Source organism: Streptomyces sp. NPDC107654, from assembly GCF_055639035.1.
In genome coordinates, this window is the sequence record NZ_JBVKBI010000014.1 from 112,830 (window position 1) to 170,260 (window position 57,431).

Here is a 57,431-nt window from a genome sequence, read left to right on the forward strand (position 1 = left end):
CTGAGGTGCGTCAGGCGAGCAGGCCGGTCGCGGGCCGTCGTCACCCCGATTCTCAGGGTGTGCGCGGCGGCGAGCCGGAAGTGGACACCGCGACGAACTCCTCGCCCGGCATCTGGTGCCCGAGGGCGCCGTGCGGGTGGGATGAAGCCCTGGGGCGCCCCGACCGGAACCGGGGCGTCCCAGGTCCCGTCAGGAAGGAAGACCACCACCGTGATCCGACTGCCCGCCGACGACCGCGCGACCAGCCCCCGCACCGGCTACACCCGCGCCCACTGGGAAGCCGCCGCCGATGCCCTCCTCACCGCCGTCGAGCCGTACGCCACCCCCGACCGCGCCCTCTACCACTTGCCCGGCACCCGGGTGAGCCACTCCGGCCGGCTCTCCGACGGGCTCGAAGGCTACGCCCGCACGCTGCTGCTGGCCGCGTTCCGCCGCGACGAGACCGCGCTCGGCCGGTACGCCGAGGGCCTGGCGGCCGGACCCGGCGGGGTCTGGCCGCGGATCACGGACCGCAGCCAGCCGCTGGTCGAGTCCGCCTCCGTCGCGCTCGCCCTGCGGCTCACCCGGCCGCTGCTCTGGGACCGCCTGGACGACGCGGTACGCGAGCGGACCGCCGCCTGGCTCGCGGACGCGCTCACCGCCGAACCCTGGCCCTGTAACTGGGAGTTGTTCCCGGTCACCGTCGGCGGCTTCCTCCTGGAGACCGGCCACCGGGAGGAGGCGGCGCGGAAGGCGGTCGACCGGGGACTGGAGCGGATCGAGGACTGGTACCTCGGCGACGGCTGGTACACCGACGGCGACGGCCGGAAGTTCGACTACTACAACGGCTGGGCCATGCACCTGTACACGGTCCTCCACGCCTGGCTGGCCGACGACGGCGATCTGCTGGACCGGTACGGCCGGCGGCTCTCCCGCCACCTCGCCGACCACGCCCGCCTTTTCGGCGCCGACGGCGCCCCGGTGCGCCAGGGCCGTTCCCTGACCTACCGCTTCGCGACGACGGCCCCGCTCTGGCTCGGCGCCCTCACCGGACACACACCCCTGCCCCCGGGCGAGACCCGGCGCCTGGCCTCCGGCGCGCTGCGGTACTTCCTCGACGGCGGTGCGGTCGACGAGCGGGGCCTGCTGCCGCTCGGCTGGCTCGGCCCGGACGAGTCCCTGGTGCAGAACTACTCGGGGCCCGCCTCGCCGTACTGGGCGAGCAAGGGCTTCCTCGGCCTGCTGCTGCCGCCGGAACACGAGGTCTGGACGGCGCCGGAGCAGCCCGGACCGGCCGACCGCGCCGACGCGGCACACCCCGTGCCCGTCCCCAACTGGCTGCTGCAGTCGACCCGTTCGGACGGACTGGTCCGGCTGCACAATCACGGCAGCGAGGACGTCCGCTACGACCCCCACTACACCCGGCTCGCCTATTCGACCGCCACCGCGCCCGTGCCGTCGTACGACAACAGCGTGATCGTCGGCGGTGATCCGAGCCGTACGGGCATCGAGCCGCTCGGCACGGGCGAGGGGTGGATCGCCTCCCGGCACACCGCGGGCAGCGGGGCCACCGTCACCAGCCTGGTGGTGGTCCGGGGTGCCGTGGAGGTGCGCGCGCACCTGGTGGCGGGTGCGGCGGCCGGGACCACGGTGCGGGTGACGGGCTGGCCGGACGCGCCGGGCGTACGGAGCGAACTCGTCCCGGTGTCCGGCCTGTCGGCGGAGCTGACCGGGGTGACCGGGGACGGCGGGGCCACGCTCTTCGTCGCGCTGGCCCGGCTCACCGGGGAGCCGGACCCGTTGCCGCTCGCGGAGCTGGTGTCCGTGGCGGTGCGGGCGGACGGCGCCGGGAAGCCGGGCCACGAGGTGCGGGTGAGCTGGTCCGCCGGCGGGAGCGCCGCCTTCCGGTTCACGGCGCCGGACGGCGCGACGGCCGAGGCGTGGTCGGTGGTGCCGCACTGACCGGGGGAGGGACGAGGACCGAGGGACGCCGGACGGTTCGGCCGGCACCGAACCGTCCGGGGTCTAGCGTGACCGTATGACCGCAGAGCCCGCCACGGCCCCCTCCTTCGCCGGCCTCCACCACCGTCCGGACGAGCCGCTGCTGCTGCCCAACGCCTGGGACCACGCCTCGGCCGCCGCCCTGGCCGCCCACGGGTTCCCGGCGATCGCCACGACGAGCCTGGCGGTCGCGGCGGCCGTCGGCCTGCCCGACGGGGAGGCGGCGACCCGCGAGCACACCGTCCGGCTCGCCCTGACCCTCGGCTCCGGGCCGTGGCTCCTCTCCGTCGACGCCGAGAACGGCTTCAGCGACGATCCGGACGAAGTCGCCGCCCTCGCCCGGGAGTTGTGGGCCGCGGGCGCCGTCGGCGTCAACCTGGAGGACGGCCTGGGCCCGGCCGGCCGGCACGCGGCGAAGATCGCCGCCGTGAAGGCCGCCGTGCCCGGTCTCTTCGTCAACGCCCGCACGGACACGTACTGGTCGGGTGACGGAGACGAGAGGGACACCCTGCGCCGGCTCGACGCCTACCAGGAGGCGGGCGCCGACGGGGTCTTCGTCCCGGGCGTGACCGATCCCGGGCGCATCGCCGCCCTGGTCCGGCACACCGCCGTCCCGCTCAACGTCCTGTACGCGCCCGCCGGCCCCACCCTCGCCCGCCTCGCCGACCTCGGCGTGCGCCGCGTCAGCCTCGGCTCGCTGCTGTACCGGCGGGCGCTCGGCGCGGCCCTCGACGCCGTGGCCGGCATCGCGGCCGGGCGGACCCCGGGCGGTACGACCCCGTCCTACGCCGACGTCCGCGCACTGGAGCGCAGTGCCTCGGTGAGCGCGTCGGCGAACTCCACGGGGTTCTCCAGCGTGCCCAGATGACCGCCCGGGAACTCGGTGAACGCGCACCCCAGCCGTCCGGCGAGGAACTCGGCCGTGCGGTGCAGGAGCTGCCCGCGCGAACCGGTTCCGGCGGCGAGGGTGAGCCGGCCCGGGGGCGGGGCGGCGGCGGGCACGTACGCGGTGAACGGGCACAGCACCCGGTCGAGGAAGACACCCATGGGGGTCGCCGAGTCGCCCTCGGCGGGCGGCCGTCCGGGCCCTCGGAGCCGGTCGACCAGCTCGGCCCGCCGCGCCGCCCCGTCCGGCAGGACGGTCACGCACGGCGGCTCGTGCGCGACCACGTGCGCCAGCCGTCCGGGGTACCGGACGAGCAGGTCCAGGACCGCGATGCCGCCGGAACTGGTCCCGAACACGGATGCCGGCGCGCCCGCCGGCAGCACCTCCTCCAGCACCCGCCGTGCGCCCTCGCTCCAGTCCGCGACGCGTTGCTCGGCGACCGGCGCGCCGAGCCTGCCGTGCGCGAGGCCCAACGGGTCGTACGTCACCACGGTGAAGCGCCTGGCCAGCCGCTCGGTGAGGGGTCCGAGGCCCATCGGGTGCCCGGCACCGCCCGGTACGAGCAGCAGCACGGGACCGCGGCCCGTGACGTCGTAGTGCGGTGTGTCAGTCATCGGTGCGTTCCCCGTTCTCGCGCGGCCAGTGGATGAGGGCGAGGTGCAGGGCGTCGACCGCCTTGTCCCAGGAGGCCCGTACGTCCCGGTCCGCGCCGAAGCCGCCCGCGCCCTCCAGCACGCAGTAGCCGTGGAAGGTGCTGCGCAGCAGGCGGACGGCGTCCGTCAGGTCCGGTTCCCGGAGACCGTAGGCGCGCAGCATCCCGTAGGTGATCTGCGCGGTGCGGCGCAGGGCGGGGGAGTCGGCGATCAGGGCCTGGTCGACGCGGATCTGGGTGGCCGCGTACCGGCCGGGGTGCTCCAGGGCGTAGTCCCGGTAGGCGCCGGCGAACGCCGTCAGCGCCTCCTTGCCCGCCCGGCCGGCCACGGCCGCCGCGATCCGGTCGATCAGCTCACCGCCCGCGAACAGCGCGAGCCGGGTGCGCAGGTCCTGCAGATTGCGGACGTGCGAGTAGAGGCTCGCGTCCTTGACGCCGAAGCGCCGGGCCAGCGCGGAGACGCTGAGGTTCTCGAACCCGGCCTCGTCCGCCAGGTCCGCGGCCCCCGCCACCACCCGCTCGGCACTGAGCCCTGCCCGGGCCATACGCCCACCTCCCTAGAACGCCTAGGTGTCAGCCTAGAGTATCTAGGAATCGGGTGTCAGCCGATCGGCGCGTACAGCACCCCCAGCTTGTCGACCTCCTCGCCCGAGCGGCCGGTGAAGCCCACGATCTGCCAGCCGCCGGGGGCCGTGAAGGTGGTGGTGTCGGTGGTCGGGGTGCCCGCCGAGAGGGTGCGGCCCCGGTCGGTGGCGAAGGCGGCCGAGAAGAGGCGGGTGCGACCGTCCTTCCGGCCCTCGGCGAGCTTCACCGAGGTGAGGTGTTCGCCGGCGGCCAGGGTGAGGGAGGCGGCCGTGCCGCCGGTGCCGCCGTGGGCGAGGGTCGTACCGCCGTCGAGGGTGAGGGACACGGCGTCCAGGCGGCTGCCGCCGCGCAGGGTGAGGGTGCGCGGGGACGGGGCCGCGGGGAGGTCGTCGGCGTCGTTGAAGGCCGTGCCGTGCGGGCCGCCGAAGAAGTCGCTCGCCCGGAGCTTCGGGTTCGGTGTGTAGGAGAAGTCGACGGTGTGCGGGAAGTGGTCGGAGAGGTTGCCGCCGGCCGCGTCGAGGAACGACGCCCACGCGTCGTGGTAGCGGGTCGCGGTCAGGGAGATCAGGGCGCTGCCGCGGTACAGGACCTTGTCGACCACCTCGCAGTCGTCGGGCGGCGCGGACGCCGGGCACAGCAGCGGGTCGGCGCCCTGGGCGGGGGCCGTACCGCCCTTGACCAGCCGTACCCAGGCGTCGGTCAGGCCGTTGTCGGTGACGAGGGTGCGGATCGTGTCGCCGGCGCGGGTGTACCGGGTGTTGGTGTCCCCCATGACGATCACCGCGTTGCCCGCCGAGTTGACCCGGACGAAGGCCGACAGCTGCGCGATGCCGGCGCGGCGCGCGGCCAGGGCGTCGGCGGTGTCGCCGGCGTTGGGGTGGAGGTTGTACAGGTCGACGTAGACGCCCTCGGCGAGCCGTACCCGGGCCAGGGTGAAGCCCTTCGGGGTCAGGCAGTCGGTGCCGGCGCAGTCGTTCCACCTCACCCGCTCGACGTCCTCGAACGGGAGGTCGGAGAGGGTGTTGAGGCCGTCGCCGAAGCCCGCGCCGCCGCTGGTCGCCGTGCGGTAGGGGTGGTGGTCGCCGGCGTAGAGCGCCGCGTGGTAGTTGAAGTCCTCCTGGACGTTGACGATGTCGTATCCCGTCAACCTCGGCGAGATCAACGGGGTGTTGGTGGCCGGATGGCTGGAGCTGAGGCCCTCCGGGAGCCCGGCCACGTTGTACGTCAGGACACTGAACCCGCCGGGTTCGGCGGCCTGTGCGGTACCGGTCGAGGCGGTGAGCCCGGACGCGGCCAGCAGGCCGGCGGCGAGCGTGCCGAGGAGTCGTCCCATGGGTCGCATGCGGCCATGCTCACGTCAAATCCGGTACTTTTGAAGGGGGTTGGGAAAACGACTGGCCATCGCCGGGATTGACTGGGGCAGCGGGGCTGCCGGAAGCTCGTCGCGGGGCCCGGGCGGCGACCCGTCCGGTGCCTTCGTACGGGTCCGGACCGGCGAGGGCGCCGCACGAGGGCCGACCGACCCGTTACCGAAGGGACACGGACATGGTGCCTGCTCTCCCTGCCCCGGCCGACCGGGCCGTCGCCCTGCTGTGTGAGTTGGGCGCCGAGAACACCGCCCACCCCGGCGGCACTCTCCTCACCCACCTCCAGCGCGTCCAGGCGCGCCTGGCGGCGTGGCAGGCCCGTCCGGCCCTCCGACTCGCCGGTCTGTGTCACGCGTTCTACGGCACGGACGGCTTTCCCACGGCACTGCTGCCACCGGACCGTCGCGACGACCTCGCGGCGGTGATCGGCGCCGAGGCCGAGGCCATCGTGTACCTGTACGCCTCATGCGACCGCAAGGCGACGTACCCGGCTCTCCACCAGGACGACGCCCCCTTCCACGACAGGTTCACCGGCCGCTCGCACGTTCCGGCGCCCCGGTCGCGCCGGGACTTCACCGAACTGACGGCGGCCAACGAACTCGACCTCGCCCTCGTCGATTCCGCCTTCCGCCACACGTGGGGCCCTCGACTGCTCGCCCTCTTCACCCGGCTCCAGGATCTGCTGAGTGCCGAGGCCTGGCTCGAGTGCCGCACGGTGCTTGTCACTCCGTGATCCCGGTGGTCCGGCCGTCCTGGCGCTTCACCATCGGGAGCGGCGGCCGCTTGTTACTCTCCGATCATGCGAGCCCTCTTCCCAGGATCCTTCGACCCGGTCACTCAAGGGCACCAGGACGTACTCCGGCGCGCTGCCCACCTGTTCGACGACGTCGTCGTCTGCGTGATGTCCAACCCGGACAAGACCGGCCGCTTCCCCGTCGCGGAACGACTGGACCGGCTCCGCGCGGCAGCAACGGGCTTGAGCAACGTCACGGTCGACTCCCACACCGGCGGCCTGCTGGTCGACTACTGCCGTCGAGCGGGGATCGACGTCGTCGTCCGCGGAGTGCGCGGCGTCCGCGACCTGGATCATGAAATGCCGATGGCCCGCATGAACCACGAGCTGGCCGGAGTCGAGACGTTCTTCGTCGCCGCCGACCCCACCCTGGCCCACATCTCCTCCACCCTCGTCACCACGATGCGTACCGGGGCGCCCACGACCGCGGCCGGCCGGGAGGAGGGCCGGGCGACCGCGGTGGGATGTGCCGGGACCGTCGGTTCAGCCGGTGCCGGAGGCGGAGAAGACGAACGAGAACTCCGCCGGTTCGGCCCGTAGGCGGTACCGGGGCAGCGGGGCCGGGCCGCAGGACTGGGAGCCGATGCCGTGGTGGGCGTGGTCCAGGTTGACCCACACCGTGTCACCGGGCACCAGGTCGGTGCGGTGGGCCGCGGCGTCCAGCTGTTCGGTGGTCCAGCGGCGGGCGGTGAGGAAGAACGCCGGGTCGCCCTCGATGCGCAGGCCGCCCAGTTCCGCCCAGCGGACGTCGGCCCGGGCGCCGTTCTCCTGGGGGCGGACGTACGGGGTCTGCAGGGCGTCCACGGTCGACTGCCGGCGGGCGATCCGGGACGCCGAGCGGGTGTCCGGATAGGCCTCGCCGGGGCCGCCGCCGTACCAGCGCACGGCGTCGGCCGCGGCCAGTGCGAAGCGGATGCCGAGCCGGGGCAGCGGGACCGTCCAGTCGCCGTCCGGGGTGGTGGACACGGTCAGCCGGAGCCGGTCCCCGTCCGACGTCCAGCGGTACACCGTCGACAGCCCCAGCTCCCGGGCGGCCGGCGCCACCCGGGTGCGGACCGTCAGTGCGTCCTCGCCCGCCTCGACGGCGTCCAGGCGGTGCCGCATCCGGTGCAGGCCGAGCGTGCGCCACAGCAGCCCGTAGCGCAGGTCGCTCTGCCAGGCGGCACCGTCGTCGTTGTCGGTCGTGGCCCGCCACACGTCCAGCCGCAGACCCGTGACCGGCACCCCGCCGATCGCCCGCGGCGCCCCGGTACGGGCGTCGAACACGCCTGGACCGAGGGTGATCTCCCCGTCCCCGTGGGCCGGACGGGCGGTCGCGGCGACGTGCGGCACCCGGCGCTCCGACACCGGCAGCTGGCCCCAGGCGACGACGTGGTCCTTCGGTGCCCAGGCCGTGTCGGACGCGAGCACCGCCCGGACCGTCCAGTGGGCCTCGCCGGCCGGCGCCCCGGCCGGTACGGCGGGCAGCTTGACCTCGGCGGACTCGCCGGGCGCCGAGGCCGGCACCGACAGGGCTCCGCTGTCCACCGTCTCGCCCTCGACCTCGTACGACCAGGAGAAGGCCAGCGCCGACAGGTCCGCGAAGTCGTACCTGTTGGTGATCCGTACCGTGCCGGCCGTGCCGTCGCCGGTGATCGCGACCGGTTCGATCACCTTGCGGTACTCGACCAGGCCGGGGGAGGGCCGCCGGTCCGGGAAGAGCAGGCCGTCGCAGACGAAGTTGCCGTCGTGCAGTTCCTCGCCGAAGTCGCCGCCGTAGGCGAAACCCAGCTCCGGGTGGGCGATGCCGTGGTCGATCCACTCCCAGACGAAGCCGCCCTGGAGCCGGTCGTGGGCCTCGAACAGCCGCTGGTAGTCGGCGAGTCCGCCGGGCCCGTTGCCCATGGCGTGGGCGTACTCGCAGAGGATGAAGGGGAGGGCGCGGCGCCTGCGCGGTCCGCCGTCCAGGCCGCGGCCGATCCGCTCGACCTCGGCGTGGTCGGCGTACATGCGCGAGTACAGGTCCGTGTCCCGGCAGTCGCGGTCGCCCTCGTAGTGCACGAGCCGGGAGGCGTCGCGGCCGCGGATCCACTCGGCCATCGCGGTCAGGCCCCGGCCGGTGCCGGCCTCGTTGCCCAGCGACCAGACGACGACCGACGGGTGGTTCTTGTCCCGCTCGACCATGCGGGCCGCCCGGTCGAGCAGGGCCGGGGTCCAGCGGTCGTCGTCGACGGGGTTGTCCCGCCAGCCCTGCTCGGTGAAGCCGTGCGTCTCCAGGTCGCACTCGTCGATCACCCACAGGCCGTACTCGTCACACAGGTCGAGGAAGGCGGGGTGCGGCGGGTAGTGGGAGGTGCGCACCGCGTTGATGTTGTGCCGTTTCATCAGCAGCACGTCCTCGCGCATGGTCGCGAGGTCCAGGGCGCGGCCCCGCTCCGGGTGCCACTCGTGCCGGTTGACGCCCCGGAAGAGCACCGGGCGCCCGTTCACCTTGATCAGGCCGTCCGAGAGCGCCACCGTGCGGAAGCCGATGCGCAGCGGCACCCGCTCGCCGGCGGTGGCCAGCACGCCGTCGTACAGCCTCGGTGTCTCCGCCGTCCACGGCTCGACGGGGACGGTCACCGGTTCCCCGGTGGCGACGTCGACGCCGAGGTCCGGGACGGTGACCCGGCCCGGCACCTCGGAGTCGACGCGGAGGGTGCCGGTGCCGGCCTTGTGGTCGTAGGAGGCGTGGACGAAGAAGTCCCGGACGCCGTCCGCCGGGCGGTGCAGCAGGGTGACGTCCCGGAAGACGCCCGGCAGCCACCACTGGTCCTGGTCCTCCAGGTAGGAGCCCGCCGACCACTGGTGCACACGGACGGCCAGGACGTTCCCGGCGGGCTTCAGGAGGTGGCCGACGGCGAACTCGTGCGGCAGCCGCGAGCCCTTGAACTGGCCCAGCTCGGTGCCGTTCAGCCAGATCCGGGCGCAGGACTCCACGCCGTCGAAGCGCACGGTGGCACCGCCGTCGGCCGGCCAGTCGGCGGGCAGGTCGAAGACGCGCAGGTGGTCGCCGGTCGGGTTCTCGGTGGGCACCCGGGGCGGGTCGACCGGGAACGGGTAGAGGTGGTTGGTGTAGACGGGGGATCCGAAGGAACCGCTGCCCTGGAGCACCCAGTGACCGGGGACCGTGACCTCCGCCCAGTCACCGGCGTCGTACCCCTCGGCCGCGAAGGAGTCGTCCTCGGCGTCGGCCGTGTCCGACAGTCGGAAGCGCCAGCTGCCGTTCAGGGAAAGGGACTTGGCGTCCGAGGTGGCGTACCAGGCGCGGGGTGGCAGCGCCCCGGAACCCGGCGAGACGTCCTCGACGTAGGCGGTGGTCGTACGGAAAGACATCGGTCTCCTAGCTCAGCCCTTGATGCCGGTCTGCGCGATCCCCTGCACCAGCCAGCGCTGGAGGAAGAGGAACACGAACAGCAGGGGCAGGATCGAGATGGCGGTCGCCATGAAGATCAGGTGGTAGTTGACGGTCTGGTTGGTCATGTACGACGACAACGCGACCTGGACGGTCCAGGCGCTCGGGTCCTGGCCGATGACGAGCGGCCACAGGAAGGCGTTCCAGCCGCTGATGAAGGTGATCGTGGCGATCGCGGCGAAGAAGTTCAGCGAGTTCGGCACCACGACACGCCAGTACGCGCCCCAGTAGCCGAGCCCGTCCACGCGCGCCGCCTCCTCCAGCTCCTTCGGGAACCCGAGGAAGTACTGCCGGAACAGGAAGCAGGTGAAACCGCTGAAGAGCCCCGGGACGACGAGTCCCCGGTAGCTGTCCACCCAGCCGAGCGACGACACCAGCACGAAGCTGGGGACGAAGGTGACGGCGGCCGGGACCATCAGGGTCACCAGAACGGCGTGGAAGACCTTGTCGGCGTGCCGGTAGGGGATGCGGGCGAGGGCGTAGCCGGCCGGCGAACAGACGAACAGCGTGCCGACCGTGTGCAGGACGCCGACCACCAGCGAGTTCCACATCGACCGGCCGAAGTCGACCGTCGGATCCTCGAACGGCTCGGTGAGGTTGCCCCACTGGATGTCGGTCGGGAAGAACTTCCAGTTCTCGCCGGTGATCTCCGGGTCGGTGGACAGGGCGTTGCGGACGAGCAGGTAGAAGGGGACGAGGAAGAGGAGCGCGGCCACGCTGGTGGCGATGTACAGGCCGGTGGAGCTCATCACCCCGCCGCGCCGGGTACGCCTGCCGGAGTCGGGTGCGGTCGTGGTCACTTGGACTCCTCACCCCGTCCGAAGCCCATGATCCGGCCCTGGAACAGGGTGACGACACAGATCAGCACGGTCAGGACGACGGCCCCGGCGCTGCCCTTGCCGTAGTTCTGGTCCTGGCCGAGGGCGGTGTAGTACAGCTCGACCAGCGGCGGCCGGCCCCAGGTGGTCTTGGACAGCAGGTTGAAGAACTCGTCGAAGGCCTGGTAGGCGGCGACGAGCAGCAGCAGGACCACGGCCGTGGAGGTGGCCCGCAGCTGCGGCAGGGTGATGTACCGGAAGGTCTGCCAGCCGCGCTTGGCGCCGTCGATGGCGGCGGCCTCGTACAGCTCCCGTGGGATGTTCTGGAGCGCGGCCAGGAAGAGGATCATGTAGAAGCCGGACTGGAGCCACAGCCGGGCGGTGATGATCACCAGCCAGTACCAGGGCGGGTCCGGGTTGGCGAGCCAGGCGGTGTCGTCCACGCCGAACAGGCCGAGGACCGTGTTCGCCAGGCCGAAGCGCACGCCGTTGAAGACGGACATCTTCCAGATCAGCGAGGCCGCGACATAGCTGCACGCGGTCGGCAGGAAGAACACCGACCGGTAGAACGCCCGCATGAACCGCAGCCGGTTCACCAGCAGCGCGAGGCCCAGGGAGAGCGCCCAGGTGGTGGGCACGATGAAGGCGGCGAAGACGGTGAAGGTGCCGAGCGAGCCCATGAAATCGGTGTCGGACAGGATCTCACGGTAGTTGCCCAGTCCGACGAAATCGCTGGGGGTGACCGTGAAACGGGCCTCGAAGAAGCTGAGGTAGAGGCTCCAGCCGATCGGGACGTAGACGAAGACGGTCAGTCCGGTCAGGAACGGGGCGGAGAAGAGCCAGAAGGTGAAGGTGCGGCTGCCGCGCAGTCCCCGCCGCGGCCGGGCACCGGTCGCCTTGGCCGGGGCGGGACCCGCGACCCCGCGCGTGGTGGTGGTCGACATGGCGTGATCCGTCCGGCGGCCTATCCGAACAGCTTCTTCAGCTCGGCGCCGACCGTCCTGTCGCACCTGTCGAGCGCGACCTCCGGATCACCGCCCTTGCGGACGCAGTCGGCGAACACGTCCTCCGTGGCGGTGATCATCGCCTGGGTCCAGCCGATGTTGTCGAAGTGCCCGTACCGGTCGAAGAGCTTCACGCCCTCGGCCGGCAGGCCCGACTCCAGTGTGCTCGCGGACCGGGCGATGGAGGTGCGGGGCGGAATGTGGAAGCCGTACGAGGTCGCCCAGTCCTCCTGGTACTTCCTCTGTTCGATCCACAGCCACTTCACGTACTCCTTGGCCGCGTCGACGTGCCGGCCCTTGGCGTTGACGAACATCGACCAGCCGCCGTTGTAGACGGACGGCCTGCCCGCGTCGCCGACCTTGGGGAACGGCATGATGCCGAGGTCGTCGCCGAGGGTCTGCTGGAACTGCGGCATGGCCCACATGCCGCAGAACTGGATGGCGCACAGGCCCTGGTTGAGGGCGGAGGGGTCCCAGAAGTCGGCCGGGGCGTCCAGCAGCAGGTGGCCGCTGGTGAACAGCTTCCGCATCTGCTTCAGGCCCTGTACCACCCCGTCGGTGTGGTAGGCGATCTCGTTCTTCTCGTTCAGGGTGTCGGCGCCGGCCGACCAGATCAGCGGGTTGATCACCGCGTGCAGGTCGTTGCCGAGGAACAGGCCCTTGACCTTGCTCGTGGTCAGCCGGGCGGCGGCCTCGATCAGCTCGTCGAGCGTCCGCGGCGGCTCGACGCCCGCCTTCTCCAGCAGCGACCTGCGGTAGAAGAAGAACTGCGGGTCGTCGATCATCCGGACGCCGTAGATCTTGCCGTCGACGGTGTGCGACCGGATGTCGGCCTGGTTGAAGTCGTCCTCGACCGGCTTGACGATGTCGGTCAGGTCCGCCACCTGCCCGCTCCTGACCAGCTGGATCTGCGGGTGGAACTCGAACAGGTCCGGTGCCTGGCCGGTCAGAAGCGAGGCGAAGAGCTTGCTCTCGAAGTTGGAGCCGGTGATCCACTGCGTGGTCACGTCCGCCTTGGTGTAGGCCTTCGCGTAGCGCTTGATCGCCTGCTCGGTGCCCGGCTCGCCGTAGGCGTGGAAGTACTGGACGAGCTGCTCGCCCGAACCGGATCCGCCGCCCCGGCCGTTGTTGCCGCCGCACGCGGCGAGCGTGCCGGCGGCGGCCAGGCCCGCGGCGGCGCGGAACATCGATCGGCGGTCCCAGGTGCTGCTCTGTGCCGGCATTGCTGACGTCCTTGTCTGTGGAGTGGCGTCGGATGCGACGGTGCGGCCCGCCCGCCCGGCGGCCCGGCCGACGTGGGCCGGGTGGCACGCAACGGGGGCGTGGTGCGGGACGCTAACCTTCGGCTAAGGCTTCGGCAAGGGGTCGGACGAAGTGCGCACGAGTTGTTGTACGCGGTTCGGCATGGCGAACGTGCCCGCAAGCAAGGCGAGATGAGGGCCGCCGGGTCAGGGGAGTGGCCGACGGCCCCCGGTGCGGGGGAGCGGTCGCGCTAGTGCCTGGTCCAGGCCTCGTTGGCGCCGCCGGTGCAGCTGTGGAGGATGACCTTGCTGCCGTCGGCCGTCGCCTGTCCGCTGACGTCCAGGCACCGGCCCGAGGCCTCGTTCACGATCTGCCCGTTGCCGTTCAGCAGCCACCGCTGGGTGGCGTCCCCCGTGTACGAGGCCGAGGCCGTGAGGCCCGGATTCGCCGCCGTCAGATAGCCGCCGGCGCCCTTCAGGGTGCCCCGGGCGTCGTACGACCACGTCTGCCCGGCCCCGCCCGTGCAGGCGGCGATGGCGGCCCCCGTGGCGTCGGCCGTCAGGCACTTGCCCGACCGACCGCCCACCAGGGCACCGCTCAGGGCCGTACTGCCGTGGCCCTTCCGGTCCAGGACGTACGTCGTCACCGACCGGGCCGCGAGCGTCGCGGACAGGGTGCCGGCGGCCACCGACGGCTTCGCGACCTCCGCCCAGTTCTCGTCGGCGGAAGTCCGCACGGCCTGCCGGGCCCGCACCGGTGAGTCGCTGTTGAAGTGCAGCTTCAGCGCGGTGCCGGACGCGTTGTGGTTGTTGACCACCACGACCCAGGTGCCCTTCCGGGCGTACGCCGAGACCTCCACGCCGTCCGGCACCCCGGTCACGTCGTGCAGGGCCGCGCCCGGCCGCACGAACTTGCTGTACTGGCCGAGCGTGTAATAGCGCTTGGTGAAGTACAGGGTCTGGTTGCCGTTCTTCGCGTAATCCGGGTCGTAGTAGATCAGCCCGTCGTTCCAGCCCTCGTCGTTCCGCGCGCCGGGGTCGCTGCCGGACATCTCCGACAGCGCCACCCACCACTGGAACGCCGAGTCGTGGGCGGTCGCGAAGTCCTCGTGGATGATCCGGGACAGGTTCAGGCCGCCGTCGATCGTCGGGTCGTACTCCTGCGCCCAGCCGGTACCGCCCTTGCCGAAGCAGCAGATCTCCGTCGACCAGGACTCCTTGCCGGCCGCCTTCGACGTCTCGTACACCCGCGCGCGGTCCGCGTCACCCGGGTTGTCGTACGTGTGATGGGCCAGCTTGGCGACGTACCGCGCGGTGCCCGGCTGCGAGATCCACTGCGGGACCTCGGAGTTGAACCTCACCGTGCTGGTCGACTCGTCCGCGATGATCGTCGTCTTCTGGTGCCGGGCCCGCTGCTCGGCGCCGAGCGCGCGCACGATGTCGTCACGCTGCGGGACGTCGACCAGCATGCCCTCCTGGCCGCACGAGTCGAAGCTGTTCGTCGGCTCGTTGAACGGGCTGATGTAGTCCAGGCGGACGCCCTGCCGCGCGAAGTGGTCGGTGACGTCGGCTATGTAGGCCGCGAAGTCCCCCTCGTTCTCCGCCTTCAGGTGACCGCCGCAGCTCTTGCCGTTGGTCTTCCACGCGGCGGGCGCGCTGTTGACGAAACCGATCAGGTCCTTCACGCCGTACCGGGCGGCGGCGTACAGGAAGGAGCGGCCGGCCTCGTCCCTGCTCCAGTCGTGACCGCCGTCCGGGGCCAGGAAGTCCTCGGGGGCGCGCGGCGCGTACGTCACCCCGGTGCCGCCACCGCCGATGTTGTAGCGGTACGAGCTGAGGGCCAGGCCGTCCTCGGAGAACAGCAGCCCGGCCACCCGGGCCCGGACCGCCGGGTCGAAGTTCTTCAGGTCGTTGACCCACCAGGCGCCGGAGGCACCGATGTTGTCGATGGTCTGCGCGGCGTGCGGGGAGACCTCGGCGGCGGCCGGGGTGTCGGCGGCGCCCGCGGGCGGGGAGGCGAGCAGGGCTCCCGTGACGGCCAGCGCGGCCGAGGCGGTCAGCAGGAGGGATCTCCTGAAGGGGGAGAGGGAGGTGCGGGGGTGAGACACGTGCATCCCTTCCGTCGTCATGAAGGCGGTGCGGTACGGCTCCTTGCGTGGGTGCGTTTCACTGCCCTCTGCCCGACGGACTGCAGCGCCCCCTCCAGCGCGAACGTGGCCGCGCCGAGGGACACCGGATCGGTGGGGATCGGGGAGAGGACGATCTCGGTGGCGGCCAGCGGCCGGCGCAGGGCGTGCCGGGAGACCGCCTGGCGGACCTCGTCGAGCAGCGGCTCGCCGAGCCGGGCGGCCACCCAGCTGCTCAGCACGACCACCTCGGGGTTGAGGAGATTGACCAGGTCGGCGATGCCGGCGCCGAGGTAGCGGGCGGTGTCCCGGACGACCTTGAGCGCCACCGGGTCGTCCTCGGCGACCGCGCCGGCCAGCGCTTCGATGGTGGCGGTCTGGTCCTCAGGGTGCAACAGGGCGGAGCGCGGGCTGAGTTCGCGCAGGTTCTGCATGATGCCGGGCGCGCCGACGTACGTCTCGACACAGCCGTGGTTGCCGCAGTGGCACAGCCGGCCGTCCAGGACGAGCGTGGTGTGCCCCCACTCGCCGGCGCTGTTGCTCACCCCCCGGTGCAGCCCGCCGCCGAGGGCCAGGCCGGCGCCGACGCCGGTGCCGAGGTTGACCACCACGGCGTCCCCGCGGCCCCGCGCCGCCCCGAACCACAGTTCGGCCACGGCGCAGGCGCGCAGCGGGTTGTCCAGGTGGAGGGGGTAGGCGATGTGTTCGGCGAGCAGGTCGAGCAACGGCACGTCGTGCCAGTCCCAGTTGGGCGCGTACTCGGCGATCCCGGTGTCCCGGTCCACCTGGCCGGGCACGCTCACGCCGACGCCGAGCACCCGGGCCGCCTCGACGCCGGCCTGGGCGACCACCGAGCCGACCGCGGCGGCGACGTGCCCGACCACCTGCTCGGGCCGGCTCTCCCCGGGCCGCATGTCCTCGTCGGCCCGGGCCAGCACGTTCAGCGCCAGGTCGAACAGCTCGACGTGGACGTACGTCTCGGCGATGTCCACGCCGATCAGCGCGCCCCCCGACGCGTTGACGGCGACCAGCCCCCGGGGACGGCCCCCGGCCGAGTCCTCGAAACCGACCTCGGTGATCATGCGGAGGTCGAGCAGCTCGCCGACGAGCGTGGCCACCGTGGCGAGGCTCAGCCCGGTGGCCGCGGCCAGCTCCTGCCGGGAGGTGGGAGACTCGGCGATGATCTGGCGCAGCACCTCGTAGCGGTTCGCGGTGCGGATGTCACGCGATGTGCGCTTCACGCGGCTGCCCCTCCCGTCCCGTCCGGACCCGTCCAGGCCGGGGCGGCTTCGGCACCGGCGCGGGCGTCAGGCTATGGGCTGGGAGGGACTTTCGACAAGGGGTTAGGAAAGGGGCTGGAGGAAGCCCGCGGCTACCGGTGGCCGGGCAGGCCGAGGAGGTCCCGCACGAAGGCGTTGGCGAACGTGCCGGACGGGTCCGTGTGGCGGACCAGGGCCGCGAAGTCGTCGAACCGCGGGTACCGCCCGCGGAGCACGGTCGCGGGGACCCCGAAGACCTTCCCCCAGTGCGGGCGCGGCTCGAACGGCGCCAGCACCTCCTCCAGCCGGCGCACCACCGGGAGCACGGCCGCCTCGTCCCGTATCCAGGTGAAGTGCAGCGCGACCGAGTCCCGTCCGTGGGCCGGGCTCATCCACTGCGTGTCGGCGGCGACCGTCCGCACCTCGCAGGTCTGCAGCACCCCGGCGACCGCCTCCCGGACGCCGTCGACGGCGTGCAGCGCGTCGAGGGCCGCCGACCGCGGCAGCAGGTACTCCGACTGGATCTCCTCCCCGCTGCTCGGCGTGAACTCCGCCCGGAAGTGCGGCAACCGCTCGTGCCACGGCCCCGGCACGCCGAGCTGCCCGGTGCAGTTCCGCGCGGGCATGCCCGGCACCGGGTGCAGCGGGCCGGGTGCGGGCGCCGCCCACGGGAAGTCCACCGCCGGCCGGTCCGTGCGCCGCTTGACCCACACCTGCCGGAAGCCCGGCCGCCGCCAGTCCGTGAACAGGCTCACGCTGTACCCGGCGGCCGCCACGGCCTCGAAGTCCAGGCCTTCCAGGGGAAGTTCGGTGTAGACGCGCTGCTCCACCTCGTACGCCGGCTCCAGGTCGAGGGTGAGCGCGGTGACGACGCCCAGCGCGCCGAGGGAGGTCACGAAGCCGTCGAACCGCGGGTCGTCCCGGCCGATCGTCCCGCGATCGCCGGCCGCGACGACCATCTCCAGCTCCCGGACCGCCGAGGCCAGGGGGCCGTTGTGCACACCCGAGCCGTGCGTGCCCGTCGCCACCGAACCGGCCACCGAGATGTGCGGCAGCGAGGCCATGTTCGGCAGGGCGAGCCCCTGCGCGTGGACCTCGCGGGCCAGCTCGGCGTAGCGGACCCCGCCCGCGACCCGGACCGTGCGCGCCGCCGCGTCCACGTCGATGGTCCGGGGCAGCCGGGCGGTGGAGATCAGGACGCCGTCCGGGCCCGGATCGGCGATCCGGTTGAAGGAGTGCCCGCTGCCCAGCACCCGCACCCGCATGCTGTCCCGCACCAGCGCCGCCAGCTCCTCCGGCGTACGCGGACGGTGGAACTCCCGCGCCGCGTACGTGACGGTGCCCGCCCAGTTCGTGGGCGCGTCCGCGCCGCTCCGGGTCCCCGTGCCCGCCGTCTCGGTCATCCGTGCGTCCCTCCAGGAGAGTTGCGTATCCCCCGACCCTCTCATCCGGCGCGCCATGCCGTGTCCGGCACGGACGACGGTGGCAACGGATTTCGTTGATGCAGCGCGCTCAGACTCCTGGAATTCGCAAAAAATCTGGCTGCTTTCTGTCTTTTTCGATAGCTTCACCTCCATGACCTCCGACTCTCCCCGCGACCCCCTCACCGCCCCCCTCCCTGCCCGCCTCCCCGAGACCGACCGCACCCGTCACCGCCGGCTGCGGGAGCAGGGCAGCCTGGAGCGGGCCGATCTCGACGCGATCCTGGACGCCGGGTTCGTCTGCCACCTGGGCGTGGTGGTCGACGGGCGGCCGCTGGTCGTGCCGACCGTGTACGGGCGGGACGAGCGGTGGCTGTACGTCCACGGCTCCGTGGCCGGCCGCAGCCTCGCCGGCGGCCTCCCGGTCTGCGTGACCGTCACGCACGTCGACGGGCTCGTGCTCGCGCGGTCCGTGTTCGAGCACGGCGTCAACTACCGGAGCGCCGTGATCCACGGCGACGCGCACAAGGTCACCGACCCCGACGAGAAGCTGGAGGGGCTGCGCCGGCTCACCGAGCACGTGACGCCCGGGCAGTGGTCCTACGCCCGCCGCCCGAACCGCAGGGAACTCGCCGCCACCACCCTCCTCGCCCTCTCCCTGGAGGAGGCCTCCGTCAAGATCCGCACCGGCGCCCCCGACGACGGCGACGGCCCCGACGCGGCCCTCGGCCTGTGGGCGGGCGTGCTCCCGCTGACCCAGGCCTGGGGCGCCCCCGTACCCGACCCGGCCCTGCCGCCAGGGACCGCCGTACCGGAACACATCGCGCGCCGGGCGGGGACCCGGCAGGGAGGAGCCCGAGAGGGAGGCATACGGTGAGATCCGTACGCCTGAACCGGGAGGAGACAGACGGATGGGCAGCCGTACCGCGCTGGTCGAGGATCTGATGGAGCGGTTCCCGCACGTGCCGCGGGAGGCCGTCTTCAAGGAGGACCTGCTCCGGGGCGGTGTCGCCTTCGACGAATCCGCCCTGAGCGACACCGCCAACGAGGCGGCCGGGGACGTCAAGCCGAAGTCGTACTTCATCTTCTCCTTCGACCACGGCACCCTGCCCGAACTGGGCGAGGCCGCGCTGCGCCGGCCCCCGGAGGAGATCATCCTGACCGGCGGCCCGTACGACCTGCGGCGTACGGTCGTCTCCGTACGGGTGAACCCCGCCTCGCCGTACCGGGTCGCCGCCGACGAGGAGGGACTGCTCGGGCTCTACCTCGACGGCCGGCGCATCGCCGACGTCGGGGTGCCGCCGATGCCCGAGTACTACCGGCACACCCTGTCCAACGGGAAGTCCGTGATGGAGGTCGCGCCGACCATCCAGTGGGGCTACCTGATCTACCTCACCGTCTTCCGGGTCTGCCAGTACTTCGGCGCCAAGGAGGAGTGCCAGTACTGCGACATCAACCACAACTGGCGCCAGCACAAGGCGGCCGGCCGGCCGTACACCGGCGTCAAGGACGTGGAGGAGGTCCTGGAGGCGCTGGAGATCATCGACCGCTACGACACCCAGAAGACGTCCACCGCCTACACCCTCACCGGCGGCGCGATCACGTCGAAGGTGGCGGGCCGGGACGAGGCCGACTTCTACGGCCACTACGCCAAGGCCATCGAGGAGCGCTTCCCGGGCCGCTGGATCGGCAAGGTCGTCGCGCAGGCGCTGCCCAAGGCGGACGTGCAGCGGTTCAAGGACTACGGCGTGCAGATCTACCACCCCAACTTCGAGGTGTGGGACCGCCGGCTGTTCGAGCTGTACTGCCCCGGCAAGGAGCGCTACGTCGGCCGGGACGAGTGGCACCGCCGGATCCTGGACTCCGCCGAGGTGTTCGGCGCGCGCAACGTGATCCCGAACTTCGTCGCCGGCGTGGAGATGGCCGAGCCGTTCGGCTTCACCACCGTCGACGAGGCCATCGACTCCACCACCGAGGGCCTGCGCTTCTTCATGTCGCACGGCATCACGCCCCGCTTCACCACCTGGTGCCCGGAGCCCACCACCCCGCTCGGCAAGGCCAACCCGCAGGGCGCCCCGCTGGAGTACCACATCCGGCTGCTGCAGGCCTACCGGCAGACCATGGACGACTTCGGCCTGTCCTCCCCGCCCGGCTACGGCCCTCCCGGCCCCGGCCGCGCGGTGTTCTCCGTCAGCTCCTTCATGGACAGCCTGCCCGCCGACGAATCCGTACCCGCGTGAGCCGAACCGCCTCCGCATCCGTACCAGAGGCCGGAGTTCCGGGGGGCCGTTGCGACGCGCACACCCGCCGCCACCGTCGGTAGCCGGATGTGAACAGGCCGCTTGTCAGTTGTGTCGAGGACGTGAAAGGCTCTGTGCACTGCCGCGAGGTTCCCCTTGACTCCCTTTCCTCTTTGGTGAGTTGACCTCGCTCGTGGATGCAGGAGTCCCATGCCCGACCTGCCGACCCCCCAGGACGACACCGAGGCCGCGCTGTTCTCGGAGGGCTGGGACGCGGTGCTCTCGTACGCGGACCTGTGCACCTCCGGGTCCCTGACGGCCCAGCAACTGGCGACCGAGGCGTTCACGCTCGGCATGCGCGAGGTCCGCGCCGCCGCGCGCACCCCCGTGCGCGGCGCCGGCCGGCGTGCCGCACGGCTGCCGACGATCCCGGCGCTGCTCACCGCCGTACGCACCACCGCCGCCGCCTGGGAGGCCGGCGGACAGGGCCACCGGCTCGACCCCGACCTGCGGCTCTGGCTCAACTCCGAGGCCGCCGCGCGCTTCTCGGGGCCGCCGCTCGGGCGCCCCATCGCCCTGCGCGGACTGCGGGACATGCAGGAGGCGGATGCCGCGCTGCTCTGGCTGGCCGAGGTCGAGGCGCTCCCGCTGCCCACCGTGGCCCGCCGGCTCGGTCTGGAACCGGCCACCGTCGCCGACGAACTCGACCAGGTCCGCACCCTGTTCCGGGACCGCTGCCACCGCGCCCACCTGGACTCCCCGATGGACGCGCAGTGCCGCAGCTACGCCCGCCTGCTGGACGCGGTCACCCGCTCGGCCGTCGCCGACACCCCGGGCGACCTCTCCCGGCACCTCGCCACCTGCGTGCGGTGCGCCGAGGCCGCCGCCTGCCTGCGCCTGCACGGCGGCGGACTGCCCGCCGCGCTGGCCGGCGGAGTGGTCGGCTGGGGCGGACTGGCCTACCTGGAGCGGCGCCGCCGCGCCACCGAGGTCCGCCTCGGCGGCGGCCGCCCCGGCACCGCCGACCCAGGCGACCCCGACGAGGGCACGGGCCGCAGCCGCGTGCTGCGCGGCGGCCTCGCCGTCGCCGCGGTCCTGCTGTCGGCACTGGCGCTCGGCGTGTCGATGATGCCGTTCGGCGGCTCCGGCGACGACACCGCCGCCGCCCAGGACGACCGGCAGCCGGTCGCCGACCCGGAACCGTCCGGCCCGGCACCCCGCCCCACCCACTCGTCCTCCGCGCCCCGTTCCCCGACCGCCCCGCGGGACACCCCCCGCCGGAAGAAACCCGACCCCGAGCCCCAGGGCACCTCCTCCGCCACCCACCGCTCCGGCCCCGCCGGCGCGCCCGCCACCGCCCCGCCGGCCGGCTGCCGGGTCGCCTACGAGCTGGACAGCCAGTGGCCCGACGGCTTCCAGGCCACCGTCTCCGTCACCACCGAAAGGGCCCTCGGCGACTGGCGGCTGTCCTGGACCTTCCGCGACGGCCAGCAGGTCGGCCAGATGTGGGACGCCACCGTCCGGCAGGACGGCTCCCGCGTCACCGCCACCGCCGCCGACTACAACAGGACGGTCGCCGCGCACGGCACCCTCTCCTTCGGCTTCCTCGGCACCTGGACGGACACCAACCGCACCCCGCGCGCCTTCGCCCTCAACGGGGAGCCCTGCACGGTCGGCTGAGACCCGCCGGAAAACCCTTTGACCCACCAGCCCGTCCGCGGGCTACAGTTGCCAGGCACACCGAGGTGGTGTGCGCAGGCGCGAGCGAGGACGAGGAGGTGTCGACCGATGGCTGTCACTGTGCCGGGCGCTGCCCGCATCCAGGAACTCCTCAAGTCCACCTCCGTGGCCACCGGCTGAACCCACCGCGCGCACCGAACGCGCCGGCGCACCCACGCGCCCGACCGGGGCCACCCTTGTGAAGGGTCTCCCTTGACTTCCACCTCTGCTGTGTTCCCCGCACTCGCTCCCTACGGCTGGGACGAGGCCTGGGCCGACGCGTTCGCCCCGTTCGCCGCCGACGGCCTGCTGCCCGGCCGGGTCGTCCGGGTCGACCGCGGCCAGTGCGACATCGTCACCGCGGACGGGACCGTCCGCGCCGACACCGAGTTCGTCGTGCCCCGCGACCCGATGAAGGTCGTGTGCACGGGGGACTGGGTCGCCGTCGACCCCGGCGGCGACCCGCGGTACGCCCGCGCCTACCTGCCGCGCCGCACCGCCTTCGTCCGTTCCACCTCCTCCAAGCGGTCCGAGGGGCAGATCCTCGCCGCCAACGTCGACCACGCCGTGGTCGCCGTGTCCCTCGCCCTGGAACTCGACCTGGGCCGCATCGAACGCTTCCTCGCCCTCGCCTGGGAGTCCGGCGCCCAGCCCGTCGTCGCCCTCACCAAAGCCGACCTCGTGCCGGACCCGGTCACGCTCGCCCACCTCGTGCAGGACGTGGAGACCAGCGCCCCCGGCGTGCCCGTGCTCACCGTCAGCGCCCTGCACGGCGAAGGGCTCGACGTGCTCGTGGCCCTCGTCGGCTCCGGTACGAGCGTGCTGCTCGGCCAGTCCGGCGCGGGCAAGTCCACCCTCGCCAACGCGCTCACCGGCGCCGACGTCATGGACGTGCGGGCGACCCGCGACGTCGACGGCAAGGGCCGGCACACCACGACCACCCGCAACCTGCTCGCCCTGCCCTCCGGCGGGGTCCTCATCGACACCCCCGGGCTGCGGGGCGTCGGCCTCTTCGACGCCGAGGCCGGTGTCGGGCAGGTGTTCTCCGAGATCGAGGAACTGGCCGAGGGGTGCCGGTTCCACGACTGCGCGCACGAGACGGAACCGGGGTGCGCGGTGCGGGCCGCCGTGGAGAGCGGGGAGCTTCCCCCGCGGCGACTGGAGAGCTACCGGAAGCTGATGCGCGAGAACCGGTGGATCGTGGCCAAGACCGACGCGCGGATGCGCGCGGAGATCAAGAAGGACTGGAAGCGGATGGGGGCGCTGGGCAAGGCGATGATGGAGGCGAAGCGGGGGCGCCGGGCGTAGGCGCCCCGTGCCGGGGCGGGCGTCCGGGGGCCACCGCCCCGGGCGCCCGCCTCGGTCCTCGCCGTCACACGCCGGACGGCCGGCCCTCCCGGCCGCCGCCCGTCACCTCCGCGTCCGATTTCCGCTGGCCCGCCCCCGGCACCCGCCCCACACTGGAACGTGTGAAGGACGAGGACAGCAGGTACGAAGCGGTGCGGAGCCGGGACGGGCGGTTCGACGGCGTGTTCTTCTTCGCCGTCCGGACCACCGGCATCTACTGCCGGCCCAGCTGCCCGGCGGTCACCCCGAAGCGCTGCAACGTGCGCTTCTTCGCGACGGCCGCCGCGGCGCAGGGCTCCGGCTTCCGGGCCTGCCGGCGGTGCCGGCCGGACGCCGTGCCGGGCTCCGCGGAGTGGAACGTCCGCGCGGACGTCGTCGGCCGGGCCATGCGGCTGATCGCCGACGGCGTCGTGGACCGCGAGGGCGTCGCCGGGCTCGCCACGCGGCTCGGCTACAGCGCCCGGCAGGTCCAGCGGCAGCTCACCGCCGAACTGGGCGCCGGGCCCGTCGCCCTCGCCCGGGCCCAGCGGGCCCACACCGCCCGCGTCCTGCTGCAGACCACCGAACTGCCGGTCACCGAGATCGCGTTCGCCTCCGGGTTCGCCAGCGTGCGGCAGTTCAACGACACCATCAAGGAGGTGTACGCCGCGACACCGACCGAGCTGCGGGCCGCCGCCCCCGGAGGCCGCTCCGCCCGCCGGGCCGCCCCCGGCACCGCCATCCCGCTCCGGCTCGCCCACCGCGGCCCCTACCAGGCCGCCGCCGTCTTCGACCAGCTCGCGCGCGAGGCCGTACCCGGCGTCGAGGAGGTGACCGGCGCCCCGGGCGCCCGCACCTACCGGCGCACCCTGCGCCTGCCCTACGGCACCGCCCTCGCCGCCGTCCAGGAACGCACCCGCAGACCCCGGGCCGGCACCGGCACCCACCCCGGCGGCTGGCTCGACGCCCGGCTGCACCTCACCGACCCCCGGGACCTCACCACCGCCGTGCAGCGGCTGCGCCGGCTGTTCGACCTGGACGCCGACCCGTACGCGGTCGACGAGCGGCTGGGCGCCGACCCCCGGCTCGCCCCGCTGGTCGCCGCCCGGCCCGGACTGCGCTCGCCCGGTGCCGTGGACCCGCTGGAACCCGCCGTACGCGCCCTGACCGGCAGCCACGGCGCCGAGGAACTGGTGCGCCGGTACGGCAAGCTGCTCGACGCGCCCCACGGCGGCCTCACCCACCTCTTCCCGGAGCCCGCCGTCCTCGCCGAGGCCGAGCCCCGCGGCCCGGTGGGCGCGCTCGCCGCCGCCCTCGCCGACGGCGTCGTACGACTGGACCCGGGCGCCGACCGGCACGACGCCGAGGAGGCCCTGCTCGCCCTGCCCGGCATGGACCCGGCCACCGTCGCCACCCTCCGCGTCCGCGCCCTCGGCGACCCCGACGTCGCCCCGCCCGGCGCCGGCCTCCCCGACGGCTGGCGGCCCTGGCGGTCCTACGCCGTCCAGCACCTGCGCGTGGCGGGCGAACCGGTCCGCTGACCGCCCGCCCCTTCTCCGGGCCGCCGCGCGGCCGTTCGCGGCGTTGCGCCGAGCGGGTGGACCGCCCCCGGTCCTCCGTCGGCACGGCCCGGCCATGTGGCACGGTCGCCTCCGAGGGCCACGGGGAAGTCCCCGGGCCGGCCTCGGGGAAGGGCGGGCAGACATGGCCAGGTTCGTTCGGGTCCTCGCGGTCCTCCTCCCGGCACTGCTGCCGGGACTCACCGCACCGGCCGTCGCCGAGCCGTCCCCGCCGCCCTGGACCGGAAGTTGGGAGACCGCGCCCTCCGGCACCGCCGCCGCGCTGCCGGACGCCGCCGTCCGCAACGTCGTCCACCTCAGCACCGGCGGCACCGCCGTCCGCGTCCGGCTCAGCAACCGGCTCGGCACCAGGCCGCTGCGGCTCGGCGCGGTCACCGTCGCCCTGCGCCGCGCCGCCGGCCCCGACGCCGTCCCCGGCAGCCTGCGCACCGCCACCTTCCACGGCGCCCCGGAGACGACCGTCCCGCCGGGCGCCGACACGGTCACCGATCCGGTGCCGCTGTCCGTCCCGGACGCGGCCGACCTGCTCGTCACCGTGTACACGCCGGAGGACTCCGGGCCCGCCACCTACCACCGCACCGCCCTCCAGACCAGCTACCTGGCCCGCCCCGGCGCCGGCCGGGCCGCCGACGAGACCGGCACCGCGTACACGGACACCACCAGCCGCTGGTACTACGTCACCGGTGTCGACGTCCGCGGGCCCGCCGCCGGCAGCGTCGTCGCGTTCGGGGACTCGCTCACCGACGGCAACGGCTCCACCCCCGACACCAACCGGCGCTGGCCCGACCGGCTCGCCCAGCGGATGTCCGGCCGGCGGACCGGCGTCCTCAACGCGGGCATCGCCGGCAACCGGCTGCTGCGCGACGGCACCGGACCGAGCGCCCTCGCCCGCCTGGACGCCGACGCCCTGGACCGGGCGGGGGTGCGGTCCCTGGTCGTCCTGGAGGGCATCAACGACATCAAGGGCGTCCCCGCGGCCGACGACCCCGCCGCCTTCGCGGCCGCCTACCGCACCCTGGTGGCCCGGGCCCACGCCCGCGGCATCCGGGTCGTCGGCGTCACCCTCACCCCGTACCGCGGTTACCCGGCCTGGACCGAGGCCGGCGAGGAGGTACGGCAGCGGGTGAACGCCTTCATCCGCACCGGCGGTGTCTTCGACGCGGTCGCCGACGCGGACGCCGTCCTGCGGGACCCGGCCGATCCCGGGCGCATCCTGCCCGTCTACGACCCCGGCGACCACCTGCACTTCAACGACGCCGGCATGGCCGTCGTGGCCGACACGGTCCACCGCGCCCTGACCGCACACGGCTCCGGCGGCACCTGGAGCCGCCCGTCCGCACCCCCGACCGCGCCGCGCCCCGCGCCCCACCGCGCCCGCCCCGCCGCGGCGACCGCGCCGCACGGCTCCCGGCCATGAGGCCCGGTGCGGCCCTCGCGGACCGCGACCGCGTGGACGGACGGCGGCCGCGGTGCCGAGGACGCTCGGCTCAGCGGGGGTCCTCCCGGCTCACCCAGCCCCGTTCCCGGGCGTGCCAGCCCAGCTGGAGCCGGGTCGTCACCCCGGCCAGTTCCATCAGCCGCCGCACCCGGCGCTGCACCGTCCGCAGGCCCAGGCCGAGCTGTTTGGCCACGCTCGCGTCGGTCATCCCGGCCAGCAGGAGGGACAGCACCTCCAGATCGGCGGCGTCGGGGCCGTCCGGCTGGTCCTCGGTCACCCCCGAGGCACCGAGGCGCAGCGGCAGCGCCTCCCGCCACACCGACTCGAACAGCCCGGCGAGCAGCTCCAGCAGCCCGCTGGCGTGCACCACCACCGCCGCGGGCTCGGCGGTCCGCGAGGTCAGCGGCACCATCGCGAGCGAGCGGTCGGCCACCACCAGCTTGGTCGGCACCCGGTCCACCACCCGGACCCGCTCGTCCCGGCCCAGCGCCGCCGTCAGCTCCGTCAGCCCGTGCGGCAGGTCCAGCACCGAGCGCTCCACCACCACCCGGTAGCGCACCCCGCGCCCGGCCGCCTGCTCCTCCGCGTCGTTCTCCATGCCGGACACGACCACCGGGTTGCCGGTGACCAGCGCGCACACCTCGTCGGCCGCGCCCAGCTGGAGCTGGAGGAAGCGCTGGGCGACCGCCGAGGCGCCGGTCACCACCTCCACCAGGTCGTGCACCGCCGGTTCGGCCGCCGCCGCCCGGTACTCCTGCGCCAGCAGGGCCGCCGCCAGCTCCGCCTGCTCCAGCTCGTGCCGCTGCCGGGTGAGCAGCGCGCCCAGCGCCACCCCGGGCGGCGCCGCGACCCAGCGGCCCGGCCGCGCCGAGGACCGGGCCGCGAGACCCTGCCGCTCCAGCCGGCGCAGCGCCCGCTCGGTGTCCTGCTCGGCCAGCGTCAGCCGCCGCGCCAGATCGGCCACGTCGGCCGCGCCCACGGACACCAGCGCCCGGTACGCCGCCTCGTGCGTCTCGTCCAGCCCTATCGCCGTCAGCATCGGCTCACATCCCTCCCCTGCCCACACCACCGAAGCGGAGCACCCTGGCGGAAACCGGCCACGGCGCAAACCCGCCGCCGGACACCATCGTCGCAGGGGTGGGGACTCTGCCAAGGTGGCAGCACCGAGGGGCGGCCGTGAACCCGGTTCACCGCCCGGTCACTTCGGACGTCGCCGGGCGGTCCTCCCGTGGGGGGTGGGGCCGCCCGGCGGCCACCATCCTTTTCTCGTACGGCAGTTCGCCCCCTCACCCGACACGCCCTTCGGTGCGGCCGAAGTGCCGGGATTTTCCCGATGCCCCGTTTTCAGACGGCCCGTGCGGTGGACAATCAGAGGCATGAGCCAGCAGGGGGGAAGACCCGCCCGTCGCGAGGACGACTGGTGGGGGCAGTTGTACGACGACTCCACCCAGGACACGGGCGGCACGGCAGCGCCCGATTCCCTGGACGACCGGTTCGCCTCGGCGCGGAGCACGGTGGCGGGGCGGCCCCCGGACACCCCGCCACCGGGCCCGGCCGTGGAACGCGCCCCGGCGGAACCGGCCCCGCCCGTGCCGTCGGCGCCTTCCGCACCGGAGCCCGCGAGAGCCGAGGTGCCCCCGCAGCGCACCGCCCCCGACCCACCGCCGTCCCCGGCACCCCCGGTGTCCCCGGCGGCCCCCGGCCCCATCGCCGACTCCACCGACTCCGTCGACTCCACCGACTCCGTCGACTACGCCGACCCCATCGCCGACTCCACCGACTCCGTCGACTACGCCGACCCCATCGCCGACTCCGTCGACCCCGTCGGCGCCACCGGCTCCGTCGACTACGCCGACCCCATCGGCGCCGCCGACTCCGTCGACTACGTCGGCTCGGGTCCTCCCACCTACGACCCCGAACCCACCGCGCTGCCGCCCGCCGACCCGGACGCGCTCGGTGAGCTGGTCGCGGACACCGTGCTGGACGGCGCCCGGTACGGGACCTGCACCCTGCGGGCCGTCTCGCTGCGCGGGGACTCGCCCCGCTACCGGGGCGAGCCGCGCCGGGACGCGCTGCTCACCGCGCGCTTCGGGGCGGGGGAGCAGGCGCTGGTCCTGGTCGCGATGGCGACCGGCGCGCGGGCCACGCCCGGCGCGCACCTGGCGGCGGCCGAGGCGTGCCGGTGGATCGGGCGGGCCGTGGGCCGCAGCCACCAGCGGCTCGTCGAGGACCTCCGCGCGGCCCGGCGCGGCGACCTCAAGTCCGGCCTGCACCGGCTCACCGACCGCGCCCTCGGCAAGCTCCGCGCGAGCGCCGCCGAACAGGGCCTGAAGCCGGAGGAGTACACGGCGAGCCTGCGCTGCCTGCTGCTGCCGGCCGGGTCGGACTGCCGTACCCGCGTGTTCTTCGGCGTCGGCGACGGCGGGCTGTTCCGGCTGCGGGGCGGCACCTGGCAGGACATCGAGCCGAGCGTGCAGTCCGAGGGCGGCACCGGCGCCCCCGTCGTCGGCTTCGGCTCGCCGCCCGAGCGGACCCCCGAGGGCGACCGGCTGACGATGGACCTCGGCATCCCGACCCCGCCGAGCCCGTTCGAGCCCGCCGGACCGGACCCGGAGCCACCGCGCGGACCGTTCCGGTTCCGGGCCTCGGTAGCCCGCCCGGGTGACGCCCTGGTGATGTGCACGGCGGGCCTCGCCGAGCCGCTGCGCGGCGAGCCCGCCCTCTGCGCCTACCTGGCCCGCCGCTGGTCCGGCCGCACCCCGCCGGGCCTCGCCGCCTTCCTCGCCGACGCCCAGGTACGGGTGAAGGGCTACGCCGACGACCGCACGGCGGCGGCCGTGTGGGAGGCGTGATCCCGGTCCCTGTGCCTGTATGGGGGGTATGGCCAGACAGAACGTAGCCGAGCAGTTCGTCGACATCCTCGTCCGCGCCGGGGTGCGCCGGCTCTACGGGGTCGTCGGCGACAGCCTCAACCCGGTCGTGGACGCCGTGCGCCGCAACGCCGGCATCGACTGGATCCACGTGCGGCACGAGGAGTCCGCCGCCTTCGCGGCCGGTGCCGAGGCCCAGGTCACCGGTCGGCTGGCCGCCTGCGCCGGCTCCTGCGGCCCGGGCAACCTGCACCTGATCAACGGCCTGTACGACGCCCACCGCTCGATGGCCCCGGTGCTCGCGCTCGCCTCGCACGTCCCGTCGAGCGAGATCGGCCTCGGCTACTTCCAGGAGACCCACCCGGACCGGCTGTTCCAGGAGTGCAGTCACTACAGCGAGCTGATCTCCAGCCCGAAGCAGATGCCCCGGCTGCTGCAGACCGCCATCCAGCACGCGGTCGGGCGGAGCGGGGTGAGCGTGGTGTCGCTGCCCGGGGACATCGCCGGCGAACCGGCCCCGGAAAAGGCCGCGCAGAGCGCGCTCGTCACCTCCCGGCCCACCGTCCGGCCCGGTGACGCCGAGATCGACCGGCTCGTGGAGATGATCGACGCGGCCGGGAAGGTCACCCTGTTCTGCGGCGCGGGCACGGCCGGCGCGCACGCCGAGGTGATGGAGTTCGCGGGGAAGATCAAGTCACCGGTGGGACACGCCCTGCGCGGCAAGGAGTTCATCCAGTACGACAACAAGTTCGACGTCGGGATGAGCGGGCTGCTCGGCTACGGCGCCGCCTACGAGGCCACCCACGAGTGCGATCTGCTGCTCCTGCTCGGCACCGACTTCCCGTACAACGCCTTCCTGCCCGACGACGTGCGGATCGCGCAGGTCGACGTGCGGCCCGAGGTGCTGGGCCGCCGCTCCCGGCTGGACCTGGCCGTGTGGGGCGACGTGCGCGAGACGCTGCGCTGCCTGATCCCGCGGGTGAGGGAGAAGACGGACCGGCGGTTCCTCGACCGGATGCTGAGGAAACACGCGGACGCGCTGGAGGGCGTGGTCAGGGCGTACACCCGGAAGGTCGACAAGCACATCCCGATCCACCCCGAGTACGTGGCCGCCGTACTGGACGAGGTCGCCGACGACGACGCCGTGTTCACCGTCGACACCGGGATGTGCAACGTGTGGGCCGCCCGGTACGTCTCGCCCAACGGCCGCCGCAGGATCATCGGTTCGTTCTCGCACGGGTCGATGGCGAACGCGCTCCCGATGGCGATCGGCGCGCAGTTCACCGACCGGCGCCGGCAGGTGGTCTCCATGAGCGGCGACGGGGGATTCTCCATGCTGATGGGGGAGTTCCTCACGCTGGTGCAGTACGACCTGCCGGTCAAGGTGGTGCTGTTCAACAACTCCTCCCTCGGCATGGTCGAGTTGGAGATGCTCGTCGCCGGCCTGCCCTCGTACGGCACCGCCAACCCCAACCCCGACTTCGCCGCCGTCGCCCGGGCCTGCGGCGCCCACGGGGTGCGGGTGGAGAAACCGAAGCAGCTCGCCGGGGCGCTCAAGGACGCCTTCCGGCACAAGGGACCGGCCCTGGTGGACATCGTCACCGACCCCAACGCGCTGTCCATCCCGCCGAGGATCAGCGCCGAGATGGTCACCGGGTTCGCGCTGTCCGCCTCCAAGATCGTCCTGGACGGCGGGGTGGGCCGGATGCTCCAGATGGCCCGTTCCAACCTGCGCAACGTACCGCGGCCGTAGAGGAATGATTTCGGCCAGTTTCACGTCGCGTGACGATGTGACGGCAGCCGGTACCGGAGGCCTCCGGCTCGGTGCCGCGGGGCGTCGGTGGCGTACAGCGGCGTCCGTGGACCCAGGGGCGGGGGTCGGGAGCGGCCGGGAGGCCGGGCGGGACCTTGTACGGACATGGCCGAACCACCGGTGATCGGGCATACGCCAGGACTGCCCCGGAGCCCGCTGGGCAAGCATCCCCCGTGAACGTGTTCGACCAGGAGGGACAGGGACCGGCGGCGTGCGGGCGGGGGTCATGAAGAGGCAGGCACGAGGAGGCGGTCCCATGACTGCAGGGGCCTTCTCGGCGACAGCGGGGGAAGAGACCGACACCATCACCGATCACGCGCGGCGCCTGAGGCGCAGGCTCGGCCGGGCCGACCTCAGGGCGGTGCCGGAGGCCCGCCGGGCGCTGCGCGAACTGCTGCGGCACTGGGGCAAACCGGGCCGCTCGGAGATCGCCGAACTGCTCACCAGTGAACTCGTCACCAACGCCCTCGTCCACACCGACGACGACGCCGTCCTCACGGCGGTCGTGGAGGACGGCGGACTGCGCGTGGAGGTACGGGACTTCGTGGCCCGCAGACCCGAGCTGCGCGCCCCGGACACGGGCGACGACACCCACGGCCGCGGCCTGGTGCTGGTGCAGTCCCTCGCCGACGCCTGGGGCGTACGGTCGCACGGGGTGGGCAAGGCGGTGTGGTTCGAACTCGGCGCCGAGGCGGCGTGAGGCACGGCACCGGCGGAACGGAGGCGGGTCGGCAACGGGACGGGGGCGTGACCCGCGCGGTCACGCCCCCGGTCCCGTGCCGCGGTCCCGCCGCGGGTCGGGCGGTCAGCCGAACTGCTGCTCCAGGTCCTTGAGCTTGCGCTCCAGGGAGTCCAGGCGCGGCAGTGCCATGGTGTCGTCCTCGGCGGTGAGGTCGACGGTCACCGGTTCAGCCCCGCTGCGGACCGGCTGAAGGGAGGGACGGGCGCGGACGGGCAGCTGTTCCGCGCTCGATATGGCAGGCTCCGCGGTCGCCGGCGCCGGCCCACGTTCCACCTGCACCTCGACCTCGCGGCCGGATCCCCGGCCGGCGAAGCCGCGGTGGCCCCGGCTGATCGCCTTGAGCTGGGCGCGCTCCACCCGCTGCTGGTCCCGCCGGCGCTGCCGGGCCTCGTCCTTCTGCCGCTTGTCGTCGCGGACCTCCTCGACCGCCTCGTCGAGGCTGCGCACGCCCTCCAGGAGCATCAGCGACCAGGCCTTGTAGGTCTCGCGCGGCGCCCGCACCCAGCGCACGATCCGGATCTGCGGCAGCGGACGCGGCACCAGGCCCTGCTCGCGCAGCGCGGCCCGGCGGGTCTGCTTCAGCGCCCGGTCGAACAGCACCGCCGCCGACAGCGACATGCCGGAGAAGAACTGCGGAGCGCCGGCGTGACCCGCGCCGCGCGGCGCGTGCACCCAGTTGAACCAGGCCGCGGCGGCCGCGAACAGCCAGACCAGCATCCGCGAGCCGAGGGCCGCGTCGCCGTGGCTGGCCTCGCGCACCGCGAGGACGGAACAGAACATCGCCGCGCCGTCCAGGCCGAACGGCACCAGGTACTGCCAGCCGTCGGTCAGCCCGAGATTCTGTTCGCCGAAGCCGACCAGGCCGTGGAAGGACAGGGCTGCCGCGACCGCCGCACAGCAGAACAGGAGCACGTAGGAGGCCGTGCCGTAGACGGCCTCCTTGCGCCTGCGGCGCTCCTCGCTGCGCTCCCACGAGTCGTCCGCGCTCGCGTTCTCCCCGGAGGAGCGCTTGCCGCGCGCGAGCACCGCCACAGCCGCCAGCATCCCCAGGAGCAGTACGGCGCCCGGAAGCAGCCAGTTCAGCGATATGTCGGTCAGTCTCATCAGGGGTCCCTTGCATTGGGATAGGGCGTAACGCCCGCCATAGTGGCCCACTCCCGAGGGGCCTCAGGCGGTTTCGGGGCAAGAGGCCGCCATAGAGGTGCAAGGGGATGCCCGGGACGGCGTTCTGCTCGAACTGCCGCGTGACCGGCGGGAGTTGAGTTCGAATAAGACTACCCGGACGGGTGGTTCCGTGGGAACTTCGTGCGGCACCCGGGGAGAGTGTGACACTCAGGCGGCGGCCGTGGCGGTGAGTCGGGCGATCCGGTCGCCGTCACAGGTGCGGGGGCAGGTGGCGCAGGTGTCCTCCGGGCGGACGGTGTAGAACATGCAGCAGCTCGCCCGGTCCCGGGTGGGGTGCGGCGTTCCGTCCGGCCCGGTCAGGGTGCGGAACCCGGCGGCACCGGCGTAGGGCCGGGTCGCCCCGGGCAGCAGCAGCTCCAGTTCCCGCACGGCCCGCTCCGCCTCCCGTCCGCCGAACAGCCCGGCCACGTACCACAGCCCCTCCACGACCTCGTCGGTCGCCATGCCCCACAGCGCGCGCCCGCGCCGCCGCATCCGCGGGCCGAACGCGGCGAACACCGGCTCCAGGTGCTCGGCCACGGCCGCCCGCACCTCGGCCCGCAGCGCCTCCTCGTCCGGTACGACGACGGTGCCGGGCAGCGCGGCGGCGGGGTCGCCCGGCAGGCAGGCGAGGGAGACCGGGCGGCGCACGGCCATCCGGCCGGCCGTGCGGTCGTAGCGGACGTGGGTCACGGGCAGCCGGGGGACGCGGCGGTGCAGGAACCACGGGACCGTGAACAGCAGGCAGGCCGGCCAGGCGTAGCGGTGCAGGCCGAAGCTCGCGACGACGTCCGGGCGGGCCGGCCGGCCGTGGTCCCGCACCACCTGGGCCGCGTCCCAGGCGAGGAAGGCGTCCAGCTCCGCGCCGCCCGCGGCGAGCCCGTCGGCGCCCACCCAGCCCCCGCCCGCGGGCATCGGCTCGTCCGGGCCCCGCTCGGTCACGGTCAGGCCCGGGAAGGCCGCGCGGAGACGGTCGTACGCGGCGGTGAGCGGCGAGGCCGCAGCGGGCATGACGGAACCACCGGTCCTCGGACACGTCCGTGATCACGGACTGGGCTGCACAGGTAAGGCTCACCTTACCCACGATCGTGGGAATTTGAACTGTCGCCCGGTGCGCCTAAGGTGCTTGACGGACAAGCGACAACCCGTCGTTAATGACCCCAAGTGCCGACAAGCCGCCAGGAGGACCCGTGAAGCAGGGCGCGCAGGGCTCCCCGGGCACTCCGGTCGCCACCCGGGCGCCGGAGCGGCGGCGGCCCGCGGGCGGTGCGGAGTGCGGCCGGGAGCGGGACGCTGCGGTGCCGGACGCGGCACGCGGCGAGCACACCCACGACGAGCCTCCGGTCCCCGGGCAGCGAGCCGCGGTGCAGCGTTCCTCGGTGCGCGGGCAGATCCTCCACGCGCTGCGCACGGCGCTCGTCACCGGCGAACTGAAGCCCGGGGAGGTCTACTCGGCACCGGTGCTCGGCGAGCGCTTCGGCGTTTCGGCCACGCCCGTGCGGGAGGCCATGCAGCAGCTCGCCCAGGAGGGCGCCGTCGAGGTCGTGCCCAACCGGGGCTTCCGGGTGGTCGAGCGCGGGGCGCGGGAGCTGGCCGAGCTGGCCGAGGTGCGCGCGCTCATCGAGGTGCCGGTGATGCTGCGGCTCGTCCGCACGGTGCCGGCCGAGCGGTGGTCCGAGCTGCGGCCGCTCGCGGAGGAGACGGTCCGCGCGGCCGCCTCCGGCTGCCCGGCGACATACGCCGAGTCCGACCGCGCCTTCCACCGCGCACTGCTCGCCCTCGCGGGCAACGAGCAGCTGGTCCGCATCGCCGAGGACCTGCACCGCCGCTCCCAGTGGCCGCCGGTACGGCGGGGCCGGGCCGAGCTGCTCGCCGACGCGGCGGAACACCTGGCCCTGCTGGACGCGTTGGCGGCCGGGGACGTGGACGTGGTGCGGGGGCTGGTGGGGGAGCACTTCGCCGGCGCGAACTGACAACCGGCCGCGGGCCCGGGGGCGGGAAGCGCCCCGAAGGGACGCGGTGAACCGCGCGAGCAACCCCCGCACACCCGCACCCGGCGACGAACCCGGCGGCCTCCCTCCGCCGCCCACCCCTTACGCCGTCGCCGCCCCCGGCGCAGGCGGTGCCAGCTGTCGCGCGAGCCACGTGGGCACCCCGCCCAGCAACCGGAAGAGCCGGCGGGCCTCCTCGCGCAGCCGGGACGCCTCCGGCTCCTCCTCCGTGTCGGCCAGCGAGGCCAGTGCCGGCGCCGTGCCGACCAGGTACCCCAACTCCTCCCGGATCCGCAGGGATTCGGCGAAACCGTACCGCGCCTCGGTCAGCTCCCCCTCCCGCAGCGCGAGTCCCGCCAGGTGCCGCCAGGTGAAGGACAGCAGCAGATCGTCGCCGTGCGCGGCGGCGCCCGCGTGGGCACGGCGGAACGCGGCGCCGGCCGCCTGCGGGGCGCCCGCCAGGTTCTGCGCCACCAGCCCGCGCCGGAAGTCCAGCAGGGGCCGTCCCGCCGCCCCGGGAGGGATCAGCGCCGCCGCCCGGCCCAGCGCGGCCCGCGCCTCGTCGGCCCGGTCGCGCACCCCGAGAAGGGTGGCCGCGTACGCCAGGTAGCCCCGCTCGCACGCGGCGGCGCCCCGCTCCTCGTCGCTGTGCGCCAGCGCCTCCGCCGTCCGCAGCGCGTCCTCCGCCTGCTCCCAGCCCCGCTCGGTGTACAGACACCGTTCCGCCAGCAGGGCGGCCCGCTGCAACGCCGGGTCGGGCCGGTCGGCGGGCAGCAGGGCCGCCGCGTCGGCCCAGCAGGCCCGGCTACGCAACCGCCATACCGCGGTCTGGAGCGGATCGTCACCGGTGGTTCCGTTACCAGACATGGCGGTATACGCCACGTTGCCCTCCCCGAGCGCGCCATCGAGCTGTTGAGTGGTGGCGGCATTCCAGCACCAATCGCGGTGCCCGGCCAAGAGGGTGGGTGAAAGAGTTCACAAAGTCGTGGGGCGCGGGGGTGACCGGGTTTGGCCGCCGCACGCCCCCGCTGACCTCAGCTCATGCGCAGGGCCAGGAAGAAGTCCAGCTTGTCCTCCAGGCGGGACAGGTCCCGTCCCGTCAACTGCTCGATCCGGCCCACCCGGTAGCGCAGCGTGTTGACGTGCAGGTGGAGCCGGGTCGCGCAGCGGGTCCAGGAGCCGTCGGAGTCGAGGAACGCCTCCAGGGTCGGTATCAGCTCGGCCCGGTGCCGGCGGTCGTAGTCCTTCAGCGGGTCCAGCAGCCGGGCCGTGAACGCGCGGCGCACGTCGTCCGGGACGAAGGGCAGCAGCAGGACGTGGCTGGCCAGCTCCTGGTGGCCGGCCGCGCAGACCCGGCCGGAGCGGGCGGCGGCGACCCGGCGGGCGTGCCGGGCCTCCTCCAGGGCGCCGCGCAGGCCCTCCGCGGAGTGCACGGCCGCGCTGACCCCGAGGGTGAGCCGGCCGTCGTCGTCCAGGCCCGCCGACAGCGGCTCCCGGACCGACCGCAGCAGGGCGTCGGCGAGCAGCCCGGTCTCCGCGCCGTCGTGCTCGGCGGCGACCGCGGGCAGCGGCACCAGGGCGATCGCCTCGCCGCCGGAGTGCGCGACGGCGATCCGGTCGGAGGGCTCGGGGCCCGTCGACTGCGGGTCGACCAGCATCTCCTCCAGCAGGGACTGCGCGACCGGGCCGCCGTCGACCTCGTCCCCGTCCCACTCCACGCGGGCCACCACGACCTGCCAGTGCGGGGCCGTCCCGAGCCCGGGCAGCAGCACCGGCGCAGCCACCCGCAGCCGGGCGGCGATCTCGGCGGGCGCGGCGCCCGTCTGCACCAGCTCCAGCACCTCCTGGGCCAGCCGGCGCCGGACCGTGCGGGCCGCGTCCCGGCGGTCCCGCTCCACGGCGATCAGCTGGGTGACGCCCTGCAGCAGGTCCAGGCGCTCCCCGGGCCAGTCGCCCGCGTCCGCCTCCACGGCCAGCAGCCAGTCCGACAGGACCGTCTCGCGCACATCGCGGGCGGCCTGCGGGGAGCGGCCGGAGGAGCGGATCGGGAACAGGGAGTACGTGCCGCCGTGCAGCTGGACCCGGTGGGGGCCGCGGCGGCCGGTGCGGGTGGCCGCCAGGTGCTCGGCGGCGAGCTTCGCGCAGGTCTCCGCGGGCAGCGCCGGCCCCGCCTCCTCGGAACCGGCGATCAGCCGGCCGGTGGGGGAGAGCACCCAGGCGCGCAGGTCCAGGTCGGAGCCGAGCAGGTCCAGGACCACGTCCGGGCCGCCGCCCGCGGGGCCGGAGGTCATCATCCGACGGTGCCGGTCCACCACGGCCGCCAGATCGCCGGCGCGCTCCCCGGAGACCTGCCGGACGACGTGCTCGGTGATCGTCGCGAACGCCACCGACTCGTGCACCGCGAACAGCGGCAGCCGGTGCCTGGCGCAGGCCAGCACCAGGTCGTCCGGCACATCGCCCAGCTCGGCCTCGCCGGCCGCGAGGGCCGCCACCCCGGCCTGCACCAGGATGCGCACGAAGGGCTCGGAGTCGGCGGCGTCCCGGCGCCAGGCCAGGCCGGTCAGCACCAGCTCGCCGCCGGAGAGGTAGCGGCTCGGGTCGCGCAGGTCGGTGGTCATGACCCCGCGTACCGAGCGGTCCAGCTCGTCCTCGCCGCCGAGCAGCCGCAGGCCCAGCGCATCGGTGTCCAGCAGTGCGCGCAGCCGCATCTCGTCGCCGCCGTTCTTTGTCTCGAAACCTACGATGGATCTTGAAGTGGGGCCGGGAGGGAACCCGGCGAGGGGCCGCACCGGCCGGAAACCGGGCCCGCCGTGCCGTTACCTGCGTTTCCCCAGGAAAACGGAGAGGTTGCCGATGTCCTCCGTTCATACGAATCTACAAGATGCTCCGCCTGGCCAGCGAACTCCTTCATGGTTTCGGTGACTGACCCCGCCGGAGCACAGAGCGGTGTACTGAGTCCACTCCGCGTTAACAGCACGTAACGAGCCGGGCCCGCCGCACACGGATTGGCTCAATCTGTACGACTCACGAGACGAAGAAGAGAGCCGGTCATGGACTTCCTTCGCCCCGCCAGCTGGGAGGAGGCGCTCGCCGCGAAGGCCGAGCACCCCACCGCTGTGCCGATTGCGGGTGGCACCGATGTGATGGTCGAGATCAACTTCGACCACCGCCGGCCCGAGTACCTCCTCGACCTCAACCGCATCGGCGACCTCTCCGAGTGGGAGGTCGGCGAGGACGTCGTACGGCTGGGTGCCTCCGTCCCGTACACCGAGATCATGGAGAGCCTCCGTGCCGAGCTGCCGGGCCTCGCGCTCGCCTCGCACACGGTCGCCTCCCCGCAGATCCGCAACCGCGGTGGCGTCGGCGGCAACCTCGGCACGGCCTCGCCCGCCGGTGACGCCCACCCCGCCCTCCTCGCGGCCGGCGCCGAGGTCGAGGTGGAGTCGGCGGCCCGCGGCACCCGTCTCATCCCGATCGACGCGTTCTACACGGGCGTCAAGCGCAACGCGCTCCAGCCCGACGAGCTGATCCGCGCCGTGCACGTCCGGAAGGCCGACGGCCCCCAGCAGTACTCGAAGGTCGGCACCCGCAACGCCATGGTCATCGCCGTGTGCGCCTTCGGGCTCGCCCTGCACCCCGAGACCCGGACCGTCCGGACCGGCATCGGCTCGGCCGCCCCCACCCCCGTACGGGCCAAGGCCGCCGAGGAGTTCCTGAACGCGGCCCTGGAGGAGGGCGGCTTCTGGGACAACGGGAAGATCATCACCCCGTCGGTCGCCAAGCAGTTCGCGGACCTGTGCTCGGCCGCCTGCAACCCGATCGACGACGTCCGGGGCACCGCCGGCTACCGCCGGCACGCGGTAGGCGTCATGGCCCGCCGGACGCTGACCTGGACCTGGGAGTCGTACCGCGGCGCCCGCCGTACCACCGAGGGAGCTGCGTGATGCGCGTCAACTTCACCGTCAACGGACGCCCGCAGGAGGCCGACGACGTCTGGGAGGGCGAGTCCCTGCTGTACGTCCTGCGCGAGCGCCTCGGCCTGCCGGGCTCCAAGAACGCCTGCGAACAGGGCGAGTGCGGTTCCTGCACCGTGCGCCTGGACGGCGTGCCCGTCTGCTCCTGCCTGGTCGCGGCCGGCCAGGTCGAGGGCCGGGACGTCGTGACCGTCGAGGGGCTGGCGGACTTCGCCAAGCAGCGCGCGGAGGGCGGGTGCGCCACCGGCGCCTGCGGTACGACCCTCCAGGACGCCCAGCAGTGGCAGGCCAAGGGCACCGACTCGCAGACCGGCGAGGGCACCGAACTGAGCCCCGTCCAGCAGGCGTTCGTCGACGCCGGCGCCGTCCAGTGCGGCTTCTGCACCCCGGGCCTGCTCGTCGCCTCCGACGAGCTGCTGGAGCGCAACCCGAACCCGACCGACGCCGACATCCGCGAGGCGCTGTCGGGCAACCTGTGCCGCTGCACGGGCTACGAGAAGATCATGGACGCGGTCCGCCTGGCGGCCGCCCGCCAGTCCGAGGGGGTCTGACCATGCCGGCCAACGGCGCTCCTACGAAGATCACGCAGGGCTACCGCACCAAGGGCGGTATCGGCGAGTCCACGCTCCGTCCGGACGGCACCCTCAAGGTCACCGGCGAGTTCGCGTACTCGTCCGACATGTGGCACGAGGACATGCTGTGGGGGCAGATCCTGCGCTCCACCGTCGCCCACGCCGAGATCGTGTCGATCGACACCTCCGAGGCCCTCGCCATGCCGGGCGTGTACGCCGTCATGACGTACGACGACCTGCCCACCGAGGTGAAGAACTACGGCCTGGAGATCCAGGACACCCCGGTCCTCGCGCACGGCAAGGTACGCCACCACGGCGAGCCCGTCGCGATCGTCGCCGCCGACCACCCGGAGACGGCCCGCCGCGCCGCCGCCAAGATCAAGGTCGACTACCGCGAACTCCCGGTCGTCACCGACGAGAAGTCGGCGCTCGCCCCGGACGCGATCCTCGTCCACGAGGGCCGCGACGACCACCACTTCGGGCACGTCCCGCACCCCAACATCGTCCACCGCCAGCCGATCGTCCGCGGCAACGCGGACGAGGCCGCCCGGCGCGCGGACGTCGTCGTCCGGGGCGAGTACACCTTCGGCATGCAGGACCAGGCCTTCCTCGGCCCCGAGTCCGGCCTCGCCGTCCCGGAGGAGGACGGCGGCGTCCACCTCTACATCGCCACCCAGTGGCTCCACTCCGACCTGCGCCAGATCGCGCCCGTCCTCGGCCTGCCCGAGGAGAAGGTGCGCATGACACTGGCCGGCGTCGGCGGCGCCTTCGGCGGCCGCGAGGACCTGTCGATGCAGATCCACGCCTGCCTGCTGGCGCTGCGCACCGGCAAGCCGGTGAAGATCGTCTACAACCGGTTCGAGTCCTTCTTCGGGCACGTCCACCGGCACCCGGCCAAGCTGTACTACGAGCACGGCGCCACCAGGGACGGCAAGCTCACGCACATGAAGTGCCGGATCGTCCTGGACGGCGGCGCCTACGCCTCCGCCTCCCCGGCGGTCGTCGGCAACGCCTCCTCGCTGAGCGTCGGCCCGTACGTGATCGACGACGTGGACATCGAGGCCATCGCCCTCTACACCAACAACCCGCCCTGCGGCGCCATGCGCGGCTTCGGCGCGGTCCAGGCCTGCTTCGCCTACGAGGCGCAGATGGACAAGCTGGCGAAGAAGCTGGGCATGGACCCGGTGGAGTTCCGGCAGCTGAACGCGATGGAGCAGGGCACGATCATGCCGACGGGCCAGCCCGTCGACTCGCCCGCCCCCGTCGCCGACCTCCTGCGCCGCGTCAAGGCGATGCCACTGCCGCCCGAGCGCCAGTGGGAGTCCAGCGAGGGCGCCGACGTACGGCAGCTGCCCGGCGGTCTGTCCAACACCACGCACGGCGAGGGCGTCGTACGCGGTGTCGGCTACGCGGTCGGCATCAAGAACGTCGGCTTCTCCGAGGGCTTCGACGACTACTCCACCGCGAAGGTGCGCATGGAGGTCGTGGGCGGCGAGCCCGTGGCCACCGTGCACACCGCGATGGCGGAGGTCGGCCAGGGCGGTGTCACCGTCCACGCCCAGATCGCCCGCACGGAGCTGGGCGTCACCCAGGTCACCATCCACCCGGCCGACACCCAGGTCGGTTCCGCGGGCTCCACCTCGGCCTCCCGGCAGACCTACGTCACCGGCGGCGCCGTGAAGAACGCCTGCGAGATCGTCCGGGAGAAGGTCCTGGAGATCGGCCGGCGCAAGTTCGGCTCCTACCACCCGGCCTGGGCGACCGCCGAGCTCCTGCTGGAGGGCGGCAAGGTCGTCACCGACGCCGGCGAGGTCCTCGCCGACCTGGCCGACGTCCTGGAGGGCGAGGCCGTGGAGGTCGAGGAGGAGTGGCGGCACCGGCCGACCGAGGCCTTCGACCTGCGCACCGGCCAGGGCAACGGACACGTCCAGTACTCCTTCGCCGCGCACCGCGCGGTGGTCGAGGTCGACACCGAGCTCGGCCTGGTCAAGGTCATCGAACTGGCCTGCGCCCAGGACGTCGGCAAGGCGCTCAACCCGCTCTCCGTCATCGGCCAGATCCAGGGCGGTACCACCCAGGGCCTGGGCGTGGCCGTGATGGAGGAGATCATCGTCGACCCCAAGACGGCGAAGGTCAGGAACCCCTCCTTCACGGACTACCTGATCCCCACCATCCTCGACACGCCGACCATCCCGGTCGACGTGCTCGAACTCGCCGACGAGCACGCCCCCTACGGGCTGCGCGGCATCGGCGAGGCGCCGACCCTGTCGTCCACCCCGGCCGTCCTCGCGGCGATCCGGAACGCGACCGGGCTGGAGCTCGACCGCACTCCCGTACGGCCCGAGCACCTCACCGGCACCGCGTAACACCCCCACAGCTCTCCGGGCGGCGCAGGGAACGTCACACACTCCACGCGCCGCCCGGAGAAACCCCTCTTTGAGTTCCGCTCCGCTCGCGGTCCTTGAAGTACCAGGAAACAGGTTCGTCTCGGGCCGTCCCCCGGGTCGTCCATTCCCCAAATCCCGTACCCCACAGGGAAGTCGTACGGGTGCCCCTTTGAACCTTGGGAGATGGCACCATGACCCAGCAGTCAGTGGAGCCCAGGACCGCAGCGGAGGACGCCGGCGAAGGCAGCCGCGTCCCGGCAGGACGGTCCTGGCTCGACCGGTACTTCCACATATCCAGAAGAGGATCCACGGTCGCGCGTGAGGTGCGCGGCGGCATCACCACCTTCATGGCGATGGCGTACATCCTCCTGCTCAACCCCCTCATCCTGTCCGGCAAGGACGCGGCGGGGGACACGCTCGGCCAGAAGGCGCTGATCACCGCGACCGCGTTCGCGGCGGCCTTCACCACGCTGCTGATGGGTTTCGTCGGCAAGGTGCCGCTCGCCCTCGCCGCCGGCCTCTCCGTCTCCGGCGTCCTGTCCTCGCAGGTCGCCCCCAACATGACCTGGCCGCAGGCCATGGGCATGTGCGTGATGTACGGCGTGGTCATCATGCTGCTGGTCGTCACCGGCCTGCGTGAGATGATCATGAACGCGATCCCGCTCGCGCTCAAGCACGGGATCACCATGGGCATCGGCCTGTTCATCGCCCTGATCGGCTTCTACAAGGCCGGCTTCGTGCACCAGGGCAAGGCCACCCCGCTCAGTCTCGGCCCCGCCGGTGAACTCGTCGGCTGGCCGGTGCTGCTCTTCGCCGGCACGCTGCTGCTGATCTTCATGCTGCAGGCCCGGAACGTCCCCGGCGCCATCCTCATCGGCATCGTCTCGGGCACCGTCGTCGCCGCCGTCCTCAACGGGCTCGGCGTCATCGACACCGGTCAATGGGCCAACGGCGCACCCGAGCTGCACGGCGGCGCGGTCTCGATGCCCGACTTCTCGCTCTTCGGCCACGTCGAGTTCGGCGGCTGGGGCAGGGTCGGCGCGATGACGATCGGCATGATCGTCTTCACCCTCGTGCTCGCCGGGTTCTTCGACGCGATGGCCACCATCATCGGCGTCGGCACCGAGGCGAACCTCGCCGACGACAAGGGCCGCATGCCGGGCCTGTCCAAGGCGCTGTTCATCGACGGGGCCGGCGGCGCGATCGGCGGCGTGGCGGGCGGCTCCGGCCAGACCGTGTTCATCGAGTCGGCGACCGGCGTCGGCGAAGGCGCCCGCACCGGCCTCGCCTCCGTCGTCACCGGACTGTTCTTCGCGGCCTGTCTGTTCTTCACCCCGGTCACCGCGATCGTCCCGCAGGAGGTCGCCTCCGCCGCCCTGGTCGTCATCGGCGCGATGATGCTGATGAACGCCCGGCACGTGGACTGGGCCGACCGCGCGACCGCCATCCCGGTCTTCCTGACCGTGGTCCTGATGCCGTTCACGTACACCATCACCACCGGTGTCGCCGCGGGCGTCATCTCCTACGTCGCCATCAAGGCGGCACAGGGCAAGGCCCGCGAAATCGGCGCCTTCATGTGGGGCCTGACCGTCGTCTTCCTGATCTACTTCGCCCTCCATCCGATCGAGACCTGGCTGGGCGTCCGCTAGGCGCCCGTCCCCCGTTCCCTCAACCCGCGCAAGGAGACCGACAGATGCTGGACATCGCCGAGGAGCTGAACCGGTGGGTCGAGCAGGGCCGTGACTTCGCCGTCGCCACCGTGGTGGCCGTCGGCGGCAGCGCCCCGCGCCAGCCCGGCGCCGCCCTCGCGGTGGACGCCGACGGCACGGCGATCGGCTCGGTCTCCGGCGGGTGCGTGGAGGGCGCCGTGTACGAGCTGTGCCGGCAGGCGCTGGAGGACGGCGAGACCGTCCTGGAGCGCTTCGGCTACAGCGACGAGGATGCCTTCGCCGTCGGCCTGACCTGTGGCGGCGTCATCGACATCCTCGTCACCCCGGTCCGGGCGGACGGTCCCGCCCGGCCGGTGTTCGCGACCGCGCTGGCCGCCGCCGTCCGTGGGGAGCCGGCGGCGGTCGCGCGGATCGCCGAGGGCCCCGCCGAGCTGCGCGGCCGGGCCCTGCTGGTCCGTCCCGACGGCTCCTACGACGGCGGCTTCGGCGCCCACCCCGAGCTGGACCGCACGGTCGCGGCCGAGGCCGGCGCCTTCCTGGACGCGGGCCGCACCGGCACGCTGGAGATCGGCGAGCAGGGCTCGCGCTGCGGCGCCCCGCTCACCGTCCTGGTGGAGTCCTCCGTCCCCGCGCCCCGGATGATCGTCTTCGGCGCGATCGACTTCGCGTCGGCGCTGGTCCGCATCGGCAAGTTCCTCGGCTACCACGTGACCCTGTGCGACGCCCGCCCGGTCTTCGCCACGCGGGCCCGTTTCCCGGAGGCCGACGAGATCGTCGTCGAGTGGCCCCACGAGTACCTGGAGCGCACCGAGGTCGACGGCCGGACCGTCCTGTGCGTCCTCACCCACGACCCCAAGTTCGACGTACCGCTGCTGAAGCTGGCGCTGCGGCTGCCGGTCGCCTACGTCGGCGCGATGGGCTCCCGCCGCACCCACCTCGACCGCAACGAGCGGCTCCGCGCGGTCGGTGTCACCGAACTGGAGCTGGCCCGCCTGCGCTCCCCGATCGGCCTCGACCTCGGCGCCCGCACCCCTGAGGAGACGGCCCTGTCCATCGCGGCGGAGATCGTCGCGGCCCGCCGCGGCGGCAGCGGAGCCTCGCTGACCGGCGCGCACACCCCCATCCACCACGACACGACGACACCGGCGACGAGGCGGATCGGCTCGGTGGCCTGAGGACGCGGGGGCGGGGCGGCGACTTCGCGACCGGCCCGGCGTTCCGGTGGCCGGGCGGGCGCGCTCGTGGCCTGGCCGACGCGCTCGGCCCGGGCCGGCGCGGTGGTGGTCGGGGCGTCGGGCTCGTGCCGGGCCGGCCCTGCCGTGGTGGGGAGGGCGGGGTCACGGTCGGGCCGGCGCGCTCGTGGCCGGGCCGGCGCTCCCCCGACTTGGCCCCGTCGGTCCAGCCCGGTGGTGTCGGTCCCGCCCGAGGGCCGGAATGTGGTTGCGGGGTGCGGTCGACGTTGTGTTGCATGGCGGCATGGTGTTGTCCCCGGACCGGCTGGCGGCCTTCTCCGCCCTGTCCTTCCTGCTCATCGTGGTGCCCGGCCCCAGCGTGCTGTTCGTGGTCGGGCGGGCCCTGGCGCACGGTCGCCGGGCCGCGCTGACCACCGTCGTCGGCAACACGCTCGGCGCGTACGTACTCGTCGTCGCCGTGGCGCTCGGCATCGGCTCGGTCGTCGAGCGCTCGGTCCTCGTCTTCACCGCCCTGAAGCTCGCGGGCGCCGCGTACCTGGTGTACCTGGGTGTCAAGGCGTGGCGGCAGCGCGGCTCGCTGCGGGCGGCGGTCGCGGAGTCCGGCCCGGCCCGCGGCGGCCTGCGCACGCTGGGGGAGGGGTTCGCGGTCGGCGTGGCCAACCCCAAGACGATGGTGTTCTTCGCCGCCGTACTGCCGCAGTTCGTGGACCGGGAGCACGGAAGCGTCCCGGCCCAGATGCTGCTGCTCGGCGTCGTCTTCAACGTCATCGCGGTGGTCTCCGACGGCGTCTGGGGCCTCGCCGCCTCCGCCGCCCGCGACTGGTTCGCCCGCTCGCCCCGACGCCTGTCCGCGGTCGGCGGCACGGGCGGTCTGACGATGATCGGACTGGGTGTCACGGTCGCGCTGACGGGCCGCAAGGACTGACGACCCGCGCGCGGGACCGGACGGGTGGCCGGGGGCTTCTCACCCCTGCCTCAGCAGTCGGTTCACCGTGCGGCCGAACAGACGGAGCGACGCGGCCTTCAGGACGCCGTCGAAGGCGGCGGGCAGCAGCCGGACGCGCAGGTGCTCGCGCCACCGGACGCGGGTGCGGCCGCCGGCGCCCGCGCGGACCTCGATCTCCGCCCAGCCCAGGACCACCCGGCCGCGTTTCTCCAGCCGGCACAGGCCGCCCTCGCCGGCGGTCGGCGGACGCCAGACCGTCACCTCCATGACGTCGTCGAAGGCGAGCGGGCCGAGACCCGTGCGGGCCACGAAGCGGGTGCCCTCGCGGGTCGGGGCGGGCGTGAGCACGCTGATCCGGGTCAGCGGGACCGCGCCGGCGTGGCGGGGCCAGTCCGTGAGCCGGTGCCACGCCACGTCGAGCGGGAGCGGGGTCGTACGTTCGAAGGAGAAGGTGGGCACGGCACGATCGTAGGCACGTCCGGCATTCGCTCACCGCCCGGCTGAAGGCGCGTACCGGCGGCGGGGACGCCGTGGCTACGGCCGGTACACCTTCCCGGGCTCCGCCTTTCCGGGTGCCAGGAGCTGCGGGACCGTCACGAACACGTAGCCGCGCGCCTTCAGCGCGTCGATGATGCCGGGCACGGCCGGCACGGTCCCCGGATAGATGTCGTGCAGCAGGATGATCCCGTCCCGGGACGACTGGTCGAGGACGCGCTTGGTGATGAGCGCCGAGTCGTTGGTCGTGTAGTCCTTGGCGGTGACGCTCCACAGCACCTCCGCCAGCCCCAGCTCCTTGCAGATCTCGTGCACGTCGGCGTCCGTACGGCCCTGCGGCGGGCGCATCAGCGTCGGCTTGCGGCCGGTGATCCGTTCGATCGCGTCGTTGGGCCGCTTCAGCTCCTCGCGTATCTGCGCGTCGGATATGCGGGTGAGGATCCTGTGGTCCCAGGTGTGGCTCGCGACCTCGTGGCCCTCCGCCGCCATCCGCTCGACCAGCTTCGGGTACTTCTCGATGTGCCGCTTGCCGAGCAGGAAGAAGGTGGCCGGGACCTTCTTCTCCTTCAGGATGTCGAGCAGCCGAGCCGAGTTCTCGCTGGGCCCCGCGTCGAAGGTGAGCGCGATGCACTTGGCCTCGCGGCAGTCGACGGTGCCGAACCGGGCCGGCGCCCCGTGCGCCCCCTTCGCCGCCTCGGCGCGGGCGGTGCTCGGTGCCGTCGTGTCGACCTCGGCGCAGCCGGTCAGCGTGAACGCCAGGCAGGCCGCGGCGGACGCGAGCGCCCAGCCACGCAACCGGCGGCCCGTTGCGCGCATCTTCCTGTTCGCCCCGCCCTGGCGGCGGGGGCGGGGCGCGTCGGTCGGCGTCGAGATCGTGTCGGTCGAAAGAGGCATGCCCGGACTATACACCGTGTGTATAGCTAACTTGTTCGATTTCCGTCTCGCTTGCGGACCCTCTTTTCCGGCCTCACACGGCGACCTCGTGCACATCAGTAGTACCGGGCGGGTACGCGGAGTAACCTCGGGACCATGACGCGCACGGGGGAGCGAGTCGTGGCATCACGCTTACGGACACCGTCCTGGATCGCCCGCATCGAGACACCGGACGGGCGCGTCCTCGGCGCGGGCGTACTGCTCGCCCCCGAACGGGTCCTGACCGCCGGCCATGTCGTCGGCCCCGGCCACCGCTACACCGTCCGCCTGATCGGCGTCCCCGGACTGGACGCCGTGACCGCCTCCGTGCGCCCCGACGAACACGTGCCCCAGCGCGAGGACACCTTCGGCGACCGCAGCGGCGACCTCGCCCTGCTGCGCCTGTCCGCACCGCTGCCCGCCGAACACACCACCCGGCTCTACCGGCTCGCCGCCCCGCACGGACCCGTCAGCATGTACGGCTTCCCGGACGGCGACGACGGAGGGCGCTGGCACGGCGCCACCCTGGTCGCCGCCCGCGGCCGGGACAGCCAGGTGCAGCTGCGCCCGCTCACCCCCGGCGAACTCGCCGCCCCCGGCTTCAGCGGCGGCGGCGTCGTCGACCACACCACCGACCAGGTCATCGGCATCGTCCTCAGCGTGGACGACGGACCGGGCTCCGTGTTCAGCTACATGAGCCCCACCGAGACGATCCTCAGACATCTGCCGCAGGTCGCCGAGTGGACCGACGGCGCCGAGGCCGTCGACCCGCGGCTGCGCACCGGCGTCGCCGCCGCCGGCCGGCTCGACGTACGGTTCGCCACCGAACTCGCCTGCTGGTTCCGCGGCGAGGGCTGCCCGGTGCTCGTCACCGTCGTCCCCGCCCGCGGCGACCGCGCCTGGACCCTGCAACGCGCCGTCACCCTGGCCGACCGCGAACTGCGCACCCACCGCAACACCAGTGCCGTCAGCCACGACCCGCCCGAGACCGTGCCGCCGGCCGGCGCCCACGACCTCGCCCTGGACGTGGGCGGGATGACGGCCGCGGAGGTCATGGACAGGATCGCCGAACGCCTCGGCATCCGCGACGACCCCCGGCCCGAACGCCTCGGCTCCCTGCGCGTCCCGCTCGCCGCCGTCCTGGTCGCCGTCGACGAGGCCGCCGACCCCGACGCCCTGCTCGTCCTGCTGGACCGGCTCGCCCGGCACGGCGCCCGGCTGCTGCTGGCGTTCCGCCGCCCGGGCGAGCGCGTCACCCGGGCCGCCGAGACCCTCGTACACCGCCCGCTGCGCGACCGCTGGGCCCGTCTGGAGATCGAACTCCAGCGGATCACCGACGAGTTGGGGCCGGCCCTCGACCTCAGCCGGAGCCGTGTGCTGCCCGCGCCCGGCACCCTGCCGTTGCTCGACCGGGCCGAGGCCGGGGTGCGGCGCAGCCGGATGCTGCGCACCTGGATCACCCGCGGCCCCGAGCAGGAACGCGACCCCGGCGGCGCGGACCTGCTGCTCGCCTTCGAGCTCGCCGCCGACCGCCGCCGGCGGCGCCTGGAGGAGGCGATCGGCCTGCTCGACGTCCGGCTGCGCCGCCGCGACGAACTCCTCGGCCGCGTCGGCGCGGAGTGGCCGCTGTGCCGGCAGCGGGCCGCCGCGCACGGAGACCGCGTCATGGCCGCCTACCGGCTCTACGAGCACGCCGTGTCGGTCCTGCGGCAGACCCCCTGCGACATCGAGTGCGCCGAGGCCGCCGTCGAACGCTTCGTCGCCTTCTGCTCCACCACCCCACCCGAAGAGGAGGACGCCTCGTGACGTCGCGCGCGCGGCCCGGGGATCCCCTCGCCACCCGGCCCGGCAAGGAGCGTGTCCCATGACCTCGTGCGTCCGGCCCGGCTGCGCGGGCCACATCATGGCCACCCGCTACTGCGACACCTGCGGCCACCGGCACGCCGAGCCGCGTACCGCGCCGCCGGTCCGGCCCACCGCCGGCACGGCCGGTACCGCGGAGGAGACCACCGGCCCGGCCGCCGTGCACGCCGTCGCCGGACTCGGCGAACTCGACCAGCACGGACTGGTCGTGCTGCCCGAGATCGCCGAACCCGGCAAGGTGCTCGTCGACAACCCCCGCCCGCCCACCGGGGGCCGCCGCTGCAACGCGAACGGCTGCACCGTGACCATCGGCGTCGGCTACGGCGGCCAGTCCGGCCTGCCGACCGGCCGCTGCCCCCGCTGCGGCACGCGCTACGACCTGCGGCCCCAACTGGAGAAGGACGACGTCGTCGACCGCCACTACAAAGTGCTCGGCTGTCTCGCCCACGGCGGCCTCGGCTGGGTCTACCTCGCCGAGGACACCCGCGCCGACGGCTACCGGGTCGTCCTCAAGGGCCAGATGAACGTGCACGACGCCCTCGCCCGCCGCTCCGCCGTCGAGGAGCGCCGCTCCCTCACCCACCTGCACCACCCCGACATCGTCCGCATCGTCACCTACGCCGAACACCCGGCCCTCGACGGCTCGCTCACCGGGTACCTGGTCATGGACTACATCGGCGGGCGCTCGCTCCAGCAGCTCTTCGACGACGACGAGGCCGAACGGATCTTCCACGGCCGCCCCCGTCTCGACCACGTCCTCACCTACGGCTGCAAGATCCTCGGCGCGCTGGAGTACATGCACGAACGGGGCCTGCTCTACTGCGACATGAAGCCGGCCAACGTCGTCCACTTCGGCCGGGCGATCAAGGTCGTCGACCTCGGCGCCGCCCGCGCCATCGGCGACCGCGCCTCCGCCTACGTCTACACGGAGGGCTTCGCCCCGCCCAAGGAGGAGATCGACCGGCGCGGCTGGCACGTCGACAGCGACCTCTACACCGTCGGCATGACCCTCCAGGCCCTGGCCCGCGACACCGAGCCCGCCCGCGGCCTCGCGCCCGACTCCTTCCGCCGCCTCGTCGACCGCGCCACCCACAGGGCACCCGGCGCCCGGTTCCGCTCCGCGGCCGAGATGTCCCGCCAACTGTGGGAGGTGCTCCGCGAGTTCCGCTCCCTCCAGTTCGGCGAGCAGCTGCCGGAGAGCTCCACCCGGTTCCGCGCCTCCGGTGCCAGCCTCGACGCCGGGCTCGGCGCCATCCCCGCCCTGGACCACTGGACCGGCCGACCCGGCGAGCGGCCCGCCGCACTGGACGTCTCGCCCCCCGTCGCCGCCGAGGCGGCCGGCGCCCTGCCCGAGCCGGTGCCCGACCCGGAGGACGGCGCCGCCCTGCTGCTGGACACCCTCCCGCCCGACGCCCCCGACCGCGTCGCCCGGCAGTGGCCCCGCGAATCCCGCCTCGGCACCCCCGAGACCGCGCTCTGGCTGTGCCGCGCCTACCTCAGGAAGGGGGAACAGCAGGCGGCGGAGAACTGGCTCGCCGAGGCCGAGACCCAGCTCGGCGAACGCGCCGCCCACGACTGGCGCATCGCCTGGCACCACGGCGTCCTGCACCTCAGCAAGGGCGAGGTGGACCTGGCCGGCGCCCGCTTCGACGCCGTCTACCGGGCACTGCCCGGCGAGTACGTGCCCAAGCTCGCCCTCGGCTACTGCGCCGAGCACGCCCGCACCGGCCGTCCCGGAGCCGGGCGCCCGGGCCGGGCCATGCGCTACTACGAGGCCGTCTGGAAACGGGACTCCGCGCACACCGCCGCCGCGTTCGGCCTGGCCCGCGGCCATCTGGCCGACGGTGACCGGGACGCCGCCGTGCGCGTCCTCGACGAGGTCCCCGCGACCTCCCGGCACCACGACGCCGCCCGCATCGCCGCCGTACGCGTCCGCGCCGGCATTCTGCACGGCGACCCGCCCACCCCGGCCGGCTTCCGGGACGCCGCCCGGCGGCTGCCCGACCTGCGCCTGGACGGCGGGGCGGCGAGCGGCGAGTCCCGGGCCCGGCTGATCGCCGAGGTCCGCGAGAACGCCCTGTACAGCCGGCCCGCCCAGGGCTGGGAACCCGGCCTCCCGCCCGGGGACCTCTTCGGCCCCGGGGACGAGGACGGCCTGCGCACCCGGCTGGAGCAGTCCTTCCGGCAGCTGGCCGCCCAGGCCCGCACCGCGGGGGAACACGGCCGGCTCCTCGACCTGGCCCACGCGGTCCGGCCGATGACCACCTTCTAGACCTGCCCGACCACCCTCGGGAACTTCCCGACCACCGCCTGACCACCCAGGGGAGAGGCGCCGATGACCACGACCGAGGAGTCCGAGGTGACGCTCCTGGTCAGCCAGGAGAAGGAGCTGTCCGTCGCCCCCCTCCCGGGCGGGCACCCCCGGGACCGGGAGATGCACGCCATCCTGGAGATCGGGGTCAGGGGCGGGGACCGACCGGCACACGCCGGCGCGCCCGTGCCCGGCACCGGTCCCGCGCTCGCCGAGGTGCTGATCGTCGACACGTCCCGCTCCATGCTGCACCCCACCGCCAAGCTGCACGCCGCCAAGGACGCCACCGCCGCAGCGGTCCGGATGCTGCCCGACGGCACCGCGTTCGCCGTGCTCGCCGGACAGTTCCACGCCACCCTGGTCCACCCCGGCCCCGGCAGCGAGGTGCTCGCCGTCGCCGGCCCCGCCGAACGCGAGGCCGCCGAACGCGCCGTACGCATCCTGGACGCGGACGGCGGCACCGCCATCGGCACCTGGCTCGACCTCGCCCGGCGGCTGCTCAAGGACCACCCCGCCCCGGTCAAGCACGTCCTGCTGCTCACCGACGGGCGCAACGAACACGACCACCGGGCCGCCATGGCCCTGGACACCGCCCTCGACGCCTGCGAGGGCCGGTTCGTCTGCGACGCCTGGGGCATCGGCGACGACTGGGACGCCGAACTGCTGCTGCGCATCACCCGGCGGCTGCACGGCCGCGCCCGCGCCGTCCGCGCCGAGTCCGAACTGACCGCCGCCTACGAGGAGGTGATGGCGGGACTGCTCGGCACGGCGGTGCCCGAACTGCGGATCCGGATCACCCCCAACCCCGGCACGGTGATCCGCCAGGTGAAACAGGTGGTGCCGAGCGAACAGGAACTGCCGCCCGTCCCGGCCGGCTCCGGCGGGCGCGGCGTGGAGTACGTCACCCGCGCCTGGGGCGACGAGGTGCGGCACTACCAGGTCGTCCTGACCACCGACCCGACCGGCCGGGAGACCGACGAGGACCTCCAGCTGGCCGCCGTGGAGGTCGTCGTACCCGACTTCGTCCGGCCGGTACGGCTGCCCGATCCGAGGCCCGTCGAGGTGCGCTGGACCGACAACCCGCGCGACGCCTCCTCCGTGCTGCATCCCGGGGTCCGCCGGCACGAGCTGTACCAGCAGGCGAGCGCCGCCGTCGTCGGCGCCTACCGGGCCTGGCTGCGCGGGGCCGACGGCCGGGACGCGGCGGACCGCGCACTGGCCCGGGCCCTCGCGCTGGCCGGCGACCTGGGCGACACCCAACTGCTCGGCGCCCTCCGGCTGATCGAGGCGGCACCGGGCACCGGCCGGGTCCGGACCGGCCTGAAGGACGTCGACTGGCAGCACCTGATCCTCTCCAGCGCCCTCACCACCCCGCCGGAACCCGACACGGCCACACCGTCGGGGGCTTCGCCGTCGCCGGCTCCACCGCGGCCGGCGGATCCGGCCGCGGCCCGCGCCGCCGCACGGCCCGGCGCCGGCCCGCCCCCCGACCCCGCCGCCCCGCCCGATCCCGCCCTCCCCGTCCGCCCCGACGGGCTCGTGGAGTGCCCGGTCTGCCAGTGGCTCGGCCCCGCCGAATCCGTCTACTGCGGCGGCCAGTGCGGCCGGCCGCTGAGGGGGTCGCCCGCATGAGCACCGGCAGGGGGACGCCCCCTGGAGCGGAGCACCGTTCGGTCGCCGGGCCGCCCACGCCCCCGTCCTCGCCCCCGCCCTCCTCCGCCTCCGTGCCGCTTCCGCGGAAGGGCCCCGCCGATCGCCGCGTCTCCCGGGCGTCCCGCCTGCCCGCCCGCCTCCTCGCCCGGCTCCCCGGCGCCCGGCGGCGCCCGCCGGACGGGGGCAGCACGACCGCCCGCGGTCTCGCGGTCCGCCACCGACTGCTGCTGACGCTGTCGGCACTGCTCACGCTGTCCCTGTTCGGTTCGTACCAGGGCGTGCACGGCGACGCGAACCCGCTGCGCACCTCCAGCGCCCCGGCCGTGCTGTCCCTCGACACCGCCCTGTACGCACTCGACCAGGCCCAGCGGGACGCCGGCGCGCCGGCCCCGACCAGCGACTTCCAGAAGCAGATCTCGGTCGCCGCGCAGAGTCTGGCGGCCGCCGCCGCGGACGACGACGTCGGCGGACCGGCGGGCCGCCAGGCCCTGCAGACCGTCGCCGGACTCATCACCGTCTACGCCGTCAAGGTCCAGCAATCCCAACTCCAGCCCGACGGCAGCGTGTTGCGTGAGGCGTATCTCAGCTACGCCACCAGCATCCTGACGGAGAAGCGCTCGGGGATACAGGACCGGCTGAAGCTCCTGCAACGGCAGCAGCGTGCCGCCGTGCACCGGCAGACCTCGTTCGGCCCGCTGCTGTGGCTCGGCTGGAGCGTCACCCTGCTGCTGACCCTGGCCCTCGGTGCCGCCCTGCTGGAGACCCAGCTCTTCCTGCGGCACCGGTTCCGCCGCCGCTACAACCGTCAACTCCTCGCGGCACTGGCCCTGTCGGCGGCCGGAGTCGTCACCGCGGTGCTCTTCACCGTGTGGACCCAGGCGGGCATGACGGACACCCGGCACCTGCTCGACCGCCCGCTGCCCGGGCCGCACATCCCCGACGCGGGGCGGCACACCGCCTCGTACCTCGCGCACACCGGCTTCCGCGCCGCGGTGGCGGTGTGGATCCTGACAGGAGGCGTCCTGCTGATGGCACTGGCCGAGACGGGCCTGCGGCGGCACATCGACGACTACCGGTTCAGGCCCCGGTGAGCGCGCACCCCGGCGGCCCCGCGACGGCCGCCCCCGGCATCCGGCGCCGCCCCTCGCGCCGCCTGGTCCGCACGGTCACGGTGGTGGCGAGCTGCCTGGCCCTCCTCACCGCGGCCGCGGTGGTGGGGGCGCGCGTCCTCGGAACGGAGCCGACCGTCACCCTGCTGGCCAACTGGACCGGCGACGACGAGACGAACTTCCGGAGGGCGGTCATCGAGCCGTTCGAGCGGAAGTACCGCATCCACGTCGACTACCAGGGCAGCAACGCCGAGAGCCAGGTGCTCGGCGCCGACGTCGAGGCCGGCACCCCGCCCGACGTGGTGGTGCTCACCGGCCCCGGCGAACTCGCCGACTACGCGCGGCAGAAACAGCTGCTGCCACTCGAAGACCTCGTGGACACCGGCGCCTTCGGCCGGTCCTGGGCCACGCCGCTGACGGGCGGGCACGTGTACTGGTTCCCGCTCAAGGCCGACCTGAAGAGCATCGTCTGGTATCCGGGCGACGTCGGTGAGCGACAGCGCCGCCAGGCGGCGCACGAACCGGCCCAGTGGTGCGTCGGCATGGGCTCTGGCGCCACCAGCGGCTGGCCCGGCACCGACTGGATCGAGGACATCCTGCTCCAGCGGTACGGTCCGAAGGTCTACGAACAGTGGGCGCGCGGCGATCTGTCCTGGCGGTCGAAGCAGGTGAAGGACGCCTGGACCACCTGGGGCGACCTCGTCGACGCCGGCGGCGACCCGGATCTCGTCCGACGGTCACTGAAGACCCCGTTCGGCGACGTGTCGAAGCTGGTCACCACGGAGCCCCGGGGCTGCACCCTGGAGCACCAGGCCTCCTTCATCCGCGGCCGGCACGCCTGGCGGCTGGCCCACGGCCGTTGGTCCCCCTCCGCCCCGCTGCTCGTCGGGACCCCCGCCAACCGCGCCTGGGAGGTATCCGGCGACCTGGTCGCCCTGCTGCACACCACCCCGGAGGCCAGGACACTGATCCGCCACCTGGCCTCCGCCGACGCCCAACGCGCCTGGGCGGCCAGGGAGTCGGGGTTCTCCGTGCACACCGACGTCGAGCCCGGTCCCGGTGACCCCGACTCCGACTGGCGCCTCCCGCTGGCCCGCGCCCTCCGCGACCCGGGGGAGGCGCACTGCTTCGACGCCTCCGACGCGATGCCGCCCGCGGTGCGCGACGCGTTCGCCGAGGCGACCATCGAGTTCCTCGCCCACCGCGACCACCTGGACGCCCTGCTGCGCTCCCTGGAAACCCTCAGCAACACCGGCGGCCTGACCTGGCTGCCGTCGGTCTGCGACCACCCGCCGGACTGACCGACCGGGTCAGCCCCGTCCCCAGGGCAGCGTGAGCATCCGCCCCTGCGCCCGGCCCGCCTCGGCGGCCGGACCGCGGGTGGCGGGGTCCAGCGGGTTGCCGCCGACCGCCGCGGCCGACGCCTCGTCGGGTCCGACCACCACGACCTCGGCCCCCCGCTCCCGCAGCTCCGCCACGGCACGCTCCAGCGGCTGCTCACTGGGGAACGGCTCGGTGACGCCCAGCGGCACCAGCACCAGCACCCGCTCGGCGCCGGCGGCGAGGTCGGCGTTGGCGACGGACCGCACCCCGCCGTCCACGTACCGGCGCCCGCCGATCGTCACCGGCGGCCACACCCCCGGCACCGCACAGCTCGCCGCGACGGCGTCCACCAGGGACACGCCCGAGGTCCGGTCGAACACCCGCGGCTCACCGCTGTCCGCGTCCACCGCCACGACCTTCAGTGCCCGCTCGGGCCACTCGTGGACCGGCAGCCGCGACTCGATCACCGCGCGCCGCTCCGCCTCGGGGACCGTCCGCGCCGCGAGCGCCATCCGCCCGACCGCGCGCCGCAACTCCGCCACCGTGGCGGCCGGACCGGCGGCGGCACCGAGCTCCGCGGCGAACTTCTCCAGATCCATCTCGGCCACGATCTCGACGGCCTGCGCCGCGGGATCCACCTGCCGCGCGTACAGCTCCTCCAGGTCCAGCCCGCTGCCCAACTGGGCCGCGACGGTGGACCCCGCGGAGGTCCCGACGAGCAGACCGGCCCCCGTCACGTCCCGCCCGGCATCGGCGAGCCCCGCCAACACCCCGGTGAGCCAGGCGATCCCGCCCACTCCGCCACCACCGAGCACCAACGCCTCGCCCACGCCCGCTCCTTCCACCGACCGGTGTCCTCCTGGGACGTTAGCGTGCGGTCATGACCAGAGGCAGCGGGAAGCAGAAGAGCGGCCGGAGCGGTGCGGACGGTGCCCCGGTGATGGACGGACGCGCCCTCAACCGCGCCACCCTCGCCCGGCAGCTCCTGCTGGGCCGTTCCCCGCGGGCGGTGCCGGACGCGGTGCGTCATCTCCTCGGCCTCCAGGCGCAGAACACCAGCCCCCCGTACTACGCCCTCGCCGCCCGGCTGGACGGATTCACGCCGGAGCGGCTGTCCGCGCTCATGGCCGGCCGGGAGGTGGCCCGGATCGTCACCCTGCGGTCCACGATCCACACCCACACCGCCGACGACTGCCTCGCGCTGCCGCCATTCGTCCAGCCGGCCCGCGACCGGGAGCTGCGGAACTTCCGCGCGGGGCTGGCCGGTGTCTACCTGGACCGGCTCGCGGCCGTCGCGCGCGACCTGGTGGAGGCCGGACCGCGGACCATGGCCCAACTGCGCGAGGCGCTCGGCGCCGCGTGGCCGGACGCCGACCCGCGGGCCCTCGCCGTCGCCGCCCGCTGCCGGCTCCCGCTCGTCCAGGTCACCCCGCGCGGGCTGTGGGAGGAGAGCGGCCAGGTCGCCCTCACCACCGTCGAGCACTGGCTGGGCCGGCCCGCCGAACCCGCCCCCGCGCCGGATGCCATGGTCCCGCGCTACCTCGCCGCGTTCGGCCCCGCCTCCGTGCGGGACATGCAGACCTGGTCCGGGCTCACCCGCCTCAAGCCGGCCTTCGAACGCCTGCGCCCCGGGCTGCTGACCTTCCGTGACCCGAACGGAGTCGAACTCTTCGACCTCCCCGACGCCCCGCGCCCCGACCCGGCCACCCCCGCACCGCCCCGCTTCCTGCCCGAGTTCGACAACCTCCTGCTCTCCCACGCCGACCGCACCCGGGTCGTACCGCCCGCCCACCGCGGCCGTCACTGGCGGGGCAACCAGGCCTACCGCACCCTGCTCGTGGACGGCTTCCTGGCCGGACTGTGGAAGCTCGACGGCGACGCCCTCGTCATCGAGACCTTCGAGCGGCTGACCGGGGCCCGGCGGGAGGAGGTCACCGCGGAAGGGCAGCGCATGCTCGCGGTGATGCATCCGGGTACCGCGTACGACATCCGGTTCGGGGAGGTCGTACGGTCGTGAGCGCACCGCGACGCGGGGGCGTCGTACGGCGCGGCCCCGGTGGCGCGGACGTGTGCGGACGGGAACGCTCCGGCAAGGCCGTGCCGTTCCCCTGGGTCCGTCCTGTCAGCGACCCAGGGAGCATCGTGCCCCAGACGACGCCCGTACCCCGGTGCGGACCGCGTGACCGGACCACACCCGGCCGTGGGAATCGGCCAGGGGAACGGGCTGTGGGAGGGGGCATTGGATAGGGGGCGGTTGCGGGCCGCTCGTGGTGGCTCGCAACCGCCCCCTGGCGGTTACCCGAGGGATGCTCGGGAAGTCTTCCGGGTCACGAGGTGACCTGCTCGGTCACCAGGTCCGAGAAGGTGGTCAACCGGGTGTAGACACCCGGGTAACCGGCCTCCGCGCACCCCTCGCCCCAGGAAGTGATCCCTGCCAGGACGCCCCCGATGAGCAGGGGACCGCCGCTGTCGCCCTGGCAGGTGTCTACGCCGCCGGAGGTGTATCCGGCGCACACCATGTCGGACTGGACGAAGTCCGACCCGTAGGAGGAACGGCAGCTGGAGTCGGACACGA

45 protein-coding genes and 1 pseudogene (2 of these 46 cut by a window edge) are annotated in these 57,431 nt (G+C 73.7%); 27 read left to right on the top strand and 19 right to left on the bottom strand.

Annotated features, from left to right (window positions below; all coding sequences use genetic code 11):
- The 3 genes from ACZ7N4_RS24345 to ACZ7N4_RS24355 form a co-directional block, all read left to right on the top strand.
- A protein-coding gene (locus ACZ7N4_RS24345) for an RICIN domain-containing protein (protein ID WP_471361238.1) crosses the window boundary here: on the top strand, nt 1–4 show its end. Its footprint begins 1,406 nt before the window's first position; only the last 4 of its 1,410 coding nucleotides appear in the window; its start codon lies off the left edge, out of view; it ends in the stop codon at nt 2–4.
- A 209-nt stretch (nt 5–213) separates the two neighbouring features.
- A complete protein-coding gene (locus ACZ7N4_RS24350) occupies nt 214–1,941 on the top strand; it encodes a DUF2264 domain-containing protein (RefSeq protein WP_471361462.1) in 1,728 nt (575 codons plus the stop codon).
- A gap of 76 nt (nt 1,942–2,017) precedes the next feature.
- Nucleotides 2,018–2,848, top strand: a complete 831-nt coding sequence (locus ACZ7N4_RS24355) for an isocitrate lyase/PEP mutase family protein (RefSeq protein WP_471361241.1) — start codon at nt 2,018–2,020, stop codon at nt 2,846–2,848.
- On the opposite strand, the gene ACZ7N4_RS24360 is transcribed toward ACZ7N4_RS24355, so the two are convergent.
- From ACZ7N4_RS24360 to ACZ7N4_RS24370, 3 genes are read right to left on the bottom strand one after another with little or no spacing between them, the layout of a single operon-like run.
- A complete protein-coding gene (locus ACZ7N4_RS24360; RefSeq protein ID WP_471361243.1) occupies nt 2,764–3,480 on the bottom strand; it encodes an alpha/beta fold hydrolase in 717 nt (238 codons plus the stop codon). The genes ACZ7N4_RS24355 and ACZ7N4_RS24360 overlap by 85 nt on opposite strands.
- Entirely contained in the window at nt 3,473–4,063 is a 591-nt protein-coding gene (locus ACZ7N4_RS24365) for a TetR/AcrR family transcriptional regulator (protein ID WP_471361246.1), read from the bottom strand. The genes ACZ7N4_RS24360 and ACZ7N4_RS24365 overlap by 8 nt, the downstream gene beginning before the upstream one ends.
- Nucleotides 4,064–4,119: 56 nt before the next feature.
- Nucleotides 4,120–5,436: a jacalin-like lectin gene (locus tag ACZ7N4_RS24370; protein ID WP_471361464.1), complete on the bottom strand. Its 1,317-nt coding sequence runs from the start codon at nt 5,434–5,436 to the stop codon at nt 4,120–4,122.
- Nucleotides 5,437–5,648: 212 nt separating this feature from the next.
- Here ACZ7N4_RS24370 and ACZ7N4_RS24375 point away from each other — a divergent pair, with 212 nt between their 5' ends.
- Together ACZ7N4_RS24375 and coaD are read left to right on the top strand one after the other, a co-directional pair.
- Nucleotides 5,649–6,203, top strand: a complete 555-nt coding sequence (locus tag ACZ7N4_RS24375) for a DUF6817 domain-containing protein (protein ID WP_471361249.1) — start codon at nt 5,649–5,651, stop codon at nt 6,201–6,203.
- Nucleotides 6,204–6,269: 66 nt separating this feature from the next.
- Entirely contained in the window at nt 6,270–6,803 is a 534-nt protein-coding gene (coaD, locus tag ACZ7N4_RS24380; protein ID WP_471361251.1) for a pantetheine-phosphate adenylyltransferase, read from the top strand.
- Here coaD and ACZ7N4_RS24385 read toward each other — a convergent pair.
- The 7 genes from ACZ7N4_RS24385 to ACZ7N4_RS24415 form a co-directional block, all read right to left on the bottom strand.
- Nucleotides 6,747–9,617: a glycoside hydrolase family 2 TIM barrel-domain containing protein gene (locus tag ACZ7N4_RS24385; RefSeq protein ID WP_471361253.1), complete on the bottom strand. Its 2,871-nt coding sequence runs from the start codon at nt 9,615–9,617 to the stop codon at nt 6,747–6,749. The two genes, coaD and ACZ7N4_RS24385, sit on opposite strands and share 57 nt — an antisense overlap.
- A gap of 12 nt (nt 9,618–9,629) precedes the next feature.
- Nucleotides 9,630–10,496 (bottom strand): carbohydrate ABC transporter permease, encoded by an 867-nt coding sequence (locus ACZ7N4_RS24390; RefSeq protein ID WP_471361256.1) that lies wholly within the window; start codon nt 10,494–10,496, stop codon nt 9,630–9,632.
- Nucleotides 10,493–11,458, bottom strand: a complete 966-nt coding sequence (locus tag ACZ7N4_RS24395) for a carbohydrate ABC transporter permease (RefSeq protein ID WP_471361259.1) — start codon at nt 11,456–11,458, stop codon at nt 10,493–10,495. The genes ACZ7N4_RS24390 and ACZ7N4_RS24395 overlap by 4 nt, the downstream gene beginning before the upstream one ends.
- 20 nt (nt 11,459–11,478) lie before the next feature.
- Nucleotides 11,479–12,741 (bottom strand): ABC transporter substrate-binding protein, encoded by a 1,263-nt coding sequence (locus ACZ7N4_RS24400; RefSeq protein WP_471361262.1) that lies wholly within the window; start codon nt 12,739–12,741, stop codon nt 11,479–11,481.
- Nucleotides 12,742–13,010: 269 nt separating this feature from the next.
- Nucleotides 13,011–14,873, bottom strand: coding sequence for a glycoside hydrolase (locus tag ACZ7N4_RS24405; protein WP_471361264.1), 1,863 nt, complete (start codon nt 14,871–14,873; stop codon nt 13,011–13,013).
- An 11-nt stretch (nt 14,874–14,884) separates the two neighbouring features.
- A complete protein-coding gene (locus tag ACZ7N4_RS24410) occupies nt 14,885–16,126 on the bottom strand; it encodes an ROK family transcriptional regulator (protein WP_471361266.1) in 1,242 nt (413 codons plus the stop codon).
- 131 nt (nt 16,127–16,257) lie between these two features.
- Entirely contained in the window at nt 16,258–17,547 is a 1,290-nt protein-coding gene (locus ACZ7N4_RS24415; protein ID WP_471361268.1) for an FAD-binding protein, read from the bottom strand.
- Nucleotides 17,548–17,719: 172 nt separating this feature from the next.
- Here ACZ7N4_RS24415 and ACZ7N4_RS24420 point away from each other — a divergent pair, with 172 nt between their 5' ends.
- The 6 genes from ACZ7N4_RS24420 (at nt 17,720) to ACZ7N4_RS24445 (ending at nt 25,847) form a co-directional block, all read left to right on the top strand.
- Nucleotides 17,720–18,442, top strand: a complete 723-nt coding sequence (locus ACZ7N4_RS24420; protein ID WP_471361271.1) for a pyridoxamine 5'-phosphate oxidase family protein — start codon at nt 17,720–17,722, stop codon at nt 18,440–18,442.
- A 34-nt stretch (nt 18,443–18,476) separates the two neighbouring features.
- Nucleotides 18,477–19,805 carry a radical SAM protein gene (locus ACZ7N4_RS24425; protein WP_471361273.1) on the top strand — a complete coding sequence of 443 codons (1,329 nt, stop codon included), beginning with the start codon at nt 18,477–18,479 and terminating at the stop codon, nt 19,803–19,805.
- A 210-nt stretch (nt 19,806–20,015) separates the two neighbouring features.
- On the top strand, nt 20,016–21,485 hold the full coding sequence (locus ACZ7N4_RS24430) for a cellulose binding domain-containing protein (protein ID WP_471361275.1): 1,470 nt from the start codon (nt 20,016–20,018) through the stop codon (nt 21,483–21,485).
- A 252-nt stretch (nt 21,486–21,737) separates the two neighbouring features.
- Entirely contained in the window at nt 21,738–22,832 is a 1,095-nt protein-coding gene (gene rsgA / locus ACZ7N4_RS24435; protein WP_471361277.1) for a ribosome small subunit-dependent GTPase A, read from the top strand.
- Nucleotides 22,833–22,993: 161 nt separating this feature from the next.
- Nucleotides 22,994–24,391: a DNA-3-methyladenine glycosylase 2 family protein gene (locus ACZ7N4_RS24440; RefSeq protein ID WP_471361279.1), complete on the top strand. Its 1,398-nt coding sequence runs from the start codon at nt 22,994–22,996 to the stop codon at nt 24,389–24,391.
- Nucleotides 24,392–24,554: 163 nt separating this feature from the next.
- Nucleotides 24,555–25,847: an SGNH/GDSL hydrolase family protein gene (locus ACZ7N4_RS24445; RefSeq protein WP_471361282.1), complete on the top strand. Its 1,293-nt coding sequence runs from the start codon at nt 24,555–24,557 to the stop codon at nt 25,845–25,847.
- A 70-nt stretch (nt 25,848–25,917) separates the two neighbouring features.
- Here ACZ7N4_RS24445 and ACZ7N4_RS24450 read toward each other — a convergent pair whose 3' ends face one another.
- Complete coding sequence (locus tag ACZ7N4_RS24450) at nt 25,918–26,907, bottom strand: helix-turn-helix domain-containing protein (protein WP_471361285.1); 990 nt, start codon at nt 26,905–26,907, stop codon at nt 25,918–25,920.
- Between the two features lie 337 nt (nt 26,908–27,244).
- Between ACZ7N4_RS24450 and ACZ7N4_RS24455 the strand changes: the two are divergent.
- From ACZ7N4_RS24455 to ACZ7N4_RS24465, 3 genes and pseudogenes are all read left to right on the top strand, one after another.
- Nucleotides 27,245–28,720 (top strand): annotated as a pseudogene (locus ACZ7N4_RS24455) (protein phosphatase 2C domain-containing protein).
- Between the two features lie 28 nt (nt 28,721–28,748).
- Nucleotides 28,749–30,491 (top strand): pyruvate dehydrogenase, encoded by a 1,743-nt coding sequence (locus tag ACZ7N4_RS24460; protein ID WP_471361288.1) that lies wholly within the window; start codon nt 28,749–28,751, stop codon nt 30,489–30,491.
- Between the two features lie 316 nt (nt 30,492–30,807).
- Nucleotides 30,808–31,251 (top strand): ATP-binding protein, encoded by a 444-nt coding sequence (locus ACZ7N4_RS24465; protein WP_471361291.1) that lies wholly within the window; start codon nt 30,808–30,810, stop codon nt 31,249–31,251.
- Nucleotides 31,252–31,356: 105 nt separating this feature from the next.
- On the opposite strand, the gene ACZ7N4_RS24470 is transcribed toward ACZ7N4_RS24465, so the two are convergent.
- On the bottom strand, nt 31,357–32,397 hold the full coding sequence (locus ACZ7N4_RS24470; protein WP_471361294.1) for a DUF2637 domain-containing protein: 1,041 nt from the start codon (nt 32,395–32,397) through the stop codon (nt 31,357–31,359).
- Between the two features lie 228 nt (nt 32,398–32,625).
- Nucleotides 32,626–33,468 carry a (2Fe-2S)-binding protein gene (locus ACZ7N4_RS24475; RefSeq protein WP_471361297.1) on the bottom strand — a complete coding sequence of 281 codons (843 nt, stop codon included), beginning with the start codon at nt 33,466–33,468 and terminating at the stop codon, nt 32,626–32,628.
- A 179-nt stretch (nt 33,469–33,647) separates the two neighbouring features.
- On the opposite strand from ACZ7N4_RS24475, the gene ACZ7N4_RS24480 reads away from it, so the two are divergent.
- The gene (locus ACZ7N4_RS24480) at nt 33,648–34,430 is read left to right on the top strand and encodes a GntR family transcriptional regulator (RefSeq protein ID WP_471361299.1); all 783 of its coding nucleotides are present in this window, start codon (nt 33,648–33,650) and stop codon (nt 34,428–34,430) included.
- Nucleotides 34,431–34,550: 120 nt separating this feature from the next.
- Here the strand turns inward: ACZ7N4_RS24480 and ACZ7N4_RS24485 are convergent, their stop codons facing one another.
- Nucleotides 34,551–35,315: a hypothetical protein gene (locus tag ACZ7N4_RS24485; protein ID WP_471361301.1), complete on the bottom strand. Its 765-nt coding sequence runs from the start codon at nt 35,313–35,315 to the stop codon at nt 34,551–34,553.
- Between the two features lie 167 nt (nt 35,316–35,482).
- Entirely contained in the window at nt 35,483–37,156 is a 1,674-nt protein-coding gene (locus ACZ7N4_RS24490) for a PucR family transcriptional regulator (protein WP_471361303.1), read from the bottom strand.
- Nucleotides 37,157–37,498: 342 nt separating this feature from the next.
- Between ACZ7N4_RS24490 and ACZ7N4_RS24495 the strand changes: the two genes are divergently transcribed.
- From ACZ7N4_RS24495 to ACZ7N4_RS24520, 6 genes are all read left to right on the top strand, one after another.
- The gene (locus ACZ7N4_RS24495) at nt 37,499–38,392 is read left to right on the top strand and encodes an FAD binding domain-containing protein (protein WP_471361305.1); all 894 of its coding nucleotides are present in this window, start codon (nt 37,499–37,501) and stop codon (nt 38,390–38,392) included.
- Nucleotides 38,392–38,973, top strand: coding sequence for a (2Fe-2S)-binding protein (locus ACZ7N4_RS24500; RefSeq protein WP_471361307.1), 582 nt, complete (start codon nt 38,392–38,394; stop codon nt 38,971–38,973). The genes ACZ7N4_RS24495 and ACZ7N4_RS24500 overlap by 1 nt, the downstream gene beginning before the upstream one ends.
- A 2-nt stretch (nt 38,974–38,975) precedes the next feature.
- Nucleotides 38,976–41,360 carry a xanthine dehydrogenase family protein molybdopterin-binding subunit gene (locus ACZ7N4_RS24505; RefSeq protein ID WP_471361310.1) on the top strand — a complete coding sequence of 795 codons (2,385 nt, stop codon included), beginning with the start codon at nt 38,976–38,978 and terminating at the stop codon, nt 41,358–41,360.
- Nucleotides 41,361–41,572: 212 nt separating this feature from the next.
- Nucleotides 41,573–43,030 carry an NCS2 family permease gene (locus ACZ7N4_RS24510; protein ID WP_471361312.1) on the top strand — a complete coding sequence of 486 codons (1,458 nt, stop codon included), beginning with the start codon at nt 41,573–41,575 and terminating at the stop codon, nt 43,028–43,030.
- Nucleotides 43,031–43,074: 44 nt separating this feature from the next.
- Nucleotides 43,075–44,226, top strand: coding sequence for an XdhC family protein (locus ACZ7N4_RS24515; RefSeq protein WP_471361314.1), 1,152 nt, complete (start codon nt 43,075–43,077; stop codon nt 44,224–44,226).
- A gap of 304 nt (nt 44,227–44,530) precedes the next feature.
- Nucleotides 44,531–45,169, top strand: coding sequence for a LysE family translocator (locus ACZ7N4_RS24520; protein WP_471361466.1), 639 nt, complete (start codon nt 44,531–44,533; stop codon nt 45,167–45,169).
- Between the two features lie 39 nt (nt 45,170–45,208).
- On the opposite strand, the gene ACZ7N4_RS24525 is transcribed toward ACZ7N4_RS24520, so the two are convergent.
- The gene (locus ACZ7N4_RS24525; RefSeq protein WP_471361317.1) at nt 45,209–45,649 is read right to left on the bottom strand and encodes an SRPBCC family protein; all 441 of its coding nucleotides are present in this window, start codon (nt 45,647–45,649) and stop codon (nt 45,209–45,211) included.
- Nucleotides 45,650–45,724: 75 nt separating this feature from the next.
- Nucleotides 45,725–46,579: a polysaccharide deacetylase family protein gene (locus ACZ7N4_RS24530; protein WP_471361319.1), complete on the bottom strand. Its 855-nt coding sequence runs from the start codon at nt 46,577–46,579 to the stop codon at nt 45,725–45,727.
- Nucleotides 46,580–46,738: 159 nt separating this feature from the next.
- Here ACZ7N4_RS24530 and ACZ7N4_RS24535 point away from each other — a divergent pair, with 159 nt between their 5' ends.
- The 5 genes from ACZ7N4_RS24535 (at nt 46,739) to ACZ7N4_RS24555 (ending at nt 54,834) form a co-directional block, all read left to right on the top strand.
- Nucleotides 46,739–48,403: a trypsin-like serine peptidase gene (locus tag ACZ7N4_RS24535; RefSeq protein WP_471361322.1), complete on the top strand. Its 1,665-nt coding sequence runs from the start codon at nt 46,739–46,741 to the stop codon at nt 48,401–48,403.
- Between the two features lie 58 nt (nt 48,404–48,461).
- Complete coding sequence (locus ACZ7N4_RS24540; protein WP_471361324.1) at nt 48,462–50,732, top strand: serine/threonine protein kinase; 2,271 nt, start codon at nt 48,462–48,464, stop codon at nt 50,730–50,732.
- Nucleotides 50,733–50,795: 63 nt separating this feature from the next.
- The gene (locus ACZ7N4_RS24545; RefSeq protein ID WP_471361327.1) at nt 50,796–52,403 is read left to right on the top strand and encodes a VWA domain-containing protein; all 1,608 of its coding nucleotides are present in this window, start codon (nt 50,796–50,798) and stop codon (nt 52,401–52,403) included.
- Nucleotides 52,400–53,515, top strand: coding sequence for a hypothetical protein (locus ACZ7N4_RS24550; RefSeq protein WP_471361330.1), 1,116 nt, complete (start codon nt 52,400–52,402; stop codon nt 53,513–53,515). The genes ACZ7N4_RS24545 and ACZ7N4_RS24550 overlap by 4 nt, the downstream gene beginning before the upstream one ends.
- On the top strand, nt 53,512–54,834 hold the full coding sequence (locus tag ACZ7N4_RS24555; protein WP_471361333.1) for an extracellular solute-binding protein: 1,323 nt from the start codon (nt 53,512–53,514) through the stop codon (nt 54,832–54,834). The genes ACZ7N4_RS24550 and ACZ7N4_RS24555 overlap by 4 nt, the downstream gene beginning before the upstream one ends.
- 9 nt (nt 54,835–54,843) lie before the next feature.
- On the opposite strand, the gene ACZ7N4_RS24560 is transcribed toward ACZ7N4_RS24555, so the two are convergent.
- On the bottom strand, nt 54,844–55,686 hold the full coding sequence (locus tag ACZ7N4_RS24560; RefSeq protein ID WP_471361334.1) for a patatin-like phospholipase family protein: 843 nt from the start codon (nt 55,684–55,686) through the stop codon (nt 54,844–54,846).
- A gap of 50 nt (nt 55,687–55,736) precedes the next feature.
- On the opposite strand from ACZ7N4_RS24560, the gene ACZ7N4_RS24565 reads away from it, so the two are divergent.
- Nucleotides 55,737–56,873 (top strand): winged helix DNA-binding domain-containing protein, encoded by a 1,137-nt coding sequence (locus ACZ7N4_RS24565; protein ID WP_471361337.1) that lies wholly within the window; start codon nt 55,737–55,739, stop codon nt 56,871–56,873.
- Between the two features lie 310 nt (nt 56,874–57,183).
- Here ACZ7N4_RS24565 and ACZ7N4_RS24570 read toward each other — a convergent pair whose 3' ends face one another.
- Nucleotides 57,184–57,431, bottom strand: partial view of a S1 family peptidase gene (locus tag ACZ7N4_RS24570; protein ID WP_471361338.1) — the end only. 544 nt of this gene lie beyond the right edge of the window; the window shows 248 of its 792 coding nt (coding positions 545–792); its start codon lies off the right edge, out of view; it ends in the stop codon at nt 57,184–57,186.

What these genes read in the sequence shown, in the direction of transcription:
- ACZ7N4_RS24355 (WP_471361241.1), top strand. Translation starts at nt 2,018, where the DNA reads ATGACCGCAGAGCCCGCCACGGCCCCCTCCTTCGCCGGCCTCCACCAC.
- ACZ7N4_RS24360 (WP_471361243.1), bottom strand. Translation starts at nt 3,480, where the DNA reads ATGACTGACACACCGCACTACGACGTCACGGGCCGCGGTCCCGTGCTG.
- ACZ7N4_RS24365 (WP_471361246.1), bottom strand. Translation starts at nt 4,063, where the DNA reads ATGGCCCGGGCAGGGCTCAGTGCCGAGCGGGTGGTGGCGGGGGCCGCG.
- ACZ7N4_RS24370 (WP_471361464.1), bottom strand. Translation starts at nt 5,436, where the DNA reads ATGGGACGACTCCTCGGCACGCTCGCCGCCGGCCTGCTGGCCGCGTCC.
- ACZ7N4_RS24375 (WP_471361249.1), top strand. Translation starts at nt 5,649, where the DNA reads ATGGTGCCTGCTCTCCCTGCCCCGGCCGACCGGGCCGTCGCCCTGCTG.
- coaD (WP_471361251.1), top strand. Translation starts at nt 6,270, where the DNA reads ATGCGAGCCCTCTTCCCAGGATCCTTCGACCCGGTCACTCAAGGGCAC.
- ACZ7N4_RS24385 (WP_471361253.1), bottom strand. Translation starts at nt 9,617, where the DNA reads ATGTCTTTCCGTACGACCACCGCCTACGTCGAGGACGTCTCGCCGGGT.
- ACZ7N4_RS24395 (WP_471361259.1), bottom strand. Translation starts at nt 11,458, where the DNA reads ATGTCGACCACCACCACGCGCGGGGTCGCGGGTCCCGCCCCGGCCAAG.
- ACZ7N4_RS24400 (WP_471361262.1), bottom strand. Translation starts at nt 12,741, where the DNA reads ATGCCGGCACAGAGCAGCACCTGGGACCGCCGATCGATGTTCCGCGCC.
- ACZ7N4_RS24405 (WP_471361264.1), bottom strand. Translation starts at nt 14,873, where the DNA reads ATGCACGTGTCTCACCCCCGCACCTCCCTCTCCCCCTTCAGGAGATCC.
- ACZ7N4_RS24415 (WP_471361268.1), bottom strand. Translation starts at nt 17,547, where the DNA reads ATGACCGAGACGGCGGGCACGGGGACCCGGAGCGGCGCGGACGCGCCC.
- ACZ7N4_RS24420 (WP_471361271.1), top strand. Translation starts at nt 17,720, where the DNA reads ATGACCTCCGACTCTCCCCGCGACCCCCTCACCGCCCCCCTCCCTGCC.
- ACZ7N4_RS24425 (WP_471361273.1), top strand. Translation starts at nt 18,477, where the DNA reads ATGGGCAGCCGTACCGCGCTGGTCGAGGATCTGATGGAGCGGTTCCCG.
- ACZ7N4_RS24430 (WP_471361275.1), top strand. Translation starts at nt 20,016, where the DNA reads ATGCCCGACCTGCCGACCCCCCAGGACGACACCGAGGCCGCGCTGTTC.
- ACZ7N4_RS24445 (WP_471361282.1), top strand. Translation starts at nt 24,555, where the DNA reads ATGGCCAGGTTCGTTCGGGTCCTCGCGGTCCTCCTCCCGGCACTGCTG.
- ACZ7N4_RS24450 (WP_471361285.1), bottom strand. Translation starts at nt 26,907, where the DNA reads ATGCTGACGGCGATAGGGCTGGACGAGACGCACGAGGCGGCGTACCGG.
- ACZ7N4_RS24460 (WP_471361288.1), top strand. Translation starts at nt 28,749, where the DNA reads ATGGCCAGACAGAACGTAGCCGAGCAGTTCGTCGACATCCTCGTCCGC.
- ACZ7N4_RS24465 (WP_471361291.1), top strand. Translation starts at nt 30,808, where the DNA reads ATGACTGCAGGGGCCTTCTCGGCGACAGCGGGGGAAGAGACCGACACC.
- ACZ7N4_RS24470 (WP_471361294.1), bottom strand. Translation starts at nt 32,397, where the DNA reads ATGAGACTGACCGACATATCGCTGAACTGGCTGCTTCCGGGCGCCGTA.
- ACZ7N4_RS24475 (WP_471361297.1), bottom strand. Translation starts at nt 33,468, where the DNA reads ATGCCCGCTGCGGCCTCGCCGCTCACCGCCGCGTACGACCGTCTCCGC.
- ACZ7N4_RS24485 (WP_471361301.1), bottom strand. Translation starts at nt 35,315, where the DNA reads ATGTCTGGTAACGGAACCACCGGTGACGATCCGCTCCAGACCGCGGTA.
- ACZ7N4_RS24490 (WP_471361303.1), bottom strand. Translation starts at nt 37,156, where the DNA reads ATGCGGCTGCGCGCACTGCTGGACACCGATGCGCTGGGCCTGCGGCTG.
- ACZ7N4_RS24495 (WP_471361305.1), top strand. Translation starts at nt 37,499, where the DNA reads ATGGACTTCCTTCGCCCCGCCAGCTGGGAGGAGGCGCTCGCCGCGAAG.
- ACZ7N4_RS24500 (WP_471361307.1), top strand. Translation starts at nt 38,392, where the DNA reads ATGCGCGTCAACTTCACCGTCAACGGACGCCCGCAGGAGGCCGACGAC.
- ACZ7N4_RS24505 (WP_471361310.1), top strand. Translation starts at nt 38,976, where the DNA reads ATGCCGGCCAACGGCGCTCCTACGAAGATCACGCAGGGCTACCGCACC.
- ACZ7N4_RS24510 (WP_471361312.1), top strand. Translation starts at nt 41,573, where the DNA reads ATGACCCAGCAGTCAGTGGAGCCCAGGACCGCAGCGGAGGACGCCGGC.
- ACZ7N4_RS24515 (WP_471361314.1), top strand. Translation starts at nt 43,075, where the DNA reads ATGCTGGACATCGCCGAGGAGCTGAACCGGTGGGTCGAGCAGGGCCGT.
- ACZ7N4_RS24530 (WP_471361319.1), bottom strand. Translation starts at nt 46,579, where the DNA reads ATGCCTCTTTCGACCGACACGATCTCGACGCCGACCGACGCGCCCCGC.
- ACZ7N4_RS24540 (WP_471361324.1), top strand. Translation starts at nt 48,462, where the DNA reads ATGACCTCGTGCGTCCGGCCCGGCTGCGCGGGCCACATCATGGCCACC.
- ACZ7N4_RS24545 (WP_471361327.1), top strand. Translation starts at nt 50,796, where the DNA reads ATGACCACGACCGAGGAGTCCGAGGTGACGCTCCTGGTCAGCCAGGAG.
- ACZ7N4_RS24550 (WP_471361330.1), top strand. Translation starts at nt 52,400, where the DNA reads ATGAGCACCGGCAGGGGGACGCCCCCTGGAGCGGAGCACCGTTCGGTC.
- ACZ7N4_RS24565 (WP_471361337.1), top strand. Translation starts at nt 55,737, where the DNA reads ATGACCAGAGGCAGCGGGAAGCAGAAGAGCGGCCGGAGCGGTGCGGAC.